At 42.5% G+C, this 57,671-nt stretch carries 51 protein-coding genes and 1 pseudogene (2 of these 52 cut by a window edge); 27 read left to right on the top strand and 25 right to left on the bottom strand.

Features of this window, described 5'->3' with window-relative positions:
- On the top strand, positions 1 to 263 hold the end of the coding sequence (locus LOZ91_RS07005) for an NAD-dependent deacylase (protein ID WP_100357034.1). It extends 436 nt beyond the left edge of the window; 263 of the gene's 699 nt are visible here — the last part of the coding sequence; its start codon lies off the left edge, out of view; the stop codon is at positions 261 to 263.
- 160 nt (positions 264 to 423) lie between these two features.
- On the opposite strand, the gene LOZ91_RS07000 is transcribed toward LOZ91_RS07005, so the two are convergent.
- The gene (locus LOZ91_RS07000; protein WP_244782886.1) at positions 424 to 1,332 is read right to left on the bottom strand and encodes a polysaccharide deacetylase family protein; all 909 of its coding nucleotides are present in this window, start codon (positions 1,330 to 1,332) and stop codon (positions 424 to 426) included.
- A gap of 312 nt (positions 1,333 to 1,644) precedes the next feature.
- Here LOZ91_RS07000 and LOZ91_RS06995 point away from each other — a divergent pair, with 312 nt between their 5' ends.
- Entirely contained in the window at positions 1,645 to 2,544 is a 900-nt protein-coding gene (locus LOZ91_RS06995) for a LysR substrate-binding domain-containing protein (protein WP_005097107.1), read from the top strand.
- A gap of 232 nt (positions 2,545 to 2,776) precedes the next feature.
- Here LOZ91_RS06995 and map read toward each other — a convergent pair whose 3' ends face one another.
- Positions 2,777 to 3,571 (bottom strand): type I methionyl aminopeptidase, encoded by a 795-nt coding sequence (gene map / locus LOZ91_RS06990; RefSeq protein ID WP_005097108.1) that lies wholly within the window; start codon positions 3,569 to 3,571, stop codon positions 2,777 to 2,779.
- Between the two features lie 350 nt (positions 3,572 to 3,921).
- Between map and brnQ the strand changes: the two genes are divergently transcribed.
- Both brnQ and LOZ91_RS06980 read left to right on the top strand, forming a co-directional pair.
- Positions 3,922 to 5,208 (top strand): branched-chain amino acid transport system II carrier protein, encoded by a 1,287-nt coding sequence (brnQ, locus tag LOZ91_RS06985; RefSeq protein WP_148334894.1) that lies wholly within the window; start codon positions 3,922 to 3,924, stop codon positions 5,206 to 5,208.
- 582 nt (positions 5,209 to 5,790) lie between these two features.
- Positions 5,791 to 6,009 (top strand): hypothetical protein, encoded by a 219-nt coding sequence (locus tag LOZ91_RS06980; protein ID WP_005097112.1) that lies wholly within the window; start codon positions 5,791 to 5,793, stop codon positions 6,007 to 6,009.
- A gap of 82 nt (positions 6,010 to 6,091) precedes the next feature.
- Here LOZ91_RS06980 and LOZ91_RS06975 read toward each other — a convergent pair whose 3' ends face one another.
- Entirely contained in the window at positions 6,092 to 6,550 is a 459-nt protein-coding gene (locus LOZ91_RS06975; protein WP_005097113.1) for a hypothetical protein, read from the bottom strand.
- Between the two features lie 117 nt (positions 6,551 to 6,667).
- On the opposite strand from LOZ91_RS06975, the gene LOZ91_RS06970 reads away from it, so the two are divergent.
- Positions 6,668 to 7,531 (top strand): alpha/beta fold hydrolase, encoded by an 864-nt coding sequence (locus tag LOZ91_RS06970; protein WP_074383206.1) that lies wholly within the window; start codon positions 6,668 to 6,670, stop codon positions 7,529 to 7,531.
- Positions 7,532 to 7,683: 152 nt separating this feature from the next.
- Here LOZ91_RS06970 and gltS read toward each other — a convergent pair whose 3' ends face one another.
- The 7 genes from gltS to LOZ91_RS06935 form a co-directional block, all read right to left on the bottom strand.
- Positions 7,684 to 8,907: a sodium/glutamate symporter gene (gltS, locus tag LOZ91_RS06965; protein ID WP_005097189.1), complete on the bottom strand. Its 1,224-nt coding sequence runs from the start codon at positions 8,905 to 8,907 to the stop codon at positions 7,684 to 7,686.
- Positions 8,908 to 9,031: 124 nt separating this feature from the next.
- Positions 9,032 to 9,253, bottom strand: a complete 222-nt coding sequence (locus tag LOZ91_RS06960; RefSeq protein WP_080633091.1) for a hypothetical protein — start codon at positions 9,251 to 9,253, stop codon at positions 9,032 to 9,034.
- A 112-nt stretch (positions 9,254 to 9,365) separates the two neighbouring features.
- Positions 9,366 to 10,088 carry a hypothetical protein gene (locus LOZ91_RS06955; protein ID WP_244782885.1) on the bottom strand — a complete coding sequence of 241 codons (723 nt, stop codon included), beginning with the start codon at positions 10,086 to 10,088 and terminating at the stop codon, positions 9,366 to 9,368.
- Between the two features lie 96 nt (positions 10,089 to 10,184).
- Positions 10,185 to 12,824: a bifunctional aconitate hydratase 2/2-methylisocitrate dehydratase gene (locus tag LOZ91_RS06950; protein WP_005097191.1), complete on the bottom strand. Its 2,640-nt coding sequence runs from the start codon at positions 12,822 to 12,824 to the stop codon at positions 10,185 to 10,187.
- A gap of 297 nt (positions 12,825 to 13,121) precedes the next feature.
- Complete coding sequence (locus tag LOZ91_RS06945) at positions 13,122 to 13,391, bottom strand: hypothetical protein (RefSeq protein WP_005097192.1); 270 nt, start codon at positions 13,389 to 13,391, stop codon at positions 13,122 to 13,124.
- Positions 13,392 to 13,605: 214 nt separating this feature from the next.
- Complete coding sequence (locus LOZ91_RS06940) at positions 13,606 to 13,965, bottom strand: hypothetical protein (RefSeq protein WP_005097193.1); 360 nt, start codon at positions 13,963 to 13,965, stop codon at positions 13,606 to 13,608.
- Positions 13,966 to 14,079: 114 nt separating this feature from the next.
- On the bottom strand, positions 14,080 to 14,514 hold the full coding sequence (locus LOZ91_RS06935; protein ID WP_005170565.1) for an I78 family peptidase inhibitor: 435 nt from the start codon (positions 14,512 to 14,514) through the stop codon (positions 14,080 to 14,082).
- 350 nt (positions 14,515 to 14,864) lie between these two features.
- Between LOZ91_RS06935 and xseA the strand changes: the two genes are divergently transcribed.
- Positions 14,865 to 16,136, top strand: a complete 1,272-nt coding sequence (xseA, locus tag LOZ91_RS06930; RefSeq protein ID WP_244782883.1) for an exodeoxyribonuclease VII large subunit — start codon at positions 14,865 to 14,867, stop codon at positions 16,134 to 16,136.
- On the top strand, positions 16,126 to 16,320 hold the full coding sequence (gene xseB, locus LOZ91_RS06925) for an exodeoxyribonuclease VII small subunit (RefSeq protein WP_005170556.1): 195 nt from the start codon (positions 16,126 to 16,128) through the stop codon (positions 16,318 to 16,320). Before xseA ends, xseB begins: the two co-directional genes overlap by 11 nt.
- 88 nt (positions 16,321 to 16,408) lie before the next feature.
- On the opposite strand, the gene LOZ91_RS06920 is transcribed toward xseB, so the two are convergent.
- The 4 genes from LOZ91_RS06920 to LOZ91_RS06905 form a co-directional block, all read right to left on the bottom strand.
- Complete coding sequence (locus LOZ91_RS06920) at positions 16,409 to 16,612, bottom strand: hypothetical protein (RefSeq protein WP_005097198.1); 204 nt, start codon at positions 16,610 to 16,612, stop codon at positions 16,409 to 16,411.
- Between the two features lie 316 nt (positions 16,613 to 16,928).
- Positions 16,929 to 17,126: a hypothetical protein gene (locus LOZ91_RS06915; RefSeq protein ID WP_244782881.1), complete on the bottom strand. Its 198-nt coding sequence runs from the start codon at positions 17,124 to 17,126 to the stop codon at positions 16,929 to 16,931.
- Positions 17,127 to 17,461: 335 nt separating this feature from the next.
- Positions 17,462 to 21,985 carry a translocation/assembly module TamB domain-containing protein gene (locus LOZ91_RS06910; RefSeq protein ID WP_244782879.1) on the bottom strand — a complete coding sequence of 1,508 codons (4,524 nt, stop codon included), beginning with the start codon at positions 21,983 to 21,985 and terminating at the stop codon, positions 17,462 to 17,464.
- Between the two features lie 36 nt (positions 21,986 to 22,021).
- Positions 22,022 to 24,778, bottom strand: coding sequence for an autotransporter assembly complex family protein (locus tag LOZ91_RS06905; protein WP_074383215.1), 2,757 nt, complete (start codon positions 24,776 to 24,778; stop codon positions 22,022 to 22,024).
- 174 nt (positions 24,779 to 24,952) lie between these two features.
- Here LOZ91_RS06905 and LOZ91_RS06900 point away from each other — a divergent pair, with 174 nt between their 5' ends.
- Positions 24,953 to 26,272, top strand: coding sequence for an MFS transporter (locus tag LOZ91_RS06900; RefSeq protein WP_244782878.1), 1,320 nt, complete (start codon positions 24,953 to 24,955; stop codon positions 26,270 to 26,272).
- 3 nt (positions 26,273 to 26,275) lie between these two features.
- Positions 26,276 to 26,911 carry a 2-polyprenyl-3-methyl-6-methoxy-1,4-benzoquinone monooxygenase gene (gene coq7 / locus LOZ91_RS06895; protein WP_100355338.1) on the top strand — a complete coding sequence of 212 codons (636 nt, stop codon included), beginning with the start codon at positions 26,276 to 26,278 and terminating at the stop codon, positions 26,909 to 26,911.
- 142 nt (positions 26,912 to 27,053) lie between these two features.
- Here coq7 and LOZ91_RS06890 read toward each other — a convergent pair whose 3' ends face one another.
- Positions 27,054 to 27,755 (bottom strand): DUF1003 domain-containing protein, encoded by a 702-nt coding sequence (locus tag LOZ91_RS06890; RefSeq protein ID WP_005097208.1) that lies wholly within the window; start codon positions 27,753 to 27,755, stop codon positions 27,054 to 27,056.
- A gap of 277 nt (positions 27,756 to 28,032) precedes the next feature.
- On the opposite strand from LOZ91_RS06890, the gene LOZ91_RS06885 reads away from it, so the two are divergent.
- Positions 28,033 to 28,734 (top strand): VIT family protein, encoded by a 702-nt coding sequence (locus LOZ91_RS06885; protein WP_005097209.1) that lies wholly within the window; start codon positions 28,033 to 28,035, stop codon positions 28,732 to 28,734.
- 596 nt (positions 28,735 to 29,330) lie between these two features.
- Here LOZ91_RS06885 and LOZ91_RS06880 read toward each other — a convergent pair.
- The 4 genes from LOZ91_RS06880 to LOZ91_RS06865 form a co-directional block, all read right to left on the bottom strand.
- The gene (locus LOZ91_RS06880; protein ID WP_100355339.1) at positions 29,331 to 29,768 is read right to left on the bottom strand and encodes a 2-amino-4-hydroxy-6-hydroxymethyldihydropteridine diphosphokinase; all 438 of its coding nucleotides are present in this window, start codon (positions 29,766 to 29,768) and stop codon (positions 29,331 to 29,333) included.
- Positions 29,725 to 30,105 carry a dihydroneopterin aldolase gene (gene folB / locus LOZ91_RS06875; RefSeq protein WP_074383219.1) on the bottom strand — a complete coding sequence of 127 codons (381 nt, stop codon included), beginning with the start codon at positions 30,103 to 30,105 and terminating at the stop codon, positions 29,725 to 29,727. The genes LOZ91_RS06880 and folB overlap by 44 nt, the downstream gene beginning before the upstream one ends.
- A gap of 129 nt (positions 30,106 to 30,234) precedes the next feature.
- Positions 30,235 to 31,533, bottom strand: coding sequence for an AarF/UbiB family protein (locus tag LOZ91_RS06870; RefSeq protein ID WP_244782876.1), 1,299 nt, complete (start codon positions 31,531 to 31,533; stop codon positions 30,235 to 30,237).
- A 58-nt stretch (positions 31,534 to 31,591) separates the two neighbouring features.
- The gene (locus tag LOZ91_RS06865) at positions 31,592 to 32,362 is read right to left on the bottom strand and encodes a HesA/MoeB/ThiF family protein (protein WP_005106630.1); all 771 of its coding nucleotides are present in this window, start codon (positions 32,360 to 32,362) and stop codon (positions 31,592 to 31,594) included.
- Positions 32,363 to 32,844: 482 nt separating this feature from the next.
- Between LOZ91_RS06865 and LOZ91_RS06860 the strand changes: the two genes are divergently transcribed.
- A complete protein-coding gene (locus LOZ91_RS06860; protein WP_004731434.1) occupies positions 32,845 to 33,375 on the top strand; it encodes a pyridoxamine 5'-phosphate oxidase family protein in 531 nt (176 codons plus the stop codon).
- 254 nt (positions 33,376 to 33,629) lie between these two features.
- Here LOZ91_RS06860 and LOZ91_RS06855 read toward each other — a convergent pair whose 3' ends face one another.
- The 3 genes from LOZ91_RS06855 to LOZ91_RS06845 all read right to left on the bottom strand — a co-directional run bounded on the left by LOZ91_RS06855 (position 33,630) and on the right by LOZ91_RS06845 (position 37,698).
- Positions 33,630 to 35,276: an AMP-binding protein gene (locus tag LOZ91_RS06855; protein ID WP_244782874.1), complete on the bottom strand. Its 1,647-nt coding sequence runs from the start codon at positions 35,274 to 35,276 to the stop codon at positions 33,630 to 33,632.
- Positions 35,277 to 35,543: 267 nt separating this feature from the next.
- Complete coding sequence (locus LOZ91_RS06850; RefSeq protein ID WP_100355343.1) at positions 35,544 to 36,680, bottom strand: acyl-CoA dehydrogenase family protein; 1,137 nt, start codon at positions 36,678 to 36,680, stop codon at positions 35,544 to 35,546.
- 247 nt (positions 36,681 to 36,927) lie between these two features.
- Complete coding sequence (locus LOZ91_RS06845) at positions 36,928 to 37,698, bottom strand: 3-hydroxyacyl-CoA dehydrogenase (RefSeq protein ID WP_005097220.1); 771 nt, start codon at positions 37,696 to 37,698, stop codon at positions 36,928 to 36,930.
- Between the two features lie 137 nt (positions 37,699 to 37,835).
- On the opposite strand from LOZ91_RS06845, the gene LOZ91_RS06840 reads away from it, so the two are divergent.
- From LOZ91_RS06840 to LOZ91_RS06820, 5 genes and pseudogenes are all read left to right on the top strand, one after another.
- Positions 37,836 to 38,858: an AraC family transcriptional regulator gene (locus LOZ91_RS06840; RefSeq protein WP_179999461.1), complete on the top strand. Its 1,023-nt coding sequence runs from the start codon at positions 37,836 to 37,838 to the stop codon at positions 38,856 to 38,858.
- Between the two features lie 227 nt (positions 38,859 to 39,085).
- Positions 39,086 to 39,439, top strand: a complete 354-nt coding sequence (locus tag LOZ91_RS06835) for a hypothetical protein (RefSeq protein ID WP_100355344.1) — start codon at positions 39,086 to 39,088, stop codon at positions 39,437 to 39,439.
- A gap of 147 nt (positions 39,440 to 39,586) precedes the next feature.
- A pseudogene (locus tag LOZ91_RS06830) lies at positions 39,587 to 40,469 on the top strand (IS982 family transposase).
- A 275-nt stretch (positions 40,470 to 40,744) separates the two neighbouring features.
- Positions 40,745 to 41,716: an aliphatic sulfonate ABC transporter substrate-binding protein gene (locus LOZ91_RS06825; protein ID WP_244782872.1), complete on the top strand. Its 972-nt coding sequence runs from the start codon at positions 40,745 to 40,747 to the stop codon at positions 41,714 to 41,716.
- The gene (locus LOZ91_RS06820; protein ID WP_180049065.1) at positions 41,716 to 42,543 is read left to right on the top strand and encodes an ABC transporter permease; all 828 of its coding nucleotides are present in this window, start codon (positions 41,716 to 41,718) and stop codon (positions 42,541 to 42,543) included. Before LOZ91_RS06825 ends, LOZ91_RS06820 begins: the two co-directional genes overlap by 1 nt.
- 66 nt (positions 42,544 to 42,609) lie before the next feature.
- Here LOZ91_RS06820 and prmC read toward each other — a convergent pair whose 3' ends face one another.
- Positions 42,610 to 43,428 carry a peptide chain release factor N(5)-glutamine methyltransferase gene (gene prmC / locus LOZ91_RS06815; protein WP_180049067.1) on the bottom strand — a complete coding sequence of 273 codons (819 nt, stop codon included), beginning with the start codon at positions 43,426 to 43,428 and terminating at the stop codon, positions 42,610 to 42,612.
- On the bottom strand, positions 43,428 to 44,516 hold the full coding sequence (gene prfA, locus LOZ91_RS06810; protein ID WP_180049069.1) for a peptide chain release factor 1: 1,089 nt from the start codon (positions 44,514 to 44,516) through the stop codon (positions 43,428 to 43,430). The genes prmC and prfA overlap by 1 nt, the downstream gene beginning before the upstream one ends.
- 346 nt (positions 44,517 to 44,862) lie before the next feature.
- On the opposite strand from prfA, the gene LOZ91_RS06805 reads away from it, so the two are divergent.
- From LOZ91_RS06805 to LOZ91_RS06790, 4 genes are all read left to right on the top strand, one after another.
- A complete protein-coding gene (locus LOZ91_RS06805; RefSeq protein WP_005097225.1) occupies positions 44,863 to 45,294 on the top strand; it encodes a glycine zipper 2TM domain-containing protein in 432 nt (143 codons plus the stop codon).
- A 233-nt stretch (positions 45,295 to 45,527) separates the two neighbouring features.
- Entirely contained in the window at positions 45,528 to 45,980 is a 453-nt protein-coding gene (locus tag LOZ91_RS06800) for a hypothetical protein (RefSeq protein WP_005097226.1), read from the top strand.
- A gap of 155 nt (positions 45,981 to 46,135) precedes the next feature.
- Positions 46,136 to 47,140, top strand: a complete 1,005-nt coding sequence (locus LOZ91_RS06795) for an LLM class flavin-dependent oxidoreductase (protein WP_005097228.1) — start codon at positions 46,136 to 46,138, stop codon at positions 47,138 to 47,140.
- Positions 47,141 to 47,437: 297 nt separating this feature from the next.
- Positions 47,438 to 48,001 (top strand): hypothetical protein, encoded by a 564-nt coding sequence (locus LOZ91_RS06790; protein WP_005170508.1) that lies wholly within the window; start codon positions 47,438 to 47,440, stop codon positions 47,999 to 48,001.
- Positions 48,002 to 48,234: 233 nt separating this feature from the next.
- Here LOZ91_RS06790 and LOZ91_RS06785 read toward each other — a convergent pair whose 3' ends face one another.
- Positions 48,235 to 49,071, bottom strand: a complete 837-nt coding sequence (locus tag LOZ91_RS06785; RefSeq protein WP_005097231.1) for a pyruvate, water dikinase regulatory protein — start codon at positions 49,069 to 49,071, stop codon at positions 48,235 to 48,237.
- 154 nt (positions 49,072 to 49,225) lie between these two features.
- On the opposite strand from LOZ91_RS06785, the gene ppsA reads away from it, so the two are divergent.
- The 7 genes from ppsA to cyoE form a co-directional block, all read left to right on the top strand.
- A complete protein-coding gene (ppsA, locus tag LOZ91_RS06780; RefSeq protein WP_005097232.1) occupies positions 49,226 to 51,604 on the top strand; it encodes a phosphoenolpyruvate synthase in 2,379 nt (792 codons plus the stop codon).
- A 400-nt stretch (positions 51,605 to 52,004) separates the two neighbouring features.
- A complete protein-coding gene (locus tag LOZ91_RS06775) occupies positions 52,005 to 52,799 on the top strand; it encodes an RDD family protein (protein WP_005170506.1) in 795 nt (264 codons plus the stop codon).
- Between the two features lie 300 nt (positions 52,800 to 53,099).
- Complete coding sequence (gene cyoA, locus LOZ91_RS06770; RefSeq protein WP_005097235.1) at positions 53,100 to 54,203, top strand: ubiquinol oxidase subunit II; 1,104 nt, start codon at positions 53,100 to 53,102, stop codon at positions 54,201 to 54,203.
- A gap of 3 nt (positions 54,204 to 54,206) precedes the next feature.
- Positions 54,207 to 56,195, top strand: a complete 1,989-nt coding sequence (gene cyoB, locus LOZ91_RS06765; protein ID WP_005097237.1) for a cytochrome o ubiquinol oxidase subunit I — start codon at positions 54,207 to 54,209, stop codon at positions 56,193 to 56,195.
- A 4-nt stretch (positions 56,196 to 56,199) separates the two neighbouring features.
- Positions 56,200 to 56,817, top strand: a complete 618-nt coding sequence (gene cyoC, locus LOZ91_RS06760; protein ID WP_244782870.1) for a cytochrome o ubiquinol oxidase subunit III — start codon at positions 56,200 to 56,202, stop codon at positions 56,815 to 56,817.
- Positions 56,817 to 57,143 (top strand): cytochrome o ubiquinol oxidase subunit IV, encoded by a 327-nt coding sequence (locus LOZ91_RS06755; protein ID WP_244782868.1) that lies wholly within the window; start codon positions 56,817 to 56,819, stop codon positions 57,141 to 57,143. The genes cyoC and LOZ91_RS06755 overlap by 1 nt, the downstream gene beginning before the upstream one ends.
- Before the next feature lie 10 nt (positions 57,144 to 57,153).
- Positions 57,154 to 57,671, top strand: partial view of a heme o synthase gene (gene cyoE / locus LOZ91_RS06750; protein ID WP_005097240.1) — the 5' portion only. Its footprint extends 361 nt past the window's final position; only the first 518 of its 879 coding nucleotides appear in the window; it begins with the start codon at positions 57,154 to 57,156; the stop codon falls past the right edge of the window.

The following is a 57,671-nucleotide window of genomic DNA, read 5'->3' as shown; positions in this document are numbered from 1 at the left end:
CACACGTGGTCTGGTTTGGCGAAGCCGTTCCTGCCTATGCAGAAGCCCAAAATTGTGTACAAGATGCCGATATTTTTGTGGTGATTGGCACCAGTCTGCAAGTTTATCCAGTGGCGGGATTGATTCATGACATTCCGGTATCTTGCCAGGCCTATTATATTGACCCCAGAGCAGACCAACAACAATTGCCGGTACAATTTCACAAGATCACCCAAACGGCTACTGACGGTGTGCAACAGTTGATTCAGCTCCTAGAAAAATAATTTCATCACAAGACATATGCTGTGTCATGTTCGATGATGATTATTCAGGTATTTAGAAAACGTAGCGACACTTAATCATATTGGTTACAGCCTAAATACTATCTAACTCTTACTGTCTATAGCATACACCTCGTGATTTTCTAAAGTGAAATAGCCGTATCTAAGGCGCCACACTTAAACCAAATTTTTTCAAATTTGGATATTCATAGGGGGCATCTTCAGCTGGATAACGTAATGACTTGAGCCCATAAATTTGTGCAATATTCCATAAAATACTTTCACCCGCAGGTAGAGTTTGTGGCTGAATTTTATAAATTGAATCCTGATAAGCGCTATCACTATCAACAAATTTCCAGCCCTGTTGCTTAAACAAATCAATAATGTCTTCTAGCCAAGCCGCATTAATGGCTCTTACATGAAGTAAAAGCACATGCTTGGGGGAACGTCCTAATGTTTGTTGTGCTAAATTATCGTAATACTGTGCTCGATCAAGCAAATGAAACAGATAGGCTTGTTTTAATTTATTCAGGTTTTCTTGATCTTGTGCTTGCTGATACTGCAAAAACAGTTGATTGTAATACCAATCACTCGCATCGATGCTAACAGTTCCCGATTGATAATGATGGGTTATCAGCCATTGTCGTACTCCTTCCCTTTTTTCTAGCGTATTTCCCTCTTTAAGAAATGGAAATCGGTAACGTGGTACAAATCCGGGTAATGTAGAAAATATTTGATGTCCTTGCTCTATGTCTTTTAAATAATTTTTCAAGCTAATGTCATCTTTATTTAGGTTAAGATGTAAATTTCCATGATTGCCTATTCGATGCCCCTGTTTCCCCCACTCTGAAATCATCTGCAACCCTTTTTCTGTGCTAATTTTACTGACGCTTGGATAGACAATAGCCAAAATTCGCTTTTGTTTTAGGGTATTTAGAATGTTATTATTGATATGACAAGCATCTGGGTTATTGGCTGGGTCTAGTCCATCATCGAAACTGAGGGCGATCTGTTGAGCAAAAGCCACATGAGAAACACAGAGACATAGGCTTAAGACAATTTTTTTAATCATAAATGAGTGCTAGAGCTTAGAAAATAAATACCTTTTAACCTAGCATAATTATTCAAACTGATTGAACTTTACATCGACGGCTAATACGAAATTTATTTATTATCTAAGCTTATATATTGAATGGCAATTTTTTTAATGAATCACCACTTAGCTGTGGTGTAATGAGATTCCAGACATTATAAATGAGCGCCTATGTATCACATTATCGAGTGTGTTGGCTTTTAAATTTTAGTAACTTCAATATTTTTTTAATTGACAGAACGTAACAATCAATTTTTAATCAGCAGATTGTTGCATAAATGGAATTTTGGAATGCTGACTGATCTTGATGATTTTTACTGCTTTGCACAGGTGGTGGAACATGGCGGCTTTAGCGCAGCCGAACGTGCAACAGACATCCCTAAATCCAAGCTTAGCCGTCGTGTCCATAACTTGGAAGAACGTCTAGGTGTCCGCCTGATTCAACGCAGCTCGCGTCATTTTGCGGTCACCGATATTGGCATGAACGTTTACCGCCATGCACAAGTCATGTTAAATGCAGCACAGGCAGCACATGATCTGGTCGATCATCTTAGTACCGAACCGCGTGGTACGATTAAAGTCAGTTTGCCGGTTTTAATTGCCCAGAATGAAATCGCCAAAATCCTGCCAAACTTCCTCAAGCAATATCCAGAAATTAAAGTTCAGATGATGATCACCAATCGCCGGGTCGATATCATTAATGAAGGCTGTGATCTGGCACTGCGGGTACGCTCCAATCTGGATGACGATCCGAATCTGGTCATCCGTCAGTTTGAAAAAATTGAACAGCATCTGTTTGCAAGTCAAGGTTATCTCAATCAGTTTGGTGAGCTAAAAACCCCCGAGCAACTGGCTGAACATAAGATTCTGACTATGGCAGAAGATCATACCGAACAATTTCTGACCTTACAAAACGAGCAGCAAGAACAAAAGAAAATTCGGGTCAGTCCAACTGTATTGGGTTCAGACCTCAATATGTTGGCGCAACTTGCGGCTTCAAGCTGCGGGGTGACCTTATTGCCAGATAACGTGGTAGAGCAGTATGTGGCACGTGGCGAACTGGTACGGGTTTTACCTGACTGGAAAGCACCGCATGGTATTTTTCATGCGGTTTATCCCTCACGTCGCGGTCTGCTGCCTGCAGTCCGGGTATTTATTGACTATCTGGTCGCAGAATTAAACCATAGCTAATAAAAATATGGACAAAAAAATAGCTCATTCTTGGGGAAAAATGAGCTAGAGAAACAGGTCACTACAGCACAGTGAATAAAAAAGGAAACTTTGTAACTGATTCTCAGTCTAACCAGACTTCTATTTTCAAACCATTGTTTTGCTGTAGTGTTTTGTATATTTTTGTCAGCAAAAACGATGAACTTGTAAATTTGGCAAGTCAAAAGTTTTTAACAGAAATCCCGTCAAAATTTTAAATTTCCGGATAATCACCCGTGCCTTCAGGCCATGGAGAGAGTAATTCAAATCCGGTTTCGGTCACATAAACCATATGTTCCCATTGTGCAGACCACGATTTATCCGTGGTAACCACAGTCCAGCCATCTTTTAGTTCTTTGACACGAGCTTTACCCATATTTACCATCGGCTCAATGGTAAAGACCATACCCGGCACCAGCTTGATGCCTTGACCCGGCTGTCCATAATGCAGAATATTCGGTTGTTCGTGATAAACCTTGCCGATGCCATGACCGCAATACTCACGCACAATCGAATAGCCTTCACGCTGTGCAACGGTTTGAATTGCATAACCAATATCGCCTAAGGTAGCTCCCGGCTTCACTGAATGAATCCCGGCCAGCATCGCTGCATAGGTGGTATTGACCAGACGTCTGGCTTCTGGAGATGGCGTTCCCACATAATACATCCGGCTGGTATCACCGAAATAACCATCTTTGATGATCGCCACATCAATATTGATAATATCACCATCCTGCAACACGGTTTTTGAGGATGGAATACCGTGACAGACTACTTCATTCGGCGAAATGCAGGTGGTCTTGGTATAACCATAATAGCCAATATTGGCCGGTGTTACTTTTAGAGTATTGATAATAAAATCATGACAGAGATCATCCAGATATTCGGTCGTGACACCTGGCTTGACATGCTCCCCGATCATCGCTAAAACTTCTGCAGCCAAACGCCCAGATATCCGCAGTTTTTCAACATCTTGCTCAGTTTTAAGACTTATCGCTGGAGCTCGCATATACCTATCCTCACTATGAATCCCTGAATTATAATCCCTTTTTTGCGAAATATGTCGCAGTTGTTGAGTTTCGGCACAGCAATTTTCCTTGAAATAGGACTTTTCACTGCTGCTTATTTGTACAAACAATAACTGACATATTTTGATATCAAGTGCAGATATTTTTTGAGCTTGTAAGGAAAAATATATTTTTCAGCGAATTATCAAACATATATTTCTACCAAGATTTGAATGACCGGTTATGTGATCCGCAAACTCACTAGAATCAAGGCTTCCAGCCTTAAAATAAACTCCAAAAAATTGGACATATACACTAAAATCGCTTTCTTTTGTTCTATTGATCTCCCTTTATGACAAGTCTGCGTACCCGGGATATTGTCGCCCTAGGTTTTATGACCTTTGCACTATTTATTGGTGCGGGCAACATTATCTTCCCACCGATTGTGGCTCAACAAGCCGGTGAACACGTATGGCTCGCTGCTTTAGGTTTCCTTATTACAGCAGTCGGCTTACCCGTGATTACCATTATTGCGTTGTCTCGCGTTGAAGGTTCCATTCAGGCACTAAGCTCGCCTCTTGGCAAAGCAGCCAGCATCTTGCTGACTGTAATCTGTTACTTAGCTGTTGGCCCTTTATTTGCGACGCCGCGTACCGCAACCGTTTCTTATGAAATCGGTTTTTCATCTTACTTTGGCAATGAATCTGGCAGCCTGCTCATTTACAGCATCATCTATTTTGCTGTGGTGACCATCGTATCTTTATATCCAAACAAGATTCTGGATACCGTCGGCTATTTCCTGTCACCACTTAAAATTATTTCTTTGATAATTTTGGGTGTAGCAGCCGTGATGATCCCTGCCAGCAATCCGCCTGCAGCGATCGATAATTACGTTACCAGTCCAGTGACTGAAGGCTTCGTAAATGGTTATTTAACCATGGATACTTTGGGCGCTTTAGTTTTCGGTATTGTGATTGTTAAAGCCATTACTTCACGTGGTGTAACCGATAAAAAACTGATTACCAAATATGCAGTGAATGCCGGCATTATTTCTGGTATTGGTTTAACTCTGGTGTATTTAAGTCTGTTTAAACTCGGACTCGGTAGCCACGAAATTGCACCGAACGCAGCCAATGGTGCCATTATCCTGCATGCCTATGTACAACATGCCTTTGGTGATATGGGTGCTTATTTCCTGTCTGGCATGATTTTTATTGCCTGTATGGTGACTGCGATTGGCCTGACCTGCGCCTGTGCCGAATATTTCTCCAGTTTGACTAAAATTCCATACAAGATCTTTGTATTTATTCTGGTGGGCTTCTCACTGGTGATTTCAAATCTGGGTTTAACCAAACTGATCGCTGTTTCGGTTCCAGTCTTAAGTGCGATTTATCCGCCTGCCATTAGCGTCATTATGCTGAGCTTCTGTGCAAACTTCTTCAAGAAACCATCTCATGTGATTGCGCCAGTGACCCTGGTGGCCTTGATCTTTGGTATTTTTGATGGATTAAAAGTCGCTGGTTTTGAATTGCCTGCATTACTGCAAAATTTACCTCTATCAGATCAGAATCTGGCCTGGTTTATCCCGTCCATGATTGTATTGCTGATTACAGCTGTGATTGACCGTATTAGAAACTAAAACTTCTAGGATGTCTGAAAAATCGTATTTTTACCCAAAATCCGGTTTGAGCGTGATCAATAATTGTCAGGTTTTACCCAAACGGACTTTTATTGTTTCTTACAGACAATATCAAATCATCGCTGTGTGTCTATTTACTCGTGCTTTTTCCAGAAAGTGTGATTCATAATTAGGCTCGAATGATCCTATTTTTAATATAAATATAAATAATTTTTTGAATTTTAACTTTTAGATACATGTTGTTGCTGACTTAAACCATCTTGCCCCCTGACTTATACACAGTCTTACATTCTATTGATTAACACTACATATCTTTGGCGTAGAATTTGCATTTTCTATCTGCTCACATCAAACAATTGCTAGCTATTGTTTTCATGACGATATGGAGGTGTAATCTGAATATATAATGCTTTACTAATCAATTGATTATGTATTTTTACGACTAAAGAAGGCCATTTTGACCCTGAAAGTGCAGCCCGATGGTTGCAAAGGCTGATATTAAACAGTACAACTGTATGTTCAATTCTGACTAACTTAATCTGCTTTAGTCTTCAATAACATAAATAAATGGGAGGGATGGAGATGTTATCATTACATTTCAACAAGCAAGTCTTCATTGACGCTCTTAAAGCCAACGACACCAATCTGGTGACATTTATATGCACCACTTTTGCACTTATGCTGACTTTAACCGTCCATTGCTTAATTCAAGGTAATTTAAAACTTGAATACTTTGGTTATGCGCTGATCGTCTCAGCTGCTTTCTTCCTATGGGCTGCCATAGACCAGAAATACCGATAATCAAATTTTAAATTAGCCCAGATGGATGATGTGGCCAGTCATCCATCTGGTAAAAAAACCAAAATATTACTTTTAAGAATAATTAAAATAGCCCACCAAATGCGCCATAGAGTAAAATCCCCGTTCCTCCAAGTTCTGCAATAATTAATCCCAGCATTGCCAAGCTCATCAGACTGCCAGGTAGATGAAACCGACCCAGTTGATGCGGTTGCTTAAACTGATTGGTGGTATCTTGCAGGAAACCATGCAGCATATAAGCTGCAATCGAAAAACTAAAAAATACGATATTCACCAGTACGCAGATCAAATTCATGGCACTGGATAAATCGGAATAATATGCCAGAACTGCCAGAATTAGCGTCGCTGGTGCATATAGCAGACTGCTACGATGGGCAATATCGACATAATAATGTGCGCGTGACTGTGGTGATTGACGGATCTGCCAATACTTCCAGACCCCGGTAAACATCCCAATCCACAAGAATATTCCACTAAAAATAATGGCGATTTTAACGGCCAGTGCAAGTTCCATTGATAGCATAAGCTCATTCCATATCTATTATTTTACTGACTTTTAAGTCATGCTTTGCGCAAGCATCCCTTCAAAAACTGTATAAAGTTAAAGCTTCATCAGGAAGCTAAAATCATAGTGTATCGTATGTCTGAATTTGAAACATTGACTCTACAGTGCCAGGATGGCTATCACTTAAGTGCACGCTTTTATGCGGCTTCTTCAGAATCTGAAAAACGTCCGGTATTGGTCTGTCCTGCCACAGGTATTACCCAACAGTTTTATCATCATTTCTGCATCTGGTTGCAAGCTCAGGGCTATGCGGTACTGGTCTTTGACTTTCGGGGAATTGGTGAGTCACTCGCAGGCCCTTTAAAACAGTCCAAAGCCAGCATTGTGCAATGGGGTCAACTGGATATTCCCGCCGCGATTGATGCTTTATTAGCACGTACTCATGCAGAAAAAGTGATTTTGCTGGGGCATAGTGCTGGTGGTCAGCTTCTGGGGATCGTACCGAATTATGACAAAGTTGCAAAAGTGGTGGCTGTTGCTGGCTCAACCGGACATATCAAAGGACTTAAAGGTAAAACCAAACTGCTGGCGCCGGTCATGTTCAATCTCATTTTCCCACTGGCCCGTATGAGCAAAGGATATGCTCCAACTCAAGCGATTGGCATGGGCGAAAATCTGCCTAAAGATGTGGCGCGTGAATGGGCACAGTTCTGTAGCAAACCGGGCTATGTCATGAATGCAATGGGTAAAACCCTATTACCACGCTCAGATTTTCATGCTCAAATCACCTGCCCGATTATTTCGATCTGGTCATCGGATGATGAAATTGCAACAGAAGCAAATGTAAAAGATTTACTGCGTTTATACCCCAATGCAGACACTCAGATGATTGAGCTTCAACCTAAAAGATATGCGCATAAAGCCATTGGCCATATGCTGATGTTTAAAAAATCACATCAAAACTTATGGCCGGTGATTGAACAACAATTGACGGTTTAAATCAGATTTAGATGGTTATTTGCAAGCTGCTATGTTCTAATACACGCAGTTTGAGATGAGCCTCTTACAGTATATGGGCTTGACCTATATACGACTAGCCCCTAACCATGGGGCTTTTTATTGCATGTATGATTTTAAAAACGTATTAACATTTAGCCGAAAAATGCAATGATGCTTTGGATCACCACAGCATTCACAATATCAATAAAAAATGCACCACACAGCGGTACAATTAAAAAAGCTTTATGTGATGGACCATAGCTATTGGTCACCGCCTGAATATTGGCAATCGCTGTCGGTGTTGCCCCCATACCAAAACCACAATGCCCTGCCACTAATACTGCTGCATCGTAATTTTTGCCCATGATTCTAAAGGTCACAATTGCGGTAAATAAAATCAATACCGCTGTCTGCGCCAATAAAATGGTAATGAGCGGACCTGCCAAATCGGCCAGTAACCAGAGTTGCAGTGATAGTAAAGCCATAGATAAATACAGGGATAAAGACGCATTGCCAAATACATCGATTGCACGGTCGAAGATATCGACTTTCAGCACATGCTCCAAGACATTACGCACAATCACACCTGTGCCTAAAGCCCATACAAAAGTGGGCAATTCAAACCATCTTCCCTGGCTGAAGTCTGTCATCTGATTGGCGACAAAAATACACAGGGCAAACATCCCCAAAGTCGACACGGCATTACTGGATGTAATCAATCGGGTTTTCTTTGGATATTCAAAGGGCGCAGTGTTGATGTGCGATTCGAGCTGCTGTTCATTAGTCTCTTGCGCTACTGTTTCAGCCAGTTGGTTGCGTTTAATCAGGAACTTGGCAACTGGACCGCCCACAAGTCCACCAATAATCAAGCCAAAGGTAGCACTTGCCATACCAAGGACAACTGCTCCCTGGATCGCATATTGAGTTTCCAGAACCTCGCCCCAGGCACCGGCGGTACCATGACCACCCGTTAAGGTGACGGAACCGACAATCAAGCCAATCAGTGGATCAAGTCCAAGCGCTGTGGCTAAACTCATACCGACAGCATTTTGCACGACTACAAATAAAATGACACAGACCAAGAAGGTCAGGAGCGATTTTCCACCTTCTTTCAGTTTCAAAAAGTCTGCACTTAAGCCAACAGAAGTAAAGAACATCAGCATCAGGATGGTTTGAATTTGTGCGTCAAATGTGGCACTGATATTAAACAATTTATAGAGAATAAAGGCCGTAATCGCTGCGACTAAACCACCGATTACAGGTTCAGGTAAGTTATAGTTCCTAAAGAAGCTAATTTTACTAACAAGATACCGCCCAATAAAAAGAAAAAAAACAGCAATTACTAGAGTGCCAAAGGCATCTATTTCATAAGTCATAACATTCCCTATTGGCTTTATTTTCATACAGTTTTGGGAAAGAGAGATGAAAAATCAATCATAGAAATGTAATGCAAGTTATTGTTTCTAATAATTGTTTAATTTATAGCCCGAATAGACGCAATTAACGTGATGGAATATCATAAACCCAGTTGCGCGCTTGCTGATCTGTGGTCGTTTCACAAACATAGTAGTCGTGATCCCATGAATCAGGATGGAATATTTCCTTTTTGGTATAGGTGACATTTTTGCATTTTTCGATGCAGACAAAGCTGTCGCCTTGGTCTTTGACTTGGGTTCCGTTAAGGAAACCGCCAATACAGAGGAATCGGGATTGTTTTGTCATTGTTATATCAACTTTTAAATCATTTTTCAATGTGGCGATTAAACGCTGTATTGAGTTAGGTGTAAAGAGAGAAATATTAATGAGCACAAATTCATTTTAAATGATTAGTCCCTTATAAAGTTTTGGAAATATTCTTTTCATCATTCAAAATGTGATATGTCATCCCAAAGGACGGATTATATTTAAATGCTTCATTTAACTGCACCACAGGAATTTTCAAAATTTTTTTATGCTTCTTTCCAAATGAATCAACTATACAGATTTTTATTTTAGTGATTTTATTATGTACAACTGGCGACATCGCTCCCCAACTTTCTTGCTGCTCAAAATATACAACACCACTAATACCTTTTCCTACTTCTATATATTTTTCTACTTTGGCAGGAGAAAGCGTATTTAACTGAGTTAAAAATGGATATACCTTAATTTTATCACCAATTTTGACTTGAAAATCATCTAAAGCTATTACCTGCTCTTTTAGCCAAAACCAACCCAAGAAACGATATTTAAGCCAATTAAAACTAAAAGGGATTATATTCCATTTATACCCAATGAAAATCTTATCTATACCACAAGGTAATTTACCAACATTCTTTATATCTAAATAAAGAGCCACTGCTGTTATATGAGCTTGATGCCCCTTAAAAACATTTCCTGTTTCAAAAGTACAAGTAAAAGTTGGACCTTCAATAGTAGTAATTTTAAATTTAGGTTTATTATTAAAATATTTTACAACTATACTAACAACTGTCACTGCCATACCAAATAAAAATATTAGTAAAGCTAAGACACCTTGATTAGCATTTAAATAATCTGGATCTATTAACCTTTCCATTCACATCGCTCAAATAGAATTTAATTCTTCTTTTCGTAAAAAATAAGGGCTGATCAATCAGCCCTTATTTTAAACTACTTTTTAATCAACTTAATATTAAGTCAACTGAGCAGCAGCAATTTTCTTCGTATCAACGTCTTTAGCAGCGTTAGTATATTCGCTCATCTTGTCGAAGCTTAAGTATTGATAGATGTCAGCTGACATGCTGTCAATTTGAGCTGCGTACTGTTGGTATTCTTCTGGAGAAGGTAATTTACCCAATACAGCAGCAACAGAAGCAAGTTCAGCAGAAGCCAAGTAAACGTTAGCACCTTGACCTAAACGGTTCGGGAAGTTACGAGTAGAAGTCGATACACAAGTCGTGTTCGGAGCTACACGTGCCTGGTTACCCATACATAATGAACAACCTGGCATTTCAGTACGCGCGCCAGCTTTACCATAAATATTATAGAAACCTTCTTCCATCAACTGATGTTCGTCCATACGCGTTGGCGGAGCAATCCACAAACGAGTTGACAATGCACCACCTGGAACTTTCTCTAACAATTTACCAGTCGCACGGAAGTGACCAATGTTTGTCATACAAGAACCAACGAATACTTCGTCAATTTTCACGCCTTGAACGTCAGAAAGAAGTTTTGCATCATCTGGATCGTTCGGGCAGCAAAGAACAGGTTCTTTAATGTCAGCTAGATCGATTTCATACACTTTCGTGTATTCAGCATCCGCATCCGCTTTAAGCAGTGATGGATTCGCTAACCATTTTTCCATGTTCTCAACACGACGAGCCATTGTACGCGCATCGCCATAACCTTCAGAAATCATCCACTTAAGCATAGTGATGTTTGAACGAAGGTATTCAGCAACTTTCTCTTCAGAAAGCGTGATCGAACAACCAGCAGCTGAACGTTCAGCAGAAGCATCAGACAATTCGAATGCTTGCTCAACAGTCAGGTCAGTTTCCATTTCTGTCAAATCGATCTCAAGGATACGACCAGAGAAGATGTTTTTCTTACCTTTCTTCTCTACAGTTAAGTCACCCGCTTGAATTGCGTAGTAAGGAATTGCATGTACCAGGTCACGTAGCGTGATACCAGGCTGCATTTTACCTTTGAACTTCACAAGTACAGATTCAGGCATATCAAGTGGCATAACACCAGTTGCTGCAGCAAACGCTACCAGACCAGAACCCGCCGGGAACGAAATACCGATTGGGAAACGAGTATGCGAGTCACCACCAGTACCCACAGTATCCGGAAGAAGCATACGGTTTAACCAAGAGTGGATAATACCATCACCTGGACGTAAAGACACACCACCACGGTTCATGATGAAATCAGGAAGCGAGTGTTGCATTTGAACGTCAACTGGCTTTGGATACGCAGCGGTATGACAGAAAGATTGCATAACAAGGTCAGCAGAGAAACCTAGGCAAGCCAAGTCTTTCAATTCGTCACGCGTCATTGGACCTGTTGTATCTTGCGAACCAACTGTGGTCATCTTAGGTTCACAGTAAGTACCTGGAAGTACACCTTGACCTTCAGGAAGACCACAAGCGCGACCAACCATTTTCTGTGCTTGAGTGAAGCCTTTGCCAGTTGCAGCAGGTTGAACCGGAGTACGGAACAATGTAGATACTGGAAGACCTAAAGCTTCACGTGCTTTAGTGGTCAAACCACGACCAACGATCAGGTTAATACGACCGCCAGCACGAACTTCGTCTAGAAGTACAGGTGTTTTAAGATCAGCTTCAGCAATTACAGCACCGTCTTTAGATGCAGAAACTTTCGCAGCAGCATGATCGATTTTAAGAACGATTTCATCGCCCATGTTCATGTTGCCAACATCGATCTCGATCGGTAATGCACCCGCATCTTCCATCGTGTTGAAGAAAATTGGCGCAATTTTAGAACCTAGGCAGTAACCACCGTCTTTTTTGTTCGGGATATGAGCAATGTCATCACCAAAGAACCAAAGCACAGAGTTGGTTGCAGATTTACGAGATGAACCTGTACCAACAACGTCACCTACGTAAGCAACTTGGTTGCCTTTCGCGATCAATTCTTTGATTTGGTTTAATGGACCAACTTCACCAGGAACTTCCGGGTTGATTCCGTCACGTACGTTTTTCAACATTGCATTTGCGTGCAATGGAATGTCCGGGCGGCTCCAAGCATCTTGTGCAGGTGACAAGTCATCAGTGTTGGTTTCGCCAGTGACTTTGAAAACTGTCAGTTTGATTTCTTCAGGAACGTCTGGACGTGAAGTAAACCATTCAGCATCAGCCCAAGACTGCATAACAGCTTGTGCATTTGCATTACCCGCTTTTGCTTTATCAGCGACATCGTGGAATGCATCAAATACAAGAAGCGTTTTCTTAAGCGCTTCAGCAGCAAGCTCAGAAAGTTCAGCGTTGTCTAAAAGTTCAACTAAAGGCGCTACGTTATAACCACCAAGCATAGTACCTAGCAAGTAAACCGCACGTTCTTTAGAAATAAGTGGAGAGGTTGCTTCGCCTTTTGCCAATGCAGCCAAGAACGCAGCTTTTACATATGCAGCTTGGTCAACACCTGCTGGTACACGGTTTTCAAGCAAATCTACCAAGTATGCTTCTTCACCAGCTGGCGGGTTAACTAGTAGTTCAACTAATGCAGCGGTTTGGGCATCGTCAAGTGGCTTCGGTGGGACTCCGAGTGCGGCACGTTCTTCAACGTGTTGGCGGTAAGCTTCTAGCACAGTGTTATTCCTCTTTTTTAAAAAATTACTTATGAATTCCTGCTTATTCCAAGCTTCACAAATAATATGGACTCCGAAATTTTACTAAATTTCCAGTTAAAAGTTAATGCAACTCAAGTGTTTCTTTGTGATGCTCGTTATTTTATAACTAAATGATGCTCTTAATGATTATTCAATAATCACTTTTAGATCAGATCTCAAGAAACAAGCCTATGAGCAGGCCCTTTTAACTGAATTTAATGCATAAAAAAGGCAACCATGATGTTGCCTGATTTGAAGTTAAAAAGATACTCCACCTTAGTGTACAGTGGTCGAGTTTAAATATTGCTGATATGAATCCCGGCAGCCTTTGAATTTCACCACGCATTCATCTTCACACATCGTGCTGTGATTATTGCTGGCAAAGGAAATATCCACCTGATACAGCTTTTTTTCTTGTTCTAGCACCTTCTTTAAAAATACTTTGTCGCCTACGCTCAGGACATAGCGACTACCAGCAATAATGACTACACCATGTTCATCTTCTAAGAGCAGATCAGAATGATGTAAATATCTGACGACTTGCATATTGTGTTACTCCTCGGGTAATTGGAGTTAAATTCATTATTCAATATAAAGATAAGTATTTCTATATTTTAGATTTAGAAATTGTCACAAAGTGTACATTTTGCTTAGGCTATTTTTTTATTATTAAGTAGAGGTTTTTTTGTCTTTTATTCGGGTTGATACTTTTTTTAAAGAGATGTTGCTATGCCTGATTCAGCCATTAAAAAACCGTTCCCTAGAACGGTTTGTAATCTGGTAATTCATCATGCGGCGTGGCAATACATTTTTCAGTAAACTCAGCGCGGACTTTTTCACGGGCTGCTTTTACATCTGCCTTAATCTCTTCGGCTGGAAGTGCGTAGACTTCATCAATAATGTTCAGAATAAAACCTTTGGTGGTTTCATCATCGATCTTGAGGGCATGCTCGATTGCTTTCTCTTTCTCAATCGCATTCTGACGATCCAGCATAATGGTTCGCGCGGCATTTCCCACACTTCGACAATAACCTTGCCACTGCTCTTCAGGGGTTAAGGGTTTCTTCTCGGCACAACCGGCCAGAGCCAGCATAAACGATAAAGCCAATAACTTTTTCATGAGTTTCTCCTTCCGAGGGGCAATATAAAAGATCGGGGAAGATTTGTCATTTAAAATGCCAGTATGACTCTAAATTTAAAAAAGCCCATCAATGGGCTTTTGTTTTTTAAATGATTAACCGCATGAAGCCTGAAGAATTTTTTTGCTGGCAGGATCTACAGTTACTGTCACACGCTCTTCACGATAATCCATGGTGACTGCTTGGCCCGGCTCGACCATACGTACAATCTGCGCCTGGGTTTTCTGTTTGATTTGCGCTTCAGTCAGGTTGGACTGACCAACCAATGTCATCGCCTGATCGGCAATACATTTAGGCTGGTTCATATGCAGCAACTCCCATTCTTCTACCACCTGTCCATTCTTTAAATGACAATATCCAACCTGGCCATTACTTTCATTACGTATTTCAAGCTTGCCACCCTGATTGACACAATAAGTGCTCGCCGGATTTGGCATACCTATTTTAGGCGCTTCCGTTTCTGATTGTGGTGTAGTGGTACAGGCGCTTAAAGCAACCGCCAGCAAACCGAACAGCATTGTTTTTTTCATGAGCGTGTATTCTTCTTCAATAATTCTGCACTAATTTAGCATATTTCCATACCTTTTCTAGGCACAAGTCTGTGTACATTGTTAATCAAACACCTTCAATAAAGTTTAAGAATAAAAGTATTGCTAAATTCAGTATTGCTATCTTGCCAACTATTTGATTGCTGAAGCTAGAGATGCGTGGAATCTGTTTAAATTGAGACGAATACTAATTTAGCGTTCTCAATTAAGTGATTCTTCATTCCATTATCAACACAATGTCATTACATAAAGTTTAAATAACTGCATTTTTAGATTTGTGATCTTTGCCAGATTGATTTACTATTTGATTGAATTTTAAACTTTCTACTGGCATGACAGACGATCTCCAACTCTCCCTCAAGGAATATCTTGCGACAGTTCAGGAAGTGGTCAAACTCACTTTCGATACGCCGGTATGGGTCAAAGCTGAGATTCGTAACCTTAGTATCAAAGCAGGTCATTATTATCTGGAACTGGCAGAAAAAGAGGCTGATAGCGATCAGGTCATTGCCAGTTGCCGAGCCACCATCTGGAAATTTAGCGCCCAGAAAATTGTCACTCAATTTGAACGTGAAAGCGGGATTGAATTAAGTCGTGATCTCAAAGTTCTGATTAAAGTCAAAGCCAATTTTGATCCACAATATGGTTTTTCTTTAAATATCGTCGAGATTGACTCGGGTTATACCTTGGGTGATATTGCCCGGCGTTATCAGCAGATTATTGACAGGCTAAGCGCTGAAGGGCTGATTCAGCGTAATAGAAACCTGCCCAGCCCTTTTGATTTGAACCGAATTTTAGTGATTGCTCCCGAAAACGCAGCAGGTCTCGGAGATTTCAGAAAAGATGCCGATGCACTACATCGTGCGCAAGTTTGCGAGTTTATCTATCACACTGCGACTTTTCAGGGAAATTCTGCCCCGCAAAGCATTATGCAGAGTCTGGCACAAGCTCTGAAACAATGGGCGAAAACCTATGACACTGCGCCAGATTTAATCGTCATTATTCGGGGTGGCGGAGCAGTCAATGATCTGGCTTATTTAAATGATTATGATCTGGCTGCCCTGCTCTGTAAACGCTCGGTTCCGATTTGGGTGGGCATCGGACATGAAAAAGACCACACCATTCTGGATGAGATTGCGCATCGCTCCTTTGATACTCCGAGTAAAGTCATCGCCGGAATTCGCAATCATATAGTCGAACTCACACAAGATGTCTTGAATTATTTACAGCGGATTCAGCGTTTATCTCAACAGCAAATTCAGGCCTACCAAAATCAGAATGATCAATTCTTAAAACTCATTCAAAGTCTGGCCAACAGCCAAATTATGGATGCCCTGCAACGTCTGCAACAGATCAAGGCCAATACCTCCAGTCTGGCTCAGCAACATACCCAACTAATCAATCAGCAGCTAGATGCCCTGATGCGGGAAATGCTATTGCAAAACCCACGACATGTTTTATCGAAAGGTTATGCCATCGTACGTCAGCAAGAACATGTGGTGGGTTCTATCAACCAGATTCAGCCCAGCGATCCGGTTCAGGTAGAACTGCAGGATGGCATTTTTTCAGCACAACTTATACAGGTACTTCCCCATGACTCATGATACTTTAAGCTTCCAGCAAGGCTATGACATCTTGAAAAAGAATGCGGAATTGCTCGAATCTCAGCAAGAACCGGACATTGATAATCTGATGAAAATCGTGGAAGAATCCATGAGCGCCTATAAAGCCTGCAAGGCACGTGTTGAAGCGGTGCAAAGTGCGCTAAATGACACATTTAAAGATTAGTGATTGAATGACTCTAGTTGAGTAGCTCAGGCTATTTAAGCATCTTTATATCATAAAAAACCCTCAAAAAATGAGGGCTTTTTTCAATTTAATTTACGCTATGAATATCCAGTTCCTCATTACTTGCCAATACGACAGAGGCTAAAATTGGCACCCCCAGAATAAAGGGTACAGCGAAGATCCATAAAACCACAGTCACTTCTGGATCAAAGAAAAATTGAATCGAAAGCGCAGTCAAAATAAGTACAGCGAATAGAATCATTGCAAAACGGATTATAAATTTAGTTGCCATGCGAACATACTCTGATGAGTGAAATTGTACTTTCAATATACACCTAATTTTATTAAGGCTTTATTGATTTTCAATTTATTATGATCTGATTTGATTGATTTTTTATATTTTAGCGCTGATTTATTGCTTCATTCATTTTTCTTAAGGATGTAACAGAAACATAATTTCAGCCATATTTCACAACTTTTTTGCAGCCCATTGCGCTTAAATTCTGATATTCATTGCTTCTACAGGTGTATACCCAAAGCACTGTACTTCATGACAAAGAAAATCACGAACATAAAAAGCCCAATATTGAATTGGACTTTTTTCTTTACTATTCAACTTCTATGGGATTACCATCTTCAGGGCGAATATGCCGCGTGCCATCATCTGCAGGATCAACACTTGAACCATCTTTGGTAATCGTGTTGTACAGCTCATCCTCTTTCTTATCATCGATAAACTCTTCATCTTCGAAATCTTGAGGCTCATTGTCATCATCGAAGTTTAACGGCTTTTCTTCATCTATCATGGCGATCCATCACTTCTATAACCCAGAAAATATCATGCTCAAACATTTGATCGTTTCATTCAAGGGTCAAGCATGATCATTTGTGTAACCGGGTCTATATTGCGGTTTTCAAGCCAGATACATATCAATAGATACTAGCGTTCTTTGATAAGTCATTTTTTAATCATTATAAATAAAATACCCTCATCCTCTTGCGAAGCAGTGCTTCTCATCCCAGAAGGATGAGGGTATTTTCAGCATCTATTTAAATATGAATAAATTGAACATTTTTTGATCAATTAAAGATATCTAATGAAATCTAGCAATCATTTAAAAATATTTATCTGTCCTTATGATTAGAAACGCCAATTATAGAACAAGTCAATTGCACGTTCTAAGGACTGACTCGCTTCCAAGTAAAGACGCTGATTCACCTGATAACGTAAAGTCAGTTTGTTCACCGGGGTAAAAACTCCGACGCCATAACGAAGATATAAATCAGGGGTAATATAGCCGGTCACCGACACCTGGGTATCATCCCCTGTTCCTTGTGCATCTAGTGCCAAACCACTCAAGCCAAACGTCCGTCCAATCTGGTTGGTCAGCGCGCGGGTTCCACCCAGGCCCAGACTGATACCTGCTGCGGCAATGGTATTATTCACATCAGATCTGAATCCTTCAGCCTGACTTAAACCGGATGCACCTTCGTTGATACGACCAGTAATCAAGGCATTTAAAGCTTCCTGCTCTGACAAGCCAGCATCATTATAAATCTGAATATTTGGGCTTGAAGCAGTGCCCGTCACCCGTACCCCGACCGTACTTCCCTGAACCGACTTATTGGCATCAACATCCAGCGTCGGATTGGTCAACTCACCATTAAAACGGGCAATGGCACGGTTCAGATCCAGACTCTGACCATAAGCTTCGATTTTCACCCGCTGTGATACCCCGATCGCACCATTGGCACGCATCGCAGTTTCCAGACCCCGCTGTGACAGATTGACCCGGCCCAATAGCGGAATACGGCTATCAAAGCCCTGGAATATCACTTGATTGCCCAGAGAAACCGCCACATCAGCCCGAATATCCCAAGGACGGGCAGATTTGAGAATAGCCAGCTGGTCATCACCTTCACGCACGACACGTACATCTGAAGAAAGTCCAACCACAGGTTCTGAGGCTTCAGGCATAGAAATTAGTGCACGTGGCACATCAACCGTACCACTTAGACTCAGCTTTTTATTGAATGGATACATGTCCAAAGTTAAATCGGGCGTAACCACGGCAGTAATTAAAGGTGCCTGACGAATCAGCAGATTTTCACCTTGCAGTTTTAACTGCACTCGCGGATCACCTTTCCAGTCGACTGAACCGGTCAATTTACCCACGCCACGACCACTGTTAAATGCACCATTAATACTGGCAGAATTCTGACGTATCGATGAATACAACTGCACATTGGTCAGATTCACCGGCAAGGAGATCATGCTGATCGAAGCATCTTTGACTCGAACCTCACCTTCCAGCAAAGGATCAGTTAAGGTTCCACTCACTTTTCCGGCATAGGACAAGGTGCCATCCAGATTACGGATGTCCTGAATAAAGGGTTTAAAGACTTTAAGCTGTACCTGATTAAAGGCAATTTCGCCACGCATCGGTTTACTGTCCCGATATGGATCAATAATGACATTGGCATACCCTGTCCCGATATCCGGAGTTTTTACATCCAGTCGAACTTGTAAGCCTTCTGCGACACTTTTTGCCACCAGACCCACTTCATCATATTTTAGGGTAGAACCTAAATAATCCGGGTCTTCCGAAGATAAGCCGACCACACCACTTCGGGTGACCAGACGCGCATCGATTTTTGGTTTAGCACCTTGCGCCCAGGCTGCCTTGGCATAACCGTTCACTTTACCGGTCAATGCCAGCCCTTCAGGCAGGAATGCACTGAAATCATCCAGATCCAGGTTTTGGGTCACAAAGGATACGCTGCCACGGGTTTTATTGACCCGAATCGGTTGATCAAAACACAACTGGCTTTGCTGACTCATCCAGCAATGTGCACCGACAAACAGATCAGACTGGGCCGCATTATAAATCACTGCCGCATTTTGACGCTGTACTAAATGAGCACGCAAAGAGTCAAAATCACCTTTTTGAATCTGACCCAGCCAGTTATTTTGTGCATTAAAGCCACCGGCCAGCTGCACAAAGAATTTTGACAGTTTATTTTCTGCCTGAACTTTAAGGATATGCGCCGCACGAGTACCGGCAAGTGATATTTCCCCGCGTACAATTTCCCGTGAACCGCTACGCAAGCGATCCATTGTGGCAGTTAATAAGGTTGCTGTGGTCTGCGAGGTCGGCAACTGCCCGCGGACACGAATTTTTTGCACACTCATCAGGTTTTTAAAGGCAAAATTATCAATCGAAAGATTTGCCGAAGCCTGCAAACGTGGCTGCGCCTGCATATTGATATAGCCCTGCGCACGACCTCTTAAGCCCGGATATAACTCATACAATGCTGGTGCGTTGACTTTGAGTTGCAGATTCTGCGCATTGCCGGTGGCCTGAATCTGGTTGCTGGCATAAGACAGGAACAGGTTATTGGCTTCAAACTGCTCTGGAACAAAACCACGCTGATTTGAATTAATAATGACTGATAAATTACCTGTGCCTCGTACCGGCTTGTTATTTAACATACCGGCCAGATTCAAACGCTGGATCTGAATGCGTTTTAAGGCATCTGACCAAACCCCTTGGGTTTTTACATTGCCCGACAACTCGCCTTTCAGGTTGGCATTAAAATATTGCGGCTTAAAGCGGATTAATGAAGCGTTAATATCCCAGTCAATACCATTTGCCAGATTCACCAGACCATTGGCATTAATCTTGCCAGCGATACCATCATGACGCAATTCATTGACTCTCAATACTTCTGGTGTACCTGAAACACGCAGTTTCAGGATTCCCTGACTGGCTTGCAACTGACTGGCATTTAAAGCCCCATCATAATTGACTGCATAGCCTCTAAAACCACCGCCGGCTTTTTCATTATGGAATAATAAAGCAATGGTACTGTTACCGGTCAGACGTACTGTTTCGTTCTGTTCTGCCAGGCGCCCAGTCAGGTCTACATTAGACAGTTTAATAATCTGCTGATTGGGTTGTGCATAGCCATTGGCCTTGATCTGGCCATTTAAACGGTCTATCGGTGAAGCCGCAGCCAGACTTCGGGTATTTAAGTCCTTGGCGTTTAATAATGCAGTCCATTTCAACTGGCGTTTTTCTTGTGGCAGTTCAATTCGCGCATGACCGCTTAAGCTACCTGCCTGTGCATTGGCGCTATAATTGAAGCTCGGCACATTTAGAATATTATTTTTCAGATCCAGTTTGGCCTGATACATGCCTGCTGGCAGAAGACCTTGTTCGTGCTGTTCGACTTTGGTTGCCACATGAATATTCTGCTGGCCTTCGACCAGTGCCAGTTTCACATCGCCAGACTGACTGCTGAGCCAGCCGACATAGGGTACGGCGCGGTCGATATTTTGCCAGGCAACATCCAGAAGCATCGGTTGTGCTTTATTGTCTTTAACCGGATTCTGATCCAGTTTGATATTCCAAGTTTCATAACGGTCAAAATCTACCAGCGCCGTCAGATGCGGGCCATTTTCCAGATTGCCTTTTGAGGCAATATTGCCATCCAGGCTAGGTGGTAAAAAGTCTTGTACGACTTGCGGGATACGTTCATGCTTAGGATCAATTCCGTTTAATCGTCCGTTCAGATCCCAGCTTACCTGTTCGTTCCAGCCCACTGTCCCGGCAAGGCTAACCGCACCTTTCATCAGCTGGCCATTCAGATCGGTAATATTGAGCTGATTGACCAGATCGGTATACATCACCGCGTTATACTGGCCTTGTGGAATATTTTCACCGCTCAGGTCGGTACGGACGTTCAAGTCCAGACGATCGATATCTCCATTGAACTCGGCAATCCCGTCTTTCGTAAACAGTTTCTGCTCAGTCAGAATCGGCCAGTTATAATCCTTAAATTTTAACTCGCCACGCATCGGCACCTGGGGCCGCATTGGATGTACGATGGCCCAACCGGTTAATAAATCGGGTGTATTGGTCGCTACGCCTGCCTGAATCGTATCCAGCGTGCCACGCGCCCGAACCTGAATATCATGAATATTCAAGCTGTCTCTTAAAGAAGGCAGATTGACGATTGCGCGGGCATCCAGTGGATATTTGCCTTCAAACTGCATTTTACCCGTCGCTTCACGCACCGAGAGATAACCCATATCCATGCGGGAATCTTCAAAGTTTAATTCGGTACCAGACCAGAGCGCATCATTTAATTCGATATTATAAAAATCAACTGCCGTGGTTTGGGTTTTAATCACCAGATGATCAAGGAGCAGATGATCGACGCGCAGCACAAAAGGCAAACGGATGGCATTGAACTTGAAAGGTTCGCTGCTAGACGGAGTTTTATTAATAATTTGCAGGTTACGGACATCTGCTTCATTCAGATGAATTTCTTTTTTGATGATCGCCCGCCAGCCCAGTTTTACATCAGCACGATCAATTTTGACATCGACCGGTTTCAGGCTGACCAGCACATTTTTAAGAATAATTCCACGCCATAAATTTCCGCCTTCATATTCATAATGAATAATTTGCTGGCGTTGTAATACCTGATCTAGCAGGAACTTACTGCCCTGATTGGTCGAAAACAGCAGCGCCAGCACAGAGAGCAGGAAAATGAGTGAGAAAAGTACCGACAACAGGATACTTCTCAATATACGGCGCTTTTTCGGCACAACGCTATCTTGTGGTTGTTGTTCTGGCTGTGGTTGGTTCTCGACCATGATGTACCCAAATAACTATTTTTAAAAAATGATGTTTTATAACTGCGAACCAATAAAGAAATGCAGACGAATTGGGTGATTGTCATCAGACAATCCAGTCGCCACATCGATACGAATCGGTCCAATCGGTGAGGCCCAACGTATCCCCACACCCGCACCATATTCGGTCGGATTACTGAACTCTTTATTATAAGCATTTCCGGCATCTGCAAAAACCGCAGCACGCCAGCCTTCCCTAAACTGATAGTTATACTCTAAGGAAGCAACCCCTAAGGCCTGACCACCGACTTTAAAGCCTTCAATTTCCGGAGAAAGACTCTTGTAATCAAAACCACGAATGCTCTGGTCACCACCGGTGAAATATCTCAGGTTATACGGCACTTTGGCAAAATCTTCAGTGAAGATATAACCGGCATCGGCACGTCCAACAAACTGATGATCTGCATTTTCACCCAATGAATAGATAAAACGCCAGCCTGCATTTACAATCGCCATATCTGCATCAGACAATAACGCCTCACTACCCAGCTCGACTTTGTAGGTCTGCTTGAAACCCTTGGTCGGATTGACCCGACGATCGGTATCGGTACGTGAAACTTCATAACCGACCAGTAACGACTGCTGTTCATCTTCGGTATTAAAGCGAAACGCTTCCGGAATCTGGTTAAAATCAACAGAACCATTCTGCTTCAAGCGATCCAGACGGTAACGCGCTCCAAAAGTACGCTGCCAGTTACCCAGCGGGTTTTTAATAATCCGGTCTACACCCAGCACTGCCGATTCAATTTGCAGACCTTCACCTTGAGCCACGCCATCACGTTCTTCGCGCTCATAACCACCGACAATACTGACATAATCATTCAGCGGATGGTGATAAGGAATGTTATAACGACCATCGATGGACTGCCGGATACCGGACAACTCGAGGTTGGCATCAAAAGAATGTCCGCGCTTATTTACAATGGCGCGGCGGTACTGACCACGTAGACGGATATTGGTATCTGTTCCATAACCCAGACCCAGTTCAGCACTGTTTAAACGGTCTGCATTTAAAGTCACAATCACTGGAACTTTCTTCTCTTCCCGCGCTTGTGCCTTTAAACGCTCCTGCTCATTTTCTTTGGTCTGCTGCTCGACCCGCAAGCTTCTTAAATTTGGATTTTCCTGATCGCGGCTACCGGCAAACTGGTCTTCATCGACGACATTTTGAGTGACTTCTTTAGCAGATGCCACTGAGCGATCAGGCTGTGTCGCAGTCGCCTGATCTTCAGAAAGTTTCTGTTCTTCTATCAGGCTTTGAATATCCGGTGCCAGCTCCAGCTCCCTGTCAACCGGATCAGGGCGAATTGCGTCCACCAGGGTATAGTTAAAATAGCGCGAGTTGGTCAGGTTATTGGCCAGGCTATTCACTCGCCAGAAGGTATAGTCTGCACCATCTTTCCAGGTGACCAGACTTTCGAGTACATCACGATCCAGCGGAAATTCCTTTTCAGGATCACTCATTCTAAACTCGACATTGCCCAGCTTGTAACGCTCGCCTGTCTCGAAACGTAGATTTACATCGGCCGTATTTTGTGGCTGTGCAATCTTGACATCATGCAAGCGCCAGTATGAATCAAAATAACCGTTGTTATTGGCGGCAGTATTAATCCGTTGTTTGGTCTGTTCATAATTGCCGTGATTGAAAATATCGCCCTCTTCCTGCTCAGGCAAAAGACTGATGACCTGGAATTGCGGCTGTTCCGCACCCGCTCCGCTAAATTCCAGATTTTGTGTAGTGATCAGCACAGGTTCATTCGGGGTGACAAAAACCCGAACGCGACTATCAGAGATTTTTTCAAACCTGAACTGGGCATTGTAATAACCGACTGCCTGTGCCGCCTGTCGGGACAAGGTTCGCAGTTGTGGCAAAGCGGAATTAAAGTCGCCAAAAGACTCCTGGGTAAAACTGGACAGTTTGGCTTTGACATTATTTCTTAAATTCAGATAGCCTTCAGGCTCAGCTCTACGATTCAGCATACCATTGCTTTGCGCAATACCTTCGCCGTTCATAATCACCACATCCGCACTAATTCGCGGAACTCTCGCGGTCATGATCTGACGTGGCGGACGGATTTTATAAAATAGTCGTTTAAAAATATTGGGACGTTTCTCATCTTCAGCAACAAGTGGCCCCGTTACTTCTGGCAAAGTCATGCCGGCTTCATTATTTTGTACAATAATCTGGCTGTCTGCCTGAATCGATTGCATCAACTGGTCGACATTTACAGGTGCCTGATTGATTTCAAGTAACTCTTGCTGACTGATATCTGCTACGACTGTTTCAGCGGTCTGGGTATTGCGATAATTTTGTGCTTCCTGCTTGGCTTGCTCGGCCTCACGATAAATTTCATTCGCCATGTTCTGGTCAATGGACTGGATCGGCAGCTCTTCCAGATCATCGAACTGGATCGGTGTAAATACGTCCAGACCGGAGCCTGCATTTTGCTGTTGTTCCAGCATCAACATGCTGTCGACAGATGCTTCCGGCTGTATCGCTTCTTCAATTTTTTCGGTGGCTTCATTTTCAGATGTGACCAGTCCCTGTCGCATCGCTTCTTTGGACAGTTCATCTACCATTTCTGCCTGAGAAATGGCCACAGGTGTTTCAGGCTGTTCGGTTTGTGCCATGCTCTGATGGGATAACATCATAAAAAAAATGCTCATACACAGCTGTGCCCCACTCTGAAGTGGTATAAGCGACCCCATACTGCGATGAAGCATCGTTTTTTTAAATTTTTTCTTTGCAGGCATGGCAAACTCGAAACGAATACATTCTTTAATTGATTATTTGACCGAAAAATATAAGCTAAAGAGCTTAATTGATTGGTTTTTACCTTTACATGGCTGAAAGTATCTTACATGATTTTTCTCAATGTTTACGCATAACTGACATTTCTTAATAAAACTTAATGTAGCACGCTCTATATGAACAAAAATGAACATTTGTTAGCTTCTCGGCGCTTTTTACCGATGTTTCTGACGCAGTTTTTTGGTGCATTAAACGATAATGTATTTAAACAAGCGTTACTCCTGGTCATCACCTACGGCTGGATTCAGCAACAATCGGCCAGCATCAGCACCTTGAATAATCTGGCTGCTTTGCTGTTTATCCTGCCTTATTTTATTTTTTCAGCCACCGCCGGACAAATTGCCGATAAATACGAACGTTCACAGCTGATTCGCTATTTAAAGATTCTGGAAATTGTGATTATGTTGTTGGGAACCGTGGGTTTCCTGCTCGGCAACCTCTGGATTCTGTTATTTGCCTTATTCCTGATGGGAACCCAGTCCACCTTCTTTGGCCCGATCAAATATGCCATTTTACCGGAAGTGCTAAAACCCAATGAGCTGATGTCTGGCAATGCCCTGTTTCAGTCCGGAACATCGCTGGCGATTTTATTCGGTATGATTCTGGGTGGCGCGGTCATTGCTGCATCTTCTGGCAACCTGATCTGGATCAGTTTAACAGTCGTTGTGATAGCCCTGATTGGTTATGGATCGAGTCGTTATATTCTCAAACAAAATATCCCTGCACCAGAACTGCAAATTGACTGGAATTTTTTCCGTACTAGCTTGCAAACATTAAAATATGCTCAGGGTTTGCCATTAGTCTTTACCATTTTATTGGGTAACTCATGGTACTGGTTTTACGGCGCAACCTATCTGACTCAAATCCCTCAACTGACCTTGCAAAATCTGCATGCCTCTGAAAATGTTGCCAGCCTGCTCTTAACTTTCTTTTCTGTCGGAATCGGGCTAGGTTCATATTTATGCCGCAAAATCGGTGGCAGCCAGGTCAATATCAAGATGGTGCCATTTGGTGCTATTGGTCTGGTGGTCTTTGCCCTGTATCTGGCCGCAAGTCTGGCCTTTGTTCCAGCACGTACCGGTGAATTAATCGGTCTGGCTGATGTGTTTCAGCAAGGCTGGAGTTATTACCATGTGATGCTGGCAGTGACCTTACTCGGGATTAGTGGCGGTTTTTATATCGTACCGCTTTATGCCATGATGCAGGCGCATTCTCCCCGCTCACATCGTGCGCGTGTGGTTGCAGCAAATAACATTCTGAATGCCGTTTTCATGGTATCTTCTGCTATATTTTCGATTATTATTTTAAGTGTTTTAGAGCTTGATCTTAAAATACTTTTTTGTATTACCGCAGTGTTAAGCGGCCTGTTTACCCTATGGCTGCTTTTCCGACTCAAACCCATGATCAAAACCGCGAAAACACCCTTGGAGGATTAATTCATGCGTCAATATACAGGTGTCGACAAGCTGATTCATTCTTTTGATCAGGCATTACGCAGTCTCGTCCCGGGCACGACATCGGCACAACGTGAAAATCCAGCCCAACCGGTAGAAACACAATTGACGGTGAGCGATGCCCGTCATGTGGCAGGTTTGATGCGGGTCAATCATAGTGGTGAAGTTTGTGCACAGGCGCTCTATCATGGTCAGGCCATGACGGCAAAACTTCCGAATGTGCGTCGTGAAATGGAACAGGCGGCAGTTGAAGAACAGGATCATCTGGCCTGGTGTGAAGACCGCTTGAAAGAACTGGATAGCCATACCAGTCTGCTCAATCCGGTCTGGTACGGTCTGTCCTTTGGTATGGGCGCGCTGGCCGGAATTGCCGGTGATAAATACAGTCTGGGTTTTGTCGCAGAAACTGAACGTCAGGTGAGCATGCATTTGCAGCATCATATCAGTCAGTTGCCGCCGCAAGATGAGCGTTCTCGGCGCATTCTGGAACAGATGAATGAAGATGAGCTGCATCATCGGGATACAGCGTTGAAGGCAGGCGGTGTAGATCTGCCTGCTCCGGTCAAAATCACCATGACAGCTATTTCCAAACTCATGACCAAGACCAGTTATTTTATTTAAAAAGATCGATCCGATCTCAGCCCACGCATTGTGGGCTTTTTATTACGCTTCAAATCTTGAGCGAGATAATAAACTCAAGGCATCTGGCGATCTTATTACTTATAAGCTCTATAAAATGATAGAGATTCTCCACAGCATCCTTTTAATCTTTTTTGCTCATTTCAGAAAGTAGGTCTAACTGGATTTCCTGGATTTGCGCCAACCGTTCCCATTGATGCAGCAGCAGATGATCTAATTTTTCATGTAAATGCTGAATTTCCAGTTCAGCTTTTAAGTTGATCTGATAATCATTTTGCGAACGTAAGCGGTCTTTTGCTTCCTGTCTGTTCTGGCTCATCATAATAATAGGTGCCTGAATCGCCGCAAGACAGGAAAGGATTAAATTCAATAGAATAAATGGATAAGGGTCTGCAGGCTGAGTCACCATCACCACAGTATTTATCGTAATCCATAGACCTAGAAAAATTGCAAAACAGATCAGAAAGACCCAGCTTCCACCAAAAGTTGCAACTTTATCGGCCAGCCTTTCACCCAAGGTCCACTTTTGCTCTAATTCCGTTTCCACATTTTTGGTGATCAGTTCATGCTGATGCATGCTATGAATCACTTCGACCTCAAGATCTGTGACCTCACCCTTTTCCAAACTTAATAATGAATGTACATACTGCATACGATAGCGGGTTAGATCTGTCTGACAAATATAATCTTGCGGCGTCCAGACTGGAATATCCTTGCCAATCTCTTCAGTAATGACTTTTCTGACCGTTCCCATCGGAGTAAGATCTTTCAGAAGAAAGTGCTTGCCGCACACCAAACATTTATGGCTCTCATTTTTTTCTTTCATGATAATTCTCTTTTTAAACCAGCTCACTCAGCTATAATTTTTATATAATTGTTTTTATTAAATAAATTTGATCCCTTGGATATCAATTATATATCAAGTCCGTCTGGTCTTTTGAATAAATGAATTTCACCTCGGTTTTATTTTGGATTGATAAAATACTTAACCAAGCGCACTATGATCTGATCATTCAAGGTAATTTTCAGATCGATTCAATCCTACTATCTATACATGACTTAAATTTACTATAATCATAATGATAATAAAAAAGGGCTTCATTGTGCGCCATTCATACCATCTTGAAAAACATTATATCGAACGTGCGGGCTGGCTTCGTGCAGCTGTACTGGGGGCAAATGACGGGATTATTTCGGTCACCAGTCTGGTGGTGGGTATCGCAGCCAGTGGAGCATCCACTGAAATTTTATTGGTAACCTGTGTTGCCGGATTGATTTCTGGCGCCGCATCAATGGCAGCTGGTGAATATATTTCAGTAAAATCCCAGCAAGATATTGAAACCAATGATCTACTCATGGAAGAGCGCGAACTGCAACGCCATCCCACCCATGAATTAAATGAGCTCAAAACGATTTATATACAACGAGGTCTGGAACCCGCTTTGGCACAACAGGTCGCTGAACAGTTGACCGACCATAATGCCTTGGATGCCCATGCCCGGGATGAAATTGGTATTTCAGCACATACCTCGGCTCAGCCCTTTCTCGCTGCATTTTCTTCGGCTATGGCATTTACGGTAGGTTCATTATTTCCTTTAATTTCAATCATGATTCTACCGGAACACTATCTGGATAAAGGCGTCATGCTGATTGGCGTTTTAAGTTTGGGGATGATGGGTGCACTGGCGAGCTATGCCGGTGGAGTGAGCGTCTGGAGAGGTGCAGTTCGGGTGATGCTGTGGGGAATTATCGCCATGTTATTCAGTGCGTGGATCGGATCATTATTTAATGTGTCTGTTGCCTAAATATGGGTTTATTTTTTAGTTAAATACAGAATAGGATTGAGCGGTTCTTCTATTAACATCACTGAAAAATGTTTTTTCGAAAAACTAACGGCTCTAACAAAACTTGAGTTTATTTTAATTTACGTTCAGTTTTAATTTAGACGCTTAAACCTTAAGATCTATGTCTGAGAGGTATTGTTATGGAAACTACGATCATTCTTGCCATCTTGGCGATCATTATCGTATTGCTGATCATTTTTTATAACAAGAAAAAGTGAAATAGCGATGATTCATTTCTTGCTACTTTGAGGTTTTTTATCGAGCTTAAAATAAATTCCAGAGCTTTAAATCAATCAAATATTAATTCCCTGTCGGAAAACCATGAAATCCCCATTGGATCACATAAAGGATCCCAAGGATTAAAATCACCGAAACCACAATTTCCAATATTTTCATTTTTAAATGATTCCTAAACTCCACCTGAGCCATCTTATCTGAATTTTTCTTTTCATATAAAAACAAAAAACTGCATCATAAAAAAGCCTGATCTTGCTTGATCAGGCTTTTAAACATTCGTATTGCATAAATTACATCAGCAAAAAATTAGGTGATTTGATTTAAATCAGCTGTTCAACTCTTGGGAAACAATGTAACTCATGCTCGAATACAGGGTCTTGCCAGATATCAAACATGGGAACTTTTACATCCAAAGCCAGGGGCAATTTTTTTTCATTAAACTGCATATGTCGAAGATCTGATCCCCAGGCAATCAGATCTACATCCAGGGTAATTTGATGCGATGGACGTGTCCGCCCTGATGCCTGTTCCAGCTGTTTGAGCAGCTCAATAATTTCTGCACTCGACACCGAACTTTTTAATAGACATGCCGCATTCCAGTAGTCAGCTCCAATGCCATCCCGGCAAGGAATCCTATAAATGGGAGAGAACTGGACTTCTCCCCATTCAGAAATACCTTGCTGTGCAGCTTGAAAATGTTGCTGAGGATGACAATTACTCGCTAATGCTAGAGCGAAAATCGTTTCGGTGGCGTTCAAGACGTATCCCTACAGAATTGGCTTGCGCGATAATGGCAGGCTTACGGATCGTAATATTAATCGATTCAATTGCTGTAAAGGTAGTAAAAAGTGCATTCAGCACTAACTTTGCTGCATGTTCAATCAATTCAGGCTGAGCTTCTTGAATGACCTTGGCTGAAATCTCACAAATTTCTGCATAATTCAGCGTATCTGCAAGAGCATCTGAATTTGATGCCTGTTCTAAATCGGTTTGAATGGTCAAATCCAGCATTAGAGGCTGAATAATTTGACGCTCCCAGTTAAAGCAGCCCACGACTGTCTCAACCTTTAAACCTTCAATAATAATGGCGTCCATTGGATTGCTCGAGAATTTAATACTGACCACATCCCTCTCAAGCTCCTCTTTAAAGGGAGGAGCTTTTAAAGTCCCCCTTTAAAAAAGGGGGATTTAGGGGGATTTTTCCAAGTCTAGATGGGTTTAAGATTAATGCTTTAACAGCAGATTCGGATCCATGCTCTGCACCATTTGCAAACGCTGATCGGCATAGATATCGGTATATGGTGCCAAAATTCGCATAAAACGGTCGAAATACAGCATTTGCTTAAACAGCAAAGCAAAGTCGCGCGGGAAGCGGATGCCGTGACGTTCACCCACAGCCACCATATCCATCATGATATCGTTCAGATCAGCCGGATTTGATGTTAACAGCTCCTGAGGGTCTGCCATCAATACGCCACTGAATAAACGCTCAAGATCCGCTGCCAGAACTTTGGTATCAATCTGCACAGCAGTCATACCCATTTTCAGCATGTTCTGTGCCATCAACTCATAATTGGTATGTTGCAATGAATCCATAAATGCCATACATGCCGTCCATACCTCAGGTTTGAGCTGGCCAACAATGCCAAAATCGATAAAACCGACACGGCCATCTTCGAGCAGCATCAGGTTGCCTGCATGCAGATCGGCATGGAAACTGTTACACATCATCAGGCTGCCAAACCAGGTGTTCATTGCGGTAATGAGTACTTGAGATGGATCTTTGGATACTTTTTTGACCACTTCAAAATCGGTCAATGGCACACCATACAAGCGTTGCATGGTCAGCACACGACGGGTCGAATACTGATGATAAACCTTAGGTGCAGTCGCTGCCTTATTATTGGTGATATTCAGGTAATTAACAAAATCATCCAGATTCTGGGCTTCTTCAATGAAATCGACTTCACGCACCATACGGGTTTTGATTTCATCGACAATATCGGCCAGTGAAGCAAACTTGACTTTTGGTACTGCTTTTTCCAGCAACTTGGTCGCCCAATGCAATACATTCAGGTCGGTATATAAAATAGTCTCTACACCGGGTTTTTGTACCTTAATCACGACATCTTCGCCAGACACCAGTTTGGCCGCATGCACCTGTGCAATAGATGCAGAGGCTAACGGCGTTTCATCAATCGATGCAAAGATTTCGTCCAGATTACGACCTGCAAATTCAGAAGCCAACACTTGCTGGATATAGCTAAACGGCAAGCGTGGAGTCTGATCCAGACAACCCTGAAATTCTTCTACATATTCACGTGGAAACAGCGACGGTGTGCTGGCAATAAACTGACCCAGCTTGATATAAGTCGAACCTAAGGATTCAAAAGTTTCACGCATGAGTTTGGCATTGCTCGGCTTTTCAGTGGCATATTTAAAGCCCGCCTTTGCCGCGACGACTGCTGTTTCCCCCATACGGGCAACTGAACGTATTCCATCTAACCAGATATTGTTTTTCATAATGTCTTAGGAAAAATTAATTAAACGCAGTGTAGCAAAAAAAATTCACTTTGCAGGCTTATCTTGCCTGACAGATTGGGCAATCTGTATCTTTTTCGAAAGCGAGAATCCGCTGCTTAAAACTCAGTCCATCCCATAACAACAGCTTTTGTCGAAGTGGTATCTGACCTAATCCCAGATATAACAAGGCATGATGTGCCTGTAAGCTGGCCATCACATTCGGTGTGGTGGCCAGTACACCGGAATCTGCACAGCGCAGACTTTCATCGGCCTGATTTTCTGGCGGGAACAGGCAAGCATAACAGGCGGAATCCCCTTCGACCATAAATAGCTGACCTTGCAAGCCAATCGCAGAAGCACTCAATAAGGGCACATTCAGCTCCACGCAAATCTGATTGACCAGATAACGTGTGGCAAACTGATCACAGCCATCCAATACCAGATCCTGATGCTCAATCACACTTACTGCATTTTCAGCCGTTAAGGCCTGATTCACATATTCAACTTGTAGGTTCGGATTAACCTGACTCAGTCTTTTGGCCAGCGTTTCTGCCTTATAAAATCCAATATCCTGCGGTATAAATGCCAGTTGTCGCTGTAAATTACTCATCTCGATGGTATCCGGATCGATCAGGGTAATTTTTCCCACACCTGCACGTGCCAGAAGTTCTGCCAGTGCACAGCCTATCCCGCCACAACCAATAATGCAGACATTAGAAAATTTTAACCGTTCTTGAGCGTCAATATCCCAGCCATCCAGAAGAATCTGACGGCTATACAGATGCAGTTCAGCATCGGTGAGTTCGAATTCTGGGGATATGGTATCCATGTTAAATGTAGACAACGTCTTTCCTTGTTTCGAAAATTTTTAACAATGATCGTAAAATTAGCTTTACTGAAGTTTCTAAAGGCTGATAAATCTCTGGAATATCAATCTCACATTCAATTCACAGCACATCAATAAATGGTTCGGCAATCGTTGAGGCAAATAGCATATCAGCTAAACGTTCGGTATCAAGATGCAGCCGCTATGGCTTGGCAAGATTTTTTGAATCACCTCAATTAAACGGTTCCGGCAAACTGTTCCTTCTAATTTATAAAAGGTGTCAAACCTGAAGTTTTTAAAATCTTTGCTATTGAATTACCCTGTAAATAGAACTGCCTTGTTTAGCAATTCTGTAGTCTCTGCCTGTATTTGAGTATGAAAATGTATGAGTTCAGTGAGACCTAAGGCATCTGTCTCTAAATATGATTAATCTGAAAATACCAAGCAATCTTTTCAGCTTTCATAAAATCGTATGGAGAACATACATGACCGAGCATAACAATACTCAACATGATAATCGTGAAAAATTATGGGAATTGATCAAGGATGTTCGTTACACCATGATCAGCCATTTAACCGACACACATGAAATACACTCCCAGCCGATGACCATGCTGAACTCCGAGCAGATGAATGAACGTCAAAACTTATATTTCATCCTGCGTAACACCAATGATCTGGTCAAAGCAGCAGAAACAGGCCGTGGTCAGATTGGTCTGTCTTTTGCAAAACCATCAGATGGTATTTACGTGTCGATTAGTGCACATGCCCAGATCAGTACTGACCGCATTCTGATTGAACAGTTGTGGAATCCGTGGGCTGAAAACTGGTTTGAAGGCAAAGATGATCCTACCGTACGGGTATTGATTGCTGAAGCAGTCAGCGCAGAATATTGGAATGTGACAGACAACAAAGTCACCCAGCTTTTTAAAGCCTTAAAAGGCGGCGTAACTGGTGAAGCGGGCGAACCTCATGCAGAACATCAAAAAGTGAATCTACAAGGTAATATCTGGTAATGAATGAGATTTAGCCTCTTGAAATTAAGAGGCTAAATTTTTGATATATTTCATTTTAAATATTAATGTAATTTTACTGTAATGACATAAAAATTATAATTTTAGCTTGCCTCAATCTGCTCTCTTGAAGATATAAGTTTGGGGAAATCAGCTCAATATCTGACTAAAATTTAAGTAGAAGATTTATTTCCTAAAAAAACCAAAGGCTGCCATGGCAGCCTTTGAACATTCAATCAAACAATTAATTTGAAAAATTAACTGACTCGCTTCATCTCTTGAAGTTTGGCAACTTCCTGCTGTTTGAGTAAATTGCGCTGAATCTTGCCACTCGATGTTTTAGGCAAAGACGTCACAAACTCAATCTCTTTCGGATAGGCATGTTTGGATAAGCGTGAACGTACATAACTTTGCAGTTTCAACATCAAATCTTCAGTGGCTGGATATGCTGATTTAAGTACTACAAAGGCTTTCACAATTTCAGTACGTTCTGGATCTGGCTTGCCGACGACTGCAGATTCAAGCACTTCTTCACATTCAAGCAAAGTACTTTCTACATCAAAAGGCCCAACCCGATAGCCCGAAGTTGTAATGACATCGTCTGCACGCCCAATAAAATCAATACCGCCATATTCATTCAGCTTCACGGTATCACCAGTGAGATAATACTGCCCGACAAAAGACTTTCGATTATGACCGGCATAGCCTTTAAACCACATCAAGGGTGAAGCTGCACAGTCAATTGCCAAGATTCCAATCCCGCCTTTTTCGACTTCCTGATGTTCTGCGTTCAATACCGCAAAGCGATGCCCCGGAATCGCAAATCCAGCTGAACCCACTTTTTTATGATGCTCCAAGCCATGATGATTGGCGATCACCATACCGAGTTCAGTCTGTCCATATTGATCATAAATATTCACATTTAAATCATGATTGAACCACTGGATCACTTCAGGCGTAAGCGGTTCACCTGCACTACTGACCACACGCAAATGCGAACTGATGCCTGCATCAAATTTTTCTTTAAAGCCAAAGAACATCCGGAATGCAGTTGGCGAGCCAGTCAGGTTACTGACTTTATATTTCTCAATGATATGTACAGCATTATCGACGCTAAATCCACGTTCATCCATAATGATGCTATGACCTAAACTGAGCGGGCCCGCAATGCCATAATATAGTCCATAGGCCCAACCTGGGTCGGCCAGATTCCAGAAGGAATCTTCTTCTCGCAGATCTACGGCGTGCAGCATATAGCCTTTAAAGGCCAACAACGCTTTTAAAGGTACAGGAACCGATTTTGCCAAGCCTGTGGTGCCTGAAGTAAACATCATCAGAAAAATATCATTAAATTGGCCACTCACTGGCTCAAACTCTTCTGACTGCTGCTTTAACTCGGTCCAAAAGTCAGCATCCGGATAATGATCTGCCACTGCCTGATGTACGGTCAGAATATTTGGAATATTCAGATCATGCAGTTTCAAGCGCTGCTCTTGATCGGTGACAATCAGTTGAGTAGCGGCTGTACTCATACGATGCTCAATTGCTTTACTTTCAAAGGCAGTGAACAAAGGCTGATAGATAGCACCGATCCGCCAGGTGGCCAAAATAGTAATTAAGAGTGCAGGTGTTCTTGGCAGTAGTCCAGCTATACAATCTCCTGCTTTTAAACCCAGAGAATGCATATAATTGGCCAGCTGTCCTGAAGCAGTTGCCAATTGTTCAAATGTCCACTGCTCTGTTTGACCATTTTTGCCTTCCCAGATCAGTGCGGTTCGGTTTTGGCCAAGGTAACGTCCACAACATTCAGTATAGGCATTGATGGACTCTGCATTTCCAGCCAGATGTTCCTGAACCATATTTTCAAAATTGAAATCAACATATGCTTGTTCTAGTGTCTTCATGACGACAACCTCTATCCTGTTGTATTTTTCAGGCGACCTTGCCTGAGTGTGTCCACTTATCGTTGTTGTTCCTGCTGATTCCATCAGCATAGTTTCTTCACATCTAATTCATGCCTGATGACTAAGACATGAATCATGCTGCTTTATTTATCTTCTGCATACTGTCTGTCTTTAGCTAATCAGGGTTGCTTGATCCTGGCAATTTCCATATCCATCAACCGAAATGCCAGATTTGAATATCGACCAAAATCTATTTTTTAATCAAAATCAACGTTGACAGACTTCACGCGCAATCACCAAACGTTGAATATCCGATGCACCTTCATAAATTTGGCTCACGCGCACATCACGGTAAATACGCTCTACTGGAAAATCAGAGACATAACCGTAGCCACCATGAATCTGAATCGCATCGGAACAGACCCGTTCTGCAATGGTTGATGCAAACAGTTTTGCCATTGAGGCTTCTTTTAAGCAGGCTAAACCAGCATCTTTTAAAGTTGCCGCATGCAAGGTCAGCTGACGTGCCGCTTCAATTTGTGTCGCCATATCTGCCAGCCTGAAAGCCACTGCCTGATGCTGCACAATTTCTACACCAAAGGCTTTACGTTCATTGGCATATTCCACCGCTGCATCCAGCGCAGCCCGAGCCATCCCGACTGATTGTGCTGCAATACCAATACGACCAGATTCAAGATTGGACAAGGCAATTTTGTAGCCTTCACCTTCCTGACCCAGCAGGTTTTCCACCGGAATCCGGCAGTTATCCAGAACAATCGTCGCGGTATCGGAACAATGCTGACCCATTTTCTCCTCTAGGCGTGACACGATATAACCCGGTGCATCGGTCGGTACCAGAAAACATGAAATGCCTTTTTTCCCTGCCAATTTATCTGTCACAGCAAAGACTAATGCGATCTGTGCATGTTTGCCCGTGGTAATAAACTGCTTGGTGCCATTAAGTACCCATTCATCGCCATCACGTTCGGCCCTACATTCTAAAGAACTGGCATCTGAACCGGCCTGAGGTTCTGTCAAGCAGAAACAACCCAGCCATTCACCGGTGGCCAGTTTAGTTAAATACTGCTGTTTCTGTGCTTCGGTGCCATAACGCTGGGTAATCCCACAAGGCAAAGAATTCTGCACACTAATAATAGTCGAAATTGCCCCATCTCCTGCGGCAATTTCCTCAAGTGCCAAAACCAGAGAAACATAATCCAGACCTGCACCGCCCCATTCTTCAGCAACGGTCATACCCAGTGCGCCAAGCTCACCCAGTTCTTTGAGTTCTTGTGCAGGAAATTGTGCTGTTTTATCGCGTAAGGCCGCTGTTGGTTTCAGTTTCTGCTGCGAATAATTGCGCATCATGTCCTGAATCATTTTTTGTTCATCATTTAAAATCATTGAACTTCCCTTTCTATATCTATTTTATTTACTTCAAGCTTTTTACTATTGAGATCGTTGGAACGTCAGTTAAGGCGGCATGGATGTCGCCTGCGAAACTGAGATACAGGGATGTATCTTCAGTTTCGCAAAGGATTTTTGTTTCTTTTGATCCTTCAAAAGAAAATGCATGCTTAAACAAAGTCATTTAAATTCAATGAGAAACTGGCAGCTGTGCAAATCATCATGTCCTATATAAATCGAAGACTTATTTAGGCTGCATGCGAATCGCGCCATCCAGACGAATCACTTCACCATTTAAATAGCTATTTTCAAAAATATGCCCCACCAGCTGGGCAAATTCCTGAGGTTTAGCCAAACGTGATGGGAATGGCACCATTTGTCCCAAAGCATCCTGAACATTTTGCGGCATACCTTTTAGCATCGGGGTTTCCATAATGCCCGGGGCGATGGTCATCACTCGAATGGCTTCACGTGCCAGTTCACGAGCCAAAGGTAAAGTCATCGCCACCACTGCACCTTTGGAAGCAGCATAAGCGGTCTGGCCAATTTGACCATCATAAGCGGCGACCGAAGCGGTATTTACAATCACGCCACGCTCTTCTTCACCAGATTGCAGTTCATATTTTGCAATTAACGCCGCTGCATGACGTAGCATATTAAATGTGCCATTCACGTTAATATTCAGCACTTTTTGGAACATCGCCAATTCATGAATACCGTTACGCCCCAGCACTTTGGCAGAAGGTGCAATACCTGCGCAGTTGATCAAACCATTCAGTTGAGCATACGCATTTTCGACATGTGCAAAGAACGTTTCTACGGCCTGCTCATCGGTGACATCTAGCTGTACAAATTCAGCCTGCTCACCCAGTTGTTGCTGTAATGCCTCACCCTGCTCTTGATTCATATCGACCAGAATCACTTTGGCACCGTGTGCAACCAGATGCGTGGCTGTCGCTGCACCCAAACCCGATGCTCCCCCGGTAATCACAACGACTTTTCCCTGAATTTTCATATTTCTTCCCTGATAATTTTCTATTTGAGATACGACTTAATATGCAGAGTAAACAGAGTTTTTATTCTGTACAATTTCCAAATATTGCATCTTGCCTGAGGTATTTGGACAATAAAAATGAGGATGTCACACTGAACATGCATAAGCCTGCACTGGAATATAGCAAAGGGACTATTTCGATCGACTTGGTCAAGGAAGCCTTGCTCGATGCCAAACGATTAGAATTTGATATCTCTACTATTCTGAAAAAAGCCAATATTCCAGCCGAAGTACTCAATGCACCTCAAGCGCGCGTGTCGGTAAGCCAGTTTGCCCAATTATGGACAGTGCTTGCAGACAGCATGAATGACGAATTTTTTGGCATGGACAGTCATGCCATGCGCCGTGGCAGCTTTAAATTGCTTTCAAAAATGCTTATGCAGGCAGATACACTGGAAAAGGCGCTACAACACATTTTGCAATTTCTCAACTTGATTCTGGACGATCTGCAAAGCACGCTTCTCGTTGAGGAACACTATGCCTATATCGTGATTTATGATTTAAAATCTACAAAACGCATGTTTAGTTATGCGACCTATCTGATGCTGATTCATACCTTGATCTGCTGGTTAAGTGGACAACGGATTTTGCTGAATCAGATTCAATTAAAATGTCCTGCACCACTCGATGATTTTGATTATAAAGTCCGTTTTTGTGAACAGATTGAATATCAGGCCAATGAAAACTATGTGCAGTTTGATGCAAGCTATCTGCAACTGCCGATTAAGCAGGATGCTCAATCCTGGTATCAGTTTATTCAACAAACGCCTCACAATTTATTGGTGCGTTTTAAAAATCCTTATGCACTCAGCACCCAGATTCGCAGACAGCTTCTGCAAGTTTCACCGTCAGAATGGCTAGAACTGAATGATCTTGCCTCAAAAATGAATATGTCCGAGGCGACCATACAACGGCGTTTAAAAAGCGAAGGGGTCAGCTACCAGCAATTAAAAAATGAAATACGCCGGGATACCGCAATCGAATTATTGACGCGTACTGAGCAAAGCTTGCAAGACATCAGTGACCAGCTCAACTTCCAGGAATCCAGCGCCTTTCATCGTGCCTTTAAGAAATGGACTGGAGTCAGTCCGGGAGCTTATCGTCAAAATAATATTAGATAATTTATATAAATTGATACTTAAAAAATATTAATAAAATTTTATTGAAACTTAAGTTCATATTTTTACTGTGATTATAAATTTCAAGCCCTGCAGCATATATTAGCAGGACTACACAGTCATCCAGAAAGCTTTGCAATTCGCCTGAGAATAGATTATTTTTCACTCAATTTATAGCACTTTGCTATTGGCTGTACTCCCAAATTTTCTCCTAAGTTGAAGGTATTTTCATGTTAAAGATGACTGATGTTCTTGAACAGAATCTTGTTCAAAACTTCGCCAATGCTTTAGTTCATTCAGCTGATCAAATCTCTGAACAGCTTAATCAAGCTATTTTAAGTGCCTCTGACTCAGCGCTTAAAGATGTTGTGGTTCAGTTCTTTAACCGTGTTGATGCAACTGAAACTGCCGCAGCCTTAGAAATTCCGGCAGATCGCATTGTCGCCCTGCAACAAGGTATTGCGCTCAAAGATGAACAATACTTGGCAGATACTGTGAAAGTTGTAGCGCTTTGTCTGGCAATGGAAACCGGTGGCTTAGATCAAGTCGAAGTCTATGACTGCCTGCAAGACTATCCGGTCTAAATTGAACCAACCCCAAAAAAGCGATGCAGATGTATCGCTTTTTTTATACTTATTCATTTATCTTACGCGAATTTCAACTTTCTAGACTATTGAAATAAAAAGGACATAACACAATTTAGATTTCGACCAAGAAAACTACCTCGTGTTATGTCCATTTACGAATTTATCATTTCTGTGTATTTATTCATAGATTCTTGCTATTCACTTATCGTCACAAAGCCATTAAGAACGAGAGGATTTCCTCCAGCTTTAACCGATATTGAAATAATGACTATACAAATTGTAGGTGAATTTTTAGGATTGGATTCTGATAAAAATATCTGGAAATATTTTAAACACAATTACTTGGACTGGTTTCCAAAATTAGGTTCTTATCCTAATTTCTGTAAACACTGTGCAAATTTATGGCAAGTCAATCAGCAAATTATGACCAAGATTAGAAAAACCTTTATGCACGATAATATTCATTTTATTGATGGTTTTCCTATTCCTGTTTGTCGCTATGCTCGAGCAAAAAAATATAGAAATTTTAAAACCGATGCTGGCTTCAGTTATTGTGCAGCTAAACAAGAAAAATATTATGGTTTTAAAGGACATATTGTGATTAATTTCTCAGGAATGATTACAGATTATACTTTTGCTCCAGCAAACTGTGATGAACGAGATGTTGCACCTGAAATCACACAGAATATTCATGGTTTGCTTGGTGCTGATAAAGGGTATTTTAAGACCTGAACTAAAAAAATATTATGATTTACAGTCTGTTGATTTACAAACACCATTTAGAAAAAATATGGTTGATCATCGACCGAAAGAAGCTATGAGAATACTAATGAATGCCCGAAAGAAAATTGAAACAGTCATAGGACAACTAACAGCGCAGTTTAATATACAAAAAGTCAGGGCTAGAGATCTATGGCATTTATCTCATCGTATCACTCGAAAAATTCTTTCACATACAATTTCAGTCGTTTTAAATTCTCAATTAGGTAATCCTCCTTTACAGTTGGAAAACTTAATTAAAAGTTGAGATTGGCGTTTATCTTGATGCAATTTATTTTCTATATTTATTGCCTTGTTTTACATAAAATTCAGCTTATTCAGTTTGATGCTAGATTTTAAAGAATTTCATATAAGTTTTCCTTAGTTAGTAACCCTACTAATTTTTTTACAATTTCAAACACTTAAATAAGATTTTTTAAATATTTTATTTTTTGATTTTCTTATCTGTTTTTCTCTTTTGCATCTTCACTCAACACCCGCTATTTATGTCGAAAAATTCATTATGATGACTTTGAGATAAGCATGAAAAAAATATTGATCTCCACAAGATTGGTGGTACTGACAGTTTCTTCTTCCCTGATCAGTGGTATAACGTTCGCAGCCATTCCGGCAGAGCTAAAACTGGATTATGCTTATTATGCTCCGACCAGTCTGGTGCTAAAAGAGCAAAAACTTTTAGAAAAAGCACTTCCGAAAACACAAATCAAATGGGTATTTAGCCAAGGCAGTAATCGTTCTCTAGAGTATTTAAACAGTGGCAGTGTCGATTTTGCTTCGACTGCAGGTTTGGCTGCCGTCCTCAGTCGTGCCAATGGCAGCCCGATTAAAACTGTATATATACAAAGCCAACCAGAGTGGACTGCACTGGTCGTTGCAAAAGACTCGCCGATAAAATCCCTGAAAGACCTAAAAGGTAAAAAAATTGCAGCAACCAAAGGTACCGATCCATTCCTGTTCACTTTGCAAGCTCTGGATACTGTCGGCCTCAGTAAAGGTGATGTTCAACTGGTACATTTACAGCATCCGGATGGTAAAACCGCACTAGAACGTAAACAGATCGATGCCTGGGCTGGCTTAGATCCACTAATGGCCTCTGCACAAGTACAGTCAGGTGCCAAACTGCTATATCGCAATGTGGGCTTTAATTCTTATAGCGTTTTAAGTGTAAAGGAAAACTTTGCCAAACAAAGCCCGGAAGCAATTGAAGCCGTGCTTAAAGCCTATGAACAGGCACGCCAATGGGCCAAAGCCAATCCGGACAAACTGGCTGAACTTTTGGCACGTGAAACAAAACTGCCATTAAACGTTGCCAAACTTCAGCTCAGCCGTACCAATCTGGATCAGAATATTCCTACAGCCAAACATATTAAGGCCTTACAAAAAGCCGGCACGATTCTGACCGAAGAAAATCTGGTACGTAAAGGCACCAATGTCAATCAAGTGGTGTCTCAGCTGCTTGATGCCAAATATGCACAAAAGGTTGTGAGCAAATAATGGCTCTAGCTAAAAGCATCCCGGAACAACTCGTGCAGAATCAATCACCCAGGTCGGTTTTTTTGTCACGCTGTCTTTCGATCCTGAAAGGTCTGACCCTTCCTGTCATTTTAATCATTCTATGTGAAGTACTGGTGCGTAGCGGTGTGATTGAACCGTATCTGTTGCCTGCACCGAGTAGTCTGCTTCAGTCTTTGGCTGAACTGGCAGAAGGCGATTTATGGCAACATATCGGGCTAAGTAGCTGGCGGGTAGTATTGGGCTTTGCGATCGGGAGTGGTCTGGGATTAGTCTTTGCCATTTTTGTGGGTCTGAATAAGCAGGCAGAAGAATTTCTGGAACCCTCATTTTCTGCAATTAAATCGATTCCAAGTTTGGCCTGGATTCCTCTTTTACTGCTTTGGCTGGGGATTGATGAAGCCTCAAAAATCACCTTGATCGCAATTGGTGCTTTCTTTCCGACCTATACCAATACCGTAGCGGCCATACAGGGCGTGGATCGTAAACTGATTGAAGTAGCACAAGTGTATCGTTTGAAATACTGGCAGCAGATTCAGCAAATTGTCTTGCCGGCTGCATCCCCTGGCATATTGACCGGTTTAAGGAATAGCTTAAGCCTGTCATGGATGTTTATGATTGCTGCAGAACTGATTGCCGCAACCCAAGGTATCGGCTATTTACTCAGTGATGGCCGGGAGACATCCAGACCCGATATCGTGATCATTGCGATTATCTTATTGGCCATTTTAGGGAAAGTTAGCGATAAGCTCATGAAGATACTGGAAACCCGATTACTACGTTGGCGTGATGTGGTTAAAAGCAGATAAAGTGAAAGACAACTAAAAAGCGGCCATCAAGGCCGCTTTTTTAATATACAGATTTTATGCTGAAAATTAATGCGGCCACTGGCCCAAAGTCACCCGATCATTACCGCCATAATCTTTGACAGTACGAACCTGCTTATAGCCTGCCTGTCTGAACAAATGCTGTACGGCATCGGCCTGATCATAGCCATGTTCAAGCACCACCCAACCCTTGACGGTTAAGTGCTTTTTGGCCTGAATAATAATATCTTCCAAATCAGCCAGACCCTTTTTCTGTGCAACCAAGGCACGTTCCGGCTCGGTTGCCAGATGCTGCATATGCGCATCGTTCGCATCGATATACGGCGGATTTGAAGCAATCACATCAAAAAACTGACGGCCAAATGGCTTTAACCAGGAACCCAGCAAGAACTCAACATTTTCAATGTCATGCTGTTCTGCATTGTATTTCGCCACTTCCAGCGTAGGCGCATAAATATCCGAGGCAACCACTTTCCAGTCAGGACGTTCCGATGCAAGCGATAAGGCAATTGCGCCTGTACCTGTACCCAAGTCTGCCACACGGGCATCTTCAGGCAGATCCAACTTTAATACGGTTTCAACCAGCACTTCAGTATCCGGACGTGGCACCAAAGTATCTTTGGTGACTTTCAGGTCCAAAGTCCAGAATGGCTGTGAACCAGTGACATAAGCCAAAGGCTCACCGGCAGCAATCCGCGCCAGACCATCCTTATAAGCCTGTTCCTGCTCCGGGCTTAATTCCTGGTCTTTTTTCATCAGCAGATCAAATGAATCAATCTTGGTGATGTGTTCCAGCAACCAGGCATTTTCCTGACGTTCGTAACTCTCGGCTTCGCCGCGCAAAGCCAGTGCTTGTAAAATATTCATTATCCACCATTCTGCTGTGCAAGCATGGCCAGCTGATCGGCCTGATATTCGCGATGCAAGCTGTCCAGCAATTCGGTCAGATCACCTTCCATCACTGCATCCAGCTTATATAAGGTCAGGTTAATGCGGTGATCGGTCATACGGCCTTGCGGATAGTTATAGGTACGGATACGTTCTGAACGATCACCCGACCCGACCAGATCACGGCGCATTTCAGAAGTTGCCGCATCTACCGCCGCCCGTTTGGCATTTTCCAGACGTGAAACTAGCAAAGCCATCGCTTTGGCTTTGTTTTTATGCTGCGAACGCTCATCCTGACACTCAACCACTGTGCCTGTCGGAATATGGGTAATACGTACCGCAGAGTCAGTTTTGTTAATGTGCTGACCGCCGGCACCTGAGGCACGATAAGTATCAATACGCAGATCCGAGGAATTGATTTCTACCGAAGTATCGACATCAACTTCCGGTAAGATCGCAACGGTACAAGCAGACGTATGTACACGACCTTGCGATTCGGTTGCTGGCACACGTTGTACACGATGCGCACCACTCTCAAACTTCAAGCGACCATATACACCGTCACCATTGATCAGGCAAATCACTTCTTTATAACCGCCGTGTTCACCTTCATTTTCTGACAGGATTTCAATACGCCAGCCTTGATTTTCTGCGTATTTACTATACATGCGATACAGATCACCCGAGAAAATCGCTGCTTCATCGCCGCCGGTTCCGGCACGAATTTCCAGATAAGCAGAGTTGGCATCATTTGGATCTTTTGGAATCATCAGAATATTCAGGTCTGATTCAAGCGCTTCAATCAAAGCTTTATTTTCTTTGATTTCCTCTTGTGCCATTTCCTTAAAGTCCGGGTCCGACAACATGGCCTGAGCTGTTTCAATATCTTCTTCAGCCTGTCTGTACTTGCTCCAAACGCTGGTGATTTCTGTCAGGTCATTATGCTCACGCGACAGCTGACGAAAACGTTTATTGTCTGAAATTACTTCTATATCAGCCAATAATGCTGTCAGCTCTTCGTGGCGGTCAGAGAGTTGGTCTAATCGTAAACGTAACGATTCTTTCATTTTTTAAAAAATCTCAAAACATAGGCTGCAACTAAAAACCGATTTAGCACAGCGAAATCAAAAAATTGCGCCTAGTTTAACGATTCTGGCTTCTAATGAACATCATTATTGAGTAAGTCCACGCCGCTATCATTCTCTCTCGGCAGCATTTGTTAACAAATAAGATTAAAAATAGTGGAATTGCCTTTTTTATAATCGATCTTATGCTTATTTCTTGCAGATTTTACAATTCATCAAATAAAGCAGTGAATTATGGAGAAACATCTTCATATTATTCTGGGCATGATTTGTTACATTTTCCACATCGAAATAAATACAGTCCTGTTAATGGACACGGAGTGATGACATGAAACTCAACGCACTTTTAATGAGTACAGTTTTAGCTGCTGGTTCAATGATGGCGGTAAATGCACATGCAGACAGTACAGCACGTGTTGCAGCAGCAAGTGCCTTAGGTAGTGTTGCAGGTACAGCCCTAGGTAAAAACATGGGCGGCAATACTGGCGCTACACTTGGCGCAGCCTTAGGTGGTGCAGGCGGCGCAGCAGTGGCAAGTAGCAAAAAGAACCGTACTGAATCTGCAATCGGTGGTGCTTTGGGTGGCGGTGCAGGTTATACCGTAGGTAAAAACATGGGCGGCAGCAATGGCGGTTATATCGGTTCAGCCCTGGGTGCTGCCGGTGGTGCTGCATTAGGCAACAAGATTTCCAAAGACAAAACTGCAGAAAAAGCCAAATCACGCCACTACAAGAAAAAACGTCATTACCGTTATAACTGATCAATGCGTTAGACCTCAGACATTCGTCATTAAGAGCACCTTCGGGTGCTTTTTTTATGCTTTTCAAACACAGTCAAATTCATGTAATACATAAAATTATTCACTCAAAATCATGAATAAATTAAGGAGATAAAAATCACAATTCGTCAACACGGCCTTCATGCTGTTTGACGCTTGCTAGATTAAATTGATCTTATCAACAAATACAGCTAGATATACGAAAAGGTGTACTCATGAACTATAAATCTCTAATGATCGCTGTTGTAGCAACCTCAGCCATGGGTATGACAGCAGCCAATGCCGGTAATACCACCAATACAGCTTTAGCTTCAGCACTTGGTGGTGTGGTTGGTGCAGCCGTGGGTAATAAAATGGGTGGTACAACCGGTGCAACCATCGGTTCTGCGATTGGTGGTGGTGCTGGTGCAGCTGTTGCGGCAAACAAACGTGACCGTAATGGTGCGATTATCGGTGGTGCCCTCGGTGGTGGTGCGGGTTATGCAGTCGGCCGAAACATGGCGGGTACCAATGGCGGTTATATCGGTGCAGCACTAGGTTCTGCGGGTGGTTCAGCACTGGGTAAAAAAGTCAGTGAGGATCGCCGTTATGATGACCGCTATGACCGTCGCTACAGTTCAAAAAACTACCGCACGAATGACTATCGTTACAACAACCGTCGTCGTTAAGGCTGCACTCTCTAAGCTTCCCTCCTTAAATAAGCATCTTCGGATGCTTATTTTTTTGCCTGTTATTTTCGTTTACACTTATATCGATTTTTTTCGATATACAAATACAATGCAAAGTCGTATGCTTTTAGTCATGTCTATTTAAGAGTAATACGATGCGTACACTTAACGATACCCGGTTCTCTATCCTCGAACTGGTTCCTGTTCGTGACGATAAGACTATTCAATTCGCGCTGAACCACGCGCTGGAGCTTGCCCAGGCAGCAGAACAACTGGGTTATAGCCGAATGTGGCTGGCAGAACATCACAATATGGATGGCATTGCCAGTTCAGCCACAGCCGTTCTTTTAGGCTATTTACTGGCGAACACCAAAAGCTTAACTTTAGGCTCAGGCGGGATTATGCTCCCGAATCATGCGCCGCTGGTGGTGGCTGAGCAATTCGGAACTTTAGCGACCTTATATCCAGATCGTGTTGAACTCGGTCTGGGCCGTGCTCCTGGAACTGACCAGATGACCATGCGTGCCCTGCGCCGTGGCCGTCAGGAAACTGAAGATCAGTTCCCGCAAGATATTCTGGAAATTTTGCAATATTTTAAAGATCCAGAGCCGAATCAGCGTATTGTTGCGACTCCCGGTCAAAGCACGCATGTTCCGGTCTGGCTACTCGGATCGAGTTTGTTCAGTGCACAACTTGCAGCAAAACTTGGCCTGCCTTATTCTTTTGCTTCACATTTTGCCCCGCGTATGCTCGGTCAGGCGATTCAGCTGTATCGTGAAAACTTTGAGCCTTCCGAATACTTGGATCGACCTTATGTTTCAATGGGTGTACCGACCTGTGTGGCAGATAGCGATGAAGAAGCAGAATATCTGGCGACCAGTGCCTATCAGCGGGTTTTGTCATTGATTCGTGGTCAGACCTTAAAACTGAAAGCGCCGATAGATTCAATGGACGGTCTATGGTCACCTGCGGAAAAAATGTCAGTCGATAATTTCTTTGCCATGGCACAGGTCGGCTCCAAAGCAACTGTGAAAGCTGGGCTGGAATCACTTTTAGCCAGATATGATGTTGATGAGTTTATCTTCACTTGTGACATCTATGACACTGACAAGCGTCTGCATAACTTTGAGCTGTTGATGCAGCTTAAAAACGGGCAATAAATGAAAGCGACATCTACCTATTCTCAGCAATGGGTAGATGTTGTATAACTTTCAAATAAAATAGCAACAACCTGTTTAACGCCTTCATCCAAACTTTTTCTATTCATTCTTCTCTCTTACTTAACACCACCGCTTTTTAATCATATTTATCTCCCCTGACTTAGAAAAAAATAAGCCGCTGTATTTCTGTCAAATAGATGACTGTCTAAGTTAAATTTTCTCCTTTACCCTGCTTCTGGTTTTTGTTTATATCTAGGACAAAGAAAATCAATTATTAAATAAATTCAAGGAAGTCTAATGGCCACCAAGCAAGATCTACACGCTGGCATTTTTGAAAATCATCCCGAACATTTCCAGCTGTTTACCGGAATAAATATCGCTTCTTCCGAGCTTATGCAGCTGGATTATTCAAACAAAGATATTGCAATTATTGGCACAGACCAGTTTACCGTTACCCAGCTGGATAAAATTAGTCAACATGCCGGTTCGGTGAAAGTTTTTCAGATTAATCCTGCTTTTGTGCTGCCAGGGTCAGACCGCATTCTGCAACGCATTATTAATCATCCATTGATTGGTAAAAATCGCCGTCTATTTAACAACCGGATTAAGAGTCTGCTTTCCCTCAGATTTCTGGAAAATCAGGTACAAAATCTGTGGTTAAGACGCCAGTTAATGCCAAATCTTGCATCTTCTCCTAACACCTATCTCAAGTCAGATCATTATTATGCCGCGCTACAGCGGGAAAATTGCCAGCTGATTACCTGGCCAATCCTAAAAATTACTGAAAACAGTATTTGCTGTATCAATGGAGATCAGCATCAGGTCGATATTATTATTCATACTTATTTAGCAGAAGAATAAGCTACGTTGGCAGCTCAACATGAAAAATTGATGAAATCTAGAACTCTACACCCAGGATTAATAGTGTACTTATTTAACAAATTGATTAAATAACGCTCTTTTGTATTTTTAAATATGATACTTGATATTTTTTAAATTTATAAAAACCATACATTATTTCTATAAATAAGCACTTATTGGTATTTTTTAGCTATAAAACAGAGCCAAATCAAAGTTTGGCTCTGTTTGGCTTTTTAGCCAATTCGACGTTTTAAACCCGTCATTTGCAAGACACGTGTCGAGATTTCTTCAATCGACATTTCAGAGACATTCAGGTACTTGATTCCTTCCGAAATGTAGATTCCTTCAATGGCACGCAGCTCCATCTGGCACTGGCTAAAGCTGGCATAACGACTATTGGCCTTACGTTCAGTGCGAATCGCGACGAGACGGTCTGCATCAATCATCAAGCCAAACAGCTTGTTTTTATGCGGACGCAGTACCGCTGGCAAGCGATTATCGTCCAGATCTTCTTCTGTTAGTGGATAGTTGGCCACCCGAATACCAAATTGCAAAGACAAATAAATAGAGGTAGGTGTTTTACCCGAACGCGACACCCCAATCAGAATCAGATCGGCTTTATCATAATGACGCGTACGCGCGCCATCATCATTGTCCAAGGCAAAATGTACCGCATCGATACGGGCTTTATAGGAGGCAGTATCAGTCACCGCATGGGTTTGACCGACTAAAGTTGTAGGCAACACCTGCAACTCATCCGATAACTTACTGATAAGCCCTTCAAATACATCAAGATTTACGGCATTTGCGGTATTAATAATCTCCCGCACATAAGGGTCGACTAAAGTATCAAAAACCAGTGGTTTTTCACCGTCTTGCAGAGCACGCGCATTGATCTCTGCAACCACACTGGTTGCGGCTTCTTCAGAGCTAATATAAGGGATAATATGAATGTCAAACTTTACATTTGGAAACTGCGCTAATAGTGAGTGTCCAAGCGTTTCAGCGGTAATTGCCGTGCCATCCGAGATAAAGAAAACACTACGCTGAATTTGTTTACCTTCTGACATTAAAATTCTCCTCCACCATTTGTCTTAGTGCTATATAATCTTTATAGTAAACCGATCTTACATGACTGTCGCTTAGTAAAATCAAAAACCTAGATGATTTGCTATACTCTCATGCCAAGATAGTGATTAATACTGCAAAAGTGGAGTAACAACTTTGGAAGCGCGCGTAATTGGTCTGGAAAAATTAGGGAAGCACGACGTTGAACTCGTGGGTGGGAAAAACTCATCCTTGGGCGAAATGATCAGCCACTTATCCAATGCTGGTGTATCGGTGCCAGGTGGCTTTGCAACTACAGCTGAAGCATATCGTGAATTTCTCGAGCAAAGTGGCCTAAACGCTAAAATTAATGCAGAGCTTGCAGCACTAAATGTGGATGATGTGAATGCTCTTGCTGAAACCGGTGCAAAAATCCGCCAATGGATTGTGGATACTCCACTTACCTCTGAATTAGAACAAGAAGTTCGTACAGCATTTGCAGAACTTTCTAACGGCAACCCTGATATCGCGGTTGCCGTTCGTTCATCAGCGACAGCAGAAGATTTACCAGATGCTTCTTTTGCTGGACAGCAAGAAACTTTCTTGAATATTCGCGGTATTGATAACGTGCTTATCGCGATCAAAGAAGTTTTTGCATCTTTATATAATGACCGCGCAATTTCTTATCGTGTCCATCAAAACTTCGCGCATGACGTGGTTGCCCTTTCAGCAGGGATCCAACGTATGGTTCGCTCTGAAACGGGTGCTGCAGGTGTAATGTTTACCCTGGACACTGAATCAGGCTTCCGTGATGCAGTGTTTATTACCGCGTCTTATGGTTTGGGTGAAATGGTCGTTCAAGGTGCAGTCAACCCTGACGAATTCTATATTTCTAAGCCGCTGTTAAATGCAGGCCGACACGCGATTTTACGCCGCAACTTGGGTTCTAAACACCAGAAGATGATTTATGGTGAAGAAGCTTCTGCAGGTAAATCAGTGGTTGTCGTAGATGTAGAAAAAGCTGAGCGTCAACAGTTCGCTCTAAACGACCAAGAACTCCAAGAACTTGCCAAACAAGCGCTGATCATTGAAAACCACTACGGTTCTCCAATGGACATCGAGTGGGCAAAAGATGGCGATGATGGAAAAATCTACATCGTTCAGGCACGCCCTGAAACAGTAAAAAGCCGTGAAAATGTCGGCACCATGGAGCGCTATCTCCTCAAACAACGTGGTACTGTGATCTGTGAAGGTCGCTCAATCGGTCAACGTATCGGTTCTGGTAAAGTCCGTATCGTGACTTCAATCAAAGAAATGGACAAAGTACAAGACGGTGACGTGCTGGTATCTGACATGACTGACCCGGATTGGGAACCAGTGATGAAACGTGCTGCTGCGATTATTACCAACCGTGGTGGTCGTACCTGTCATGCTGCAATCATTGCACGTGAACTTGGTGTTCCTGCGATTGTAGGCTGTGGTAATGCCACTGAAGTACTGGTTGACGGTCAGGAAGTGACTGTGTCTTGCGCTGAAGGTGATACGGGCTTCATCTATGAAGGTGCGCTGGATTTCGAAATCCAAACCAACTCGATCGAATCAATGCCTGCTCTTCCGTTCAAAGTCATGATGAACGTCGGTAACCCGGATCGTGCATTCGACTTCGCGCAAATTCCAAACGAAGGGATTGGTCTTGCACGTTTAGAATTCATCATCAACCGTATGATCGGTGTGCATCCTAAAGCATTGTTGAATATTGACAGCTTGCCACGTGAAACACGTGCTGCTGTGATGGCGCGTACTGCTGGTTATGCTTCTCCAATCGAGTTCTATGTAGAAAAACTGGTTGAAGGTATCTCTACTCTTGCTGCTGCATTTGCAGATAAACCAGTGATCGTGCGTATGTCTGACTTTAAGTCAAATGAATACGCAAACTTGATCGGCGGTAAGTTGTACGAGCCAGAAGAAGAGAACCCGATGCTGGGCTTCCGTGGTGCAAGCCGCTACGTGTCTGACAACTTCCGTGACTGCTTCGAGCTTGAATGCCGTGCATTGAAAAAAGTTCGTGATGAAATGGGCTTAACCAACGTACAGATCATGATTCCATTTGTGCGTACTGTGGCTGAAGCAAAACGTGTGATCGAGTTATTGGAATTGAACGGTCTTAAACGTGGTGAAAATGGTCTTAAAGTGATCATGATGTGTGAATTACCAACCAACGCATTGTTGGCCGATCAATTCCTTGAACACTTCGATGGTTTCTCTATCGGTTCAAACGACCTGACCCAGCTAACGCTTGGTCTAGACCGTGACTCTGGTATCGTATCGCACTTGTTCGACGAACGTGACCCTGCTGTAAAAGCGCTCCTTGCTCTTGCAATCCAGGCATGTCACCGTGCAGGCAAATACGTGGGTATTTGTGGTCAAGGTCCTTCAGACCATCCTGATCTTGCGAAATGGCTCATGGAACAAGGCATTGAGTCTGTATCTTTAAACCCGGATTCAGTCCTGGATACCTGGTTCTTCCTGGCTAAAGAAAAAGTGGCAACTGCATAATAGATTTTAAATAAAAAAAGACCCTTTCGCAGGGTCTTTTTTTTATGGGATGAATATTCTTTTATATTTCAAAACGCTCTTCTGAAAGTTTTAAAAATATAAGTTTTTGTATTTTGTTTCTCCACATTCAAATTGTAATGACAAACAAATGCCAACAGTAAAATCATTTTTAAAGGGCAATAATTAAAGCGAATCGGATATGTTGAATGATGCACTCAAACCACCCGATCCTTGTTACACTGTTTTTGATTTGAAGCATTTTCTTCATAAATAGGATTGAAAATACTCAATTTATCTATAATCTTAACGATAAGATGGTGTTTGTTTTCAAAATAGAATTCAATACAATCTTAATTCAACCTATTATCAGTTCAAATTTATATATTGAGATTCAGTCTATATGCAGATTTACTTGGCACGAAACAATCAACAAGCTGGTCCATATACGCTCGAGCAATTAAATCAAATGCTTGCCAATCAGCAAGTCATGCTAACTGATTTGGCATGGCATCAAGGCATGGCAGAGTGGAAAGCTTTAGGTGAGCTTACCCAGGGAAAATCGGTATATCAACCTGAGGGTTATGTCGCACCAACCGCAACACCTGACACGCCTTTCCAGAACAACCCGCCTATAACAGTGTCTGGTACGCAACCACGCACCCAAGCAACTACGCAAAAAAATACACTTGCCAGTATTCCCAGCCGTATTCTGGCCAAAATTGTAGACGTGTTACTCTGGTTACCAGCGACTTTTATTCTGACTGGATTCTTCACCCCTGAACAGGAAGTCCGCTTTGCAGAATTGAACCAAGAGTTCATGAATGTGATACTCAACAGTGATGCTGATCCTACCATGGCGCAGCAACTGCAAACCCAGATGTTTGAGATGTTTTCTCAACAAGCCTGGATTGCAACTGCGGTCTATTTACTGATCATGCTGGTGATTCAAGCCTACCTTATTGCCAAATCTGGGCAAAGTATTGGCAAAAAAATGACGAAAATCAAAATTGTAGATGCTGAATCTGGTGAGAAAGTTAGCTTATTACGTGCCTTCACCATTCGTAGCGTATTCTTTATATTTCTGAATATCATCTTCATGCCCTTGAGTTTAATGATTGACTGGGCCTTCGGATTGGGTAAAAAACGTCAGACCCTGCACGATAAACTGGCAAAAACTCAAGTGGTAAAACAATAATTTTGAATCACTTAAAATGGGATGATATTCATCCCATTCTTTCTTACATAACTTTGAAATTGAAATAAAATTCCTATAAATATTCCTAAATCCCGAGCAACAAAATCGGTTTTTATTACAGGCATTTAAAGCGGCTTTAGATATAGCTTAGTTCGTCAATCTCAGGCATAATGCCCTACAACGTAGCGGTGTATTATGATTAATAGGATGTTTTGTAAAAATCAGCCTTTTTCGTCATGTGCACTTTAATCGCTATCCCATATTAAATTAGGGAATGGGACTCTTCACCGAGGTTGTAAAATGAGACAAACGATTTTAGCTGTATTGTCTTTATCTGCGATGACTGCACTCTTGACCGGGTGTGGTGGTGATATGGTACTTCTGAACTCTAAAGGTCCAGTTGCAGCAGGTCAAAGTAACCTGATGATGACTGCGATTTACTTAATGCTGTTGGTGGTTATTCCATCAATCATCATGGCATTATGGTTCGGTTGGAAATATCGTGCATCGAATAAAGACGCAGACTATAAACCTACATGGACACACTCTACTGCGATTGAAATTGTGGTATGGGGTATTCCTGTCATTATTATTGGTATTTTAGCTTGGTTAACTTGGTGGGGTTCCCACAAGTATGACCCATACCGTCCAATTGAAGCAGATAAAGCACCATTAACTGTTCAAGTTATTGCTGAACAATTTAAATGGATCTTCATCTATCCTGAGCAAAACATTGCAACAATTAACGAATTGCGTTTCCCAGAGAAAACTCCGGTAAGCCTTCGTATCACGTCTAACTTCACGATGAACTCTTTCTTCATCCCGGCGTTAAGTGGTCAGATTTATGCAATGGCAGGCATGCAAACTCACCTTAACTTCTTAGCTGATGAAACGAGTCCAGCTGAAGGTTATCGTGGTTTCTCTTCAAACTATTCAGGCTATGGCTTCTCACAAATGCGCTTCCGTGCACATTCTGTGACTGATGCTCAATTCGCTGAATGGGTTGCTGCAGTTCAATCAGGTAATGGTACTTCAGTAAATCCTGTTGCAGTTCAAAAAACTGTTTTAGACCAAGCTGAATTTGCGACCTTACGTGACGGCAACCGTTCACAAAAACAAATTGATGCAATGGTTCGTAATGCAAGAACAGATTTAGAGAAACGACTTGCTGAAACTGCACAAGCAGAAGGCCCATATAAGACTCAGCCACATCCTGTGACTTATTATTCTTCTGTCGAGTCTGGTTTGTTTGAATCTGTGATTCACAACTATATGAGTAACTACCACGGTGCTGATCATACAGCTCCTGTAGAAGCTGCAGCGACTGATGCTGTTGCTCAGGAAGCATCTGCTTCTGAAGCTCATGTAGCAGGTGAACATGCGACTGCTTCTCAAGGAGAATAAGACATGAGCTTCTTAGGTAAGTTAGGTCCAGATGCAATTCCTTACGATCCAATCGTATTGGCAACTGTTGCAATGATGATCTTGGGTGCTATCGCAGTTGTTGCTGGTATTACCTACTTCAAAAAATGGGGCTACTTGTGGAACGAATGGTTCACATCTGTAGACCATAAAAAAATTGGTATCATGTATATCTTCGTATCTGTGATCATGCTGGTGCGTGGTTTCGCCGATGCGATCATGATGCGTCTTCAGCAGTTCCTTGCAAAAGGTGGCGGCGAAGGTTATTTACACCCTGAGCATTACGACCAGATCTTTACCGCGCATGGCGTGATCATGATCTTCTTCGTGGCAATGGGTCTTGTAGTTGGTTTAATGAACATCTCTGTGCCGCTTCAAATCGGTGCACGTGACGTTGCATTCCCATTATTGAACTCACTCAGCTTCTGGTTATTTGCCGGCGCTGCGGGTCTGATGATGGTTTCACTTGCGTTAGGTGAATTCGCTGCAACAGGCTGGATGGCATACCCTCCACTGTCAGGTATCGAATATTCTCCAGGCGTAGGTATGGACTACTACATCTGGGCACTGCAAATTTCAGGTCTAGGTACGCTATTAACGGGTGTTAACTTCTTTGTTACCATCATCAAAATGCGTGCGCCTGGCATGAAACTCATGGAAATGCCAATCTTTACCTGGACATCTTTATGTACAGCGGTATTGATTATTGCTGCTTTCCCGGTGTTGACTGCAACAATTGCAATGCTAACGCTTGACCGTTACTTCGATTTCCACTTCTTTACAAATGACCTGGGTGGTAGCCCAATGTTGTATGTAAACCTGATTTGGACTTGGGGTCACCCAGAAGTGTATATCTTGGTATTACCAGCATTTGGTATTTACTCAGAAGTTGTTGCGACTTACTCGCGCAAAGCATTGTTCGGTTACAAATCCATGGTGTATGCAACAGTAGCAATCACAGTATTGTCATTCGTTGTATGGGTTCACCACTTCTTTACTATGGGTGCAGGTGCCAACGTTAACGCGTTCTTCGGTATCATGACCATGATTATTGCGATTCCTACAGGTGTGAAGATCTTCTCTTGGTTGTTCACCATGTACAAGGGTCGTATTGTTTACACTACCCCAATGCTATGGACACTTGGCTTCCTTGTGACTTTCGGTATCGGTGGTTTAACAGGTGTATTGATGGCAGTTCCACCAGCGGACTTCCTGGTACACAACTCTTTATTCCTGATTGCTCACTTCCATAACGTAATTATTGGTGGTGTAGTATTCGCGATGTTCGCAGGTATCATCTTCTACTGGCCGAAAATGTTCGGTTGGAGACTGAATGAAACTTGGGGTAAAGCAGCATTCTGGTTCTGGTTCTTCGGTTTCTACTTTGCATTCATGCCACTTTATATCCTTGGTTTCATGGGTATGACTCGTCGTTTGAATACATTTGACAACCCAGACTGGGATCCGTATGTAAATATTGCAATGTTTGGTGCAGTTCTGATTGCACTTGGTATTGTATGTTTCGTGATGCAAATTGTGGTTGGTTTCCTACAACGTGACCAACGTCTAGATTTGACTGGCGATCCATGGGATGGTCGTACGCTTGAATGGTCGACATCTTCTCCTGCTCCGTTCTATAACTTTGCTCATCTTCCAAAGATCAATGGTATTGATACTTTCTGGGTTGAGAAAGAAAATGGTGTTGCATATGCAAAACCAACGAAGTATGAAGATATCCATATGCCAACGAATCGTGCTGCTGGTTTCGTTATCGCGATGTTCATCACTGTAATGGGCTTCGGTTTAATCTGGCACATCTGGTGGTTAGTAGTTGTTACGTTCATTGCTTCTATCATTAGCTTCATCGTGTCTTCTTTCACCAAGAAAGTGGATTACTATGTTCCTGCTGCTGAAGTTGAGCGTATTGAAAACGAACGCTATGCGATTCTTGAAAAACACTTGAAGAAGGACTAAGACAATGGCTGAAGTACTTCATCACGATAACCACGGACACGATGAGCATCATCACGATGATACTGACATCACCGTCTTTGGTTTCTGGACTTACTTGATGAGTGACCTTGTCCTGTTCGGTACACTCTTCATTGCGTTCGCTGTTTTAAGTAGCCACATTCCTGTGGGTACTCCAAGTGCGAGAGACCTGTTTGGCGACTCTTTAGGTTTCGTTCTGACTGAAACCTTCGCTCTCTTGATCTCTTCTGTAACCTTTGGTTTTGCAGTTCTTGCTGCATACAAAAAAGACGTTGCAAAAGTACTGACTTGGTTAGCGATTACTTGGGTATTCGGTGCTATCTTCATCGGCATGGAACTATATGAGTTCAATCACTTAGTTCATGCGGATCACGGTCCAAGCACAAGTGCGTTCTTATCTGCGTTCTTTACCTTGGTAGGTACGCACGGTATTCACGTAACTTCTGGTCTGGTCTGGATGATCGTGTTAATGGTTCAAATCAAGAAATATGGTTTGACTCTTGCAAACACGCGTCGTCTAGCTTGCCTAAGCTTGTTCTGGCACTTCCTTGACATCGTTTGGATCTGTGTATTCAGCGTAGTTTACTTGATGGGAGTTCTGTAATGAGTCACGATCACAACTCAGCTGGTGCATCACACGGTAACGTTAAGCAATATACAATTGGCTTCATACTTTCTGTCATCCTTACCGTAATTCCATTCGGTATGGTGATGGCAGGCGGTTTTGAACGCGGTATCTTGATTGCAGTAATTGCGATTACTGCGGTTGCTCAGATTCTTGTGCAGTTAATTTACTTCCTGCATATGAACTCTTCTTCAGAGCAACGCTGGAACGTGATTGCGTTCGTGTATACCATCTTAACCATCGCTATTCTTTTAGTAGGTTCTGTATGGATCATGAATTACCTACACTACAACATGATGATCTAAACTGGTCGTCATGTTGAAAAAGTATTTATTCCTGACTAAGCCAGGAATTCTCTTCGGTAACTTTGTTACCACTTTGGGTGGCTACTTCGTAGCCACTCAAGGTTCTGTAGATTTCCTTCTCCTGCTTATTACCCTTCTCGGTACTACGCTTGTCGTAGCATCAGGATGTGTGGTCAACAACGTGATTGACCAGGACATCGACCAAAAAATGCAGCGCACACAAAATCGTGCTCTGGTCATCAAAACCATCTCTGAACCTGTTGCCTTGGCTTTTGCTCTGGTCTTAGGCCTCATTGGTTTTAGCATTTTATGGTTCTGGGTAAATGCGTACGCTTTTCTTTTCGCGGTGATTGGTTTTGTTGTATATGTTGGTTTCTACAGCCTATGGACAAAACGAACCACAATTCATCAAACTGTAGTCGGCAGTATTTCTGGTGCAGCTCCGCCTGTCATTGGCTATACCGCTGTGGCCAATCAATTTGACCTGGGTGCATTACTGATCTTTTTAGGTTATGCGTTGTGGCAAAT

The sequence above is a fragment of the Acinetobacter sp. F-1 genome (genome assembly GCF_022869025.1).
Classification (GTDB): Bacteria; Pseudomonadota; Gammaproteobacteria; order Pseudomonadales; family Moraxellaceae; genus Acinetobacter; species Acinetobacter pseudolwoffii.
This window is presented reverse-complemented; position numbering and strand designations above follow the sequence as displayed.

What these genes read in the sequence shown, in the direction of transcription:
- brnQ (WP_148334894.1), top strand. Translation starts at nt 3,922, where the DNA reads ATGACAAGTCTGCGTACCCGGGATATTGTCGCCCTAGGTTTTATGACC.
- LOZ91_RS06870 (WP_244782876.1), bottom strand. Translation starts at nt 31,533, where the DNA reads ATGAAAAACAATATCTGGTTAGATGGAATACGTTCAGTTGCCCGTATG.
- LOZ91_RS06775 (WP_005170506.1), top strand. Translation starts at nt 52,005, where the DNA reads ATGCAGATTTACTTGGCACGAAACAATCAACAAGCTGGTCCATATACG.
- cyoB (WP_005097237.1), top strand. Translation starts at nt 54,207, where the DNA reads ATGAGCTTCTTAGGTAAGTTAGGTCCAGATGCAATTCCTTACGATCCA.
- LOZ91_RS06845 (WP_005097220.1), bottom strand. Translation starts at nt 37,698, where the DNA reads ATGAAAATTCAGGGAAAAGTCGTTGTGATTACCGGGGGAGCATCGGGT.
- LOZ91_RS06945 (WP_005097192.1), bottom strand. Translation starts at nt 13,391, where the DNA reads ATGCAAGTCGTCAGATATTTACATCATTCTGATCTGCTCTTAGAAGAT.
- LOZ91_RS06850 (WP_100355343.1), bottom strand. Translation starts at nt 36,680, where the DNA reads ATGATTTTAAATGATGAACAAAAAATGATTCAGGACATGATGCGCAAT.
- LOZ91_RS06960 (WP_080633091.1), bottom strand. Translation starts at nt 9,253, where the DNA reads ATGACAAAACAATCCCGATTCCTCTGTATTGGCGGTTTCCTTAACGGA.
- LOZ91_RS06795 (WP_005097228.1), top strand. Translation starts at nt 46,136, where the DNA reads ATGCGTACACTTAACGATACCCGGTTCTCTATCCTCGAACTGGTTCCT.
- cyoC (WP_244782870.1), top strand. Translation starts at nt 56,200, where the DNA reads ATGGCTGAAGTACTTCATCACGATAACCACGGACACGATGAGCATCAT.
- LOZ91_RS06825 (WP_244782872.1), top strand. Translation starts at nt 40,745, where the DNA reads ATGAAAAAAATATTGATCTCCACAAGATTGGTGGTACTGACAGTTTCT.
- gltS (WP_005097189.1), bottom strand. Translation starts at nt 8,907, where the DNA reads ATGACTTATGAAATAGATGCCTTTGGCACTCTAGTAATTGCTGTTTTT.
- prfA (WP_180049069.1), bottom strand. Translation starts at nt 44,516, where the DNA reads ATGAAAGAATCGTTACGTTTACGATTAGACCAACTCTCTGACCGCCAC.
- LOZ91_RS06835 (WP_100355344.1), top strand. Translation starts at nt 39,086, where the DNA reads ATGTTAAAGATGACTGATGTTCTTGAACAGAATCTTGTTCAAAACTTC.
- LOZ91_RS06970 (WP_074383206.1), top strand. Translation starts at nt 6,668, where the DNA reads ATGTCTGAATTTGAAACATTGACTCTACAGTGCCAGGATGGCTATCAC.
- LOZ91_RS06785 (WP_005097231.1), bottom strand. Translation starts at nt 49,071, where the DNA reads ATGTCAGAAGGTAAACAAATTCAGCGTAGTGTTTTCTTTATCTCGGAT.
- map (WP_005097108.1), bottom strand. Translation starts at nt 3,571, where the DNA reads ATGCGAGCTCCAGCGATAAGTCTTAAAACTGAGCAAGATGTTGAAAAA.
- LOZ91_RS06955 (WP_244782885.1), bottom strand. Translation starts at nt 10,088, where the DNA reads ATGGAAAGGTTAATAGATCCAGATTATTTAAATGCTAATCAAGGTGTC.
- LOZ91_RS06755 (WP_244782868.1), top strand. Translation starts at nt 56,817, where the DNA reads ATGAGTCACGATCACAACTCAGCTGGTGCATCACACGGTAACGTTAAG.
- LOZ91_RS06995 (WP_005097107.1), top strand. Translation starts at nt 1,645, where the DNA reads ATGCTGACTGATCTTGATGATTTTTACTGCTTTGCACAGGTGGTGGAA.
- folB (WP_074383219.1), bottom strand. Translation starts at nt 30,105, where the DNA reads ATGGACGCCATTATTATTGAAGGTTTAAAGGTTGAGACAGTCGTGGGC.
- LOZ91_RS07000 (WP_244782886.1), bottom strand. Translation starts at nt 1,332, where the DNA reads ATGATTAAAAAAATTGTCTTAAGCCTATGTCTCTGTGTTTCTCATGTG.
- cyoA (WP_005097235.1), top strand. Translation starts at nt 53,100, where the DNA reads ATGAGACAAACGATTTTAGCTGTATTGTCTTTATCTGCGATGACTGCA.
- LOZ91_RS06820 (WP_180049065.1), top strand. Translation starts at nt 41,716, where the DNA reads ATGGCTCTAGCTAAAAGCATCCCGGAACAACTCGTGCAGAATCAATCA.
- xseA (WP_244782883.1), top strand. Translation starts at nt 14,865, where the DNA reads ATGACAGACGATCTCCAACTCTCCCTCAAGGAATATCTTGCGACAGTT.
- LOZ91_RS06865 (WP_005106630.1), bottom strand. Translation starts at nt 32,362, where the DNA reads ATGGATACCATATCCCCAGAATTCGAACTCACCGATGCTGAACTGCAT.
- LOZ91_RS06790 (WP_005170508.1), top strand. Translation starts at nt 47,438, where the DNA reads ATGGCCACCAAGCAAGATCTACACGCTGGCATTTTTGAAAATCATCCC.
- LOZ91_RS06980 (WP_005097112.1), top strand. Translation starts at nt 5,791, where the DNA reads ATGTTATCATTACATTTCAACAAGCAAGTCTTCATTGACGCTCTTAAA.
- LOZ91_RS06860 (WP_004731434.1), top strand. Translation starts at nt 32,845, where the DNA reads ATGACCGAGCATAACAATACTCAACATGATAATCGTGAAAAATTATGG.
- LOZ91_RS06900 (WP_244782878.1), top strand. Translation starts at nt 24,953, where the DNA reads ATGAACAAAAATGAACATTTGTTAGCTTCTCGGCGCTTTTTACCGATG.
- coq7 (WP_100355338.1), top strand. Translation starts at nt 26,276, where the DNA reads ATGCGTCAATATACAGGTGTCGACAAGCTGATTCATTCTTTTGATCAG.
- LOZ91_RS06940 (WP_005097193.1), bottom strand. Translation starts at nt 13,965, where the DNA reads ATGAAAAAGTTATTGGCTTTATCGTTTATGCTGGCTCTGGCCGGTTGT.
- LOZ91_RS06915 (WP_244782881.1), bottom strand. Translation starts at nt 17,126, where the DNA reads ATGATAGATGAAGAAAAGCCGTTAAACTTCGATGATGACAATGAGCCT.
- LOZ91_RS06975 (WP_005097113.1), bottom strand. Translation starts at nt 6,550, where the DNA reads ATGCTATCAATGGAACTTGCACTGGCCGTTAAAATCGCCATTATTTTT.
- LOZ91_RS06800 (WP_005097226.1), top strand. Translation starts at nt 45,528, where the DNA reads ATGAACTATAAATCTCTAATGATCGCTGTTGTAGCAACCTCAGCCATG.
- LOZ91_RS06890 (WP_005097208.1), bottom strand. Translation starts at nt 27,755, where the DNA reads ATGAAAGAAAAAAATGAGAGCCATAAATGTTTGGTGTGCGGCAAGCAC.
- xseB (WP_005170556.1), top strand. Translation starts at nt 16,126, where the DNA reads ATGACTCATGATACTTTAAGCTTCCAGCAAGGCTATGACATCTTGAAA.
- LOZ91_RS06935 (WP_005170565.1), bottom strand. Translation starts at nt 14,514, where the DNA reads ATGAAAAAAACAATGCTGTTCGGTTTGCTGGCGGTTGCTTTAAGCGCC.
- LOZ91_RS06910 (WP_244782879.1), bottom strand. Translation starts at nt 21,985, where the DNA reads ATGGTCGAGAACCAACCACAGCCAGAACAACAACCACAAGATAGCGTT.
- LOZ91_RS06905 (WP_074383215.1), bottom strand. Translation starts at nt 24,778, where the DNA reads ATGCCTGCAAAGAAAAAATTTAAAAAAACGATGCTTCATCGCAGTATG.
- LOZ91_RS06805 (WP_005097225.1), top strand. Translation starts at nt 44,863, where the DNA reads ATGAAACTCAACGCACTTTTAATGAGTACAGTTTTAGCTGCTGGTTCA.
- LOZ91_RS06855 (WP_244782874.1), bottom strand. Translation starts at nt 35,276, where the DNA reads ATGAAGACACTAGAACAAGCATATGTTGATTTCAATTTTGAAAATATG.
- prmC (WP_180049067.1), bottom strand. Translation starts at nt 43,428, where the DNA reads ATGAATATTTTACAAGCACTGGCTTTGCGCGGCGAAGCCGAGAGTTAC.
- LOZ91_RS06840 (WP_179999461.1), top strand. Translation starts at nt 37,836, where the DNA reads ATGCATAAGCCTGCACTGGAATATAGCAAAGGGACTATTTCGATCGAC.
- LOZ91_RS06920 (WP_005097198.1), bottom strand. Translation starts at nt 16,612, where the DNA reads ATGGCAACTAAATTTATAATCCGTTTTGCAATGATTCTATTCGCTGTA.